This is a genomic window from Pauljensenia sp. 20925_1_34 (genome assembly GCF_041432775.1).
Lineage (GTDB): Bacteria > Actinomycetota > Actinomycetes > Actinomycetales > Actinomycetaceae > Pauljensenia.
Window position 1 is genome coordinate 1 of record NZ_JAPWAG010000004.1, and the last position, 57,671, is coordinate 57,671.

The following is a 57,671-nucleotide window of genomic DNA, read 5'->3' on the forward strand; positions in this document are numbered from 1 at the left end:
CGGGGGCGGGGTCCTCAGCAGCGGGCTGCTCAACCGCAGCAGCAGCATCACCCGGCGTACCCTCCTCGAGGGCGACGGGGGCCGCATAGGCGGGGACGACGGTTCCAGCGACGACGGCAGCAGCACCGAGGGCGGCGATCATGGAGCGGCGGACATTGATAGGACGCATCTGCGTGTTCCTCTCGACGTGTGTGGGCGGCTCACGCGCAAGAATGGCCAGGACGGCGAACCGCATCTACACAGTTCCGCGTGAAGTCATTACCGAGTATATATCCAGGTTTGTCAGTAATCAACAGATGGCGACTCAATGTGATGCGCGCAACGCCATTTTCGTGATACAAATCCCTCAGAAAGCTTCTACAACATACATCTAGCAAACCGCTTTAACTAGCTTTTTCACTAATAGCCCATTATCGACAAACCGCATGCTTCAATGACTGACCAGCACTGAGGTACCCACGGACAACTCAACACCGCCTGACACACGCCCTCACGAGACCGCTCCACCCAGGAACACCTACCCACAGAGGAAACCGGCTCTTCGCATTTTGGGGTGTGGGGGTGGTGTTCGAAGCGTCCCGGGGATCGTGGGCAGTGTCGTGGGACGACGATCGAACACAGGAGTTCGCCTTGGGCGCCTCATCAACCAAAACTCGCACGTAATTTGGGTACTCTAACTTTTCATAGGTATCGAGAAAACCGCAGAATTCCAACGATGTGATTTCAACGTTTGAAATACATGTCGGGGAATTACGTGCGACATTTCTGAGGAACCACAACATGAGGCACCACGAAGTGCCCCAAGCGGAAGACAGCCCAAGCAGAAGACAACTCAAGCCCAGAAGACCCCCGCAACCCCGACAGTCGCCACAACCGCCACAAGCACGGGGGCGCTGCACCCGATATGGGGCGCTGCACCCGATATGGGGCGGTGCACCCGTTACGTGGCGGTGCACCCGAACAGAAGAGGTGCATTGCCTACGGATCGGGTGCAGTGCCTCAACAAACAAGAACAAACGCGGAACTGGCACAACGAACCACTCACCGCCGCACCCCTCCATGCGCAGCTGGGCCCTACCGGCGGCAGGACGGGCACGCCACCCACGCCACCACCTGCACCCCGGCCCACTCCGACACCTCCCACACCCTTACATGCGAAGAGCCAGGAAACCCCGACCTCGTCACAACGAGGCCGGGGTCCACTGTGCACTCACGGCGTCAGCGAGGACGAACCTCGCAAGCGACGCCATCGCCATCACGGTCAAGGTCCGCACTGTAGCCCGACTCACCACGATGCAGCGGCGCAGCTCCCGCAGCCCAGGCCTCCGAACAGTTGCGGAACGGACCACGACTCGTGGAGCCACCTCCATTCGATGGCACCGGATACAGGCCCCACCAGGCACCCGAATCGTAGAACCAGTGACGCTCCGACCCGATCCACTGCGTCCCCGTGGCCATGACGCCGGAGCCATTGAAGTAGAACCACGTTCCACCCAGATTCAGCCAGCCGGTCGTCATGGCGCCCGCCGAATCAAAGTAGTACCACGATCCACCAATCGAGCTCCATCCCGTCACCATTGCACCGGAGGGAGCCATGTAGTACCAGGCACTCCCCTGGCTCACCCAACCCGTCGCCATCGCGCCTCCACGCAGGTAGTACCAGGTGCCACCAACCTTCGTCCAGCCGCTCGACATCACGCCAGAATCAGCGAAGTGATACCAGGAACCGCCGATCATGTTCCACCCCGTCGCCATCACGCCGGAGGGAGCCATGTAGTACCAGGCACTCCCCTGGCTCACCCAGCCCGTTGCCATTGCGCCGGAAGCGCCAAGGAAATACCAGCTTCCATCGATCCGCTGCCAGCCCGAACGCATGAGTCCGCTGGCGGGATCGAGGTAGTACCACGAGCCCTGCACCTGGGCCCAGCCGCGCACCTGCATGCCCGAGGGAGAGTAATACTCCCACGCGCCGCCGGTGCCATACCATCCGGTAACCATGTAGCCACTTCCATCGAAGCGATAGGTCGCACCATCAATGATGCGCACCTCACTGCGCGCGTAGCTGCCGTTATCCAGGTCGTACCACCAGCCGGAACCGTCCTGCTTCCAACTGGGCTTGGGAGCGGGCGCAGGGTCAGGCTGAGGGTCAGGCTGGGGATCCGGCTGAGGATCGGGCTGAGGATCGGGCTGAGGGTCAGGCTGGGGATCCGGCTGGGGATCGGGCTGAGGGTCAGGCTGGGGATCCGGCTGGGGATCGGGCTGAGGGTCGGCCGTGGGCTCTGCTGTGGGCGCCGGTTCCGGATTGACGACCGGATTCAGATCGGCCGCATAGGCGGGCACAACAACGCCCGCAAGAACAGCCGCCGCTCCGAGCGCCGCAACCATGCTTCGACGCATGTTCGTGGCACGCATGTATGTTCCTCTCGATAGGTGCGCTACCGCCTCACCCACTCCTCCAATGGAACAGGCATGGCGATACGTGTCAGCGAAACATCGCTTTCGCGACATCCAGTTACCGAGTATACGCACACAATCGTCTCATCCACGCACTCACGGGACCGCGCGCCCTGTCATCGCCAGGAGGCGGCAGGCATAGGGGAAGCCCCCGCTGGCGATTCATCACCAGCGGGGGCTTCCAACAGGGCGTCAGTTCTTGGCGCGGCGCGATGCGACGAGCGCACCGATACCAGCAACCAGGACCGCGACCGCTCCGACCGCAACCCACGTTGCAGAGGTGCCGGTGGAGGCGATGGTCTGCGGGAGGGTCTTGGAGGGAGTCGACGTCCCCGAGCCACCGGGAGCCGGCGAAGACGGTGCCGGAACAGCAGGGGTCGACGGGGTCGAGGCCGACGGGGCCGGAGCCGGAGCAGAAGGCTGCGGCGTCACAGGCGTCGAGGGGCCGGGGGCCGGAGCAGAAGGCTGCGGCGTCACAGGCGTCGAGGGGCCGGGGGCCGGAGCGGAGGGCTCAGGCGTCACAGGCGTCGAGGGGCCAGGGGCCGGAGCAGAAGGCTGCGGCGTGGTGGGGGTATCGGGGCCGGGGGCCGGAGCGGAGGGCTCAGGCGTGGTAGGGGTATCGGGGCCGGGGGCCGGAGCGGAGGGCTCAGGCGTGGTCGGCTGGCCGATCGAGGGGTTCGGAACCTCCGCGACCGTGCACTTGGTCAGCTCAGCGCGGTACTCCTCGGCCGTCATGTAGCGACCATTCTGACCGGCGCCCTCGAGGGTGACGCCGCCATCCTTTTCGGGGCGAACGGAAGTCTCAGCAGCGATCGAGTCAGCAACGGCATCGAGCTGCGCGTCAATCTCTTCCACGCTCTCGGTCGGCTGCTCATCGGTCACCGATGCGAGGTAGTCATCGAGAGCCTTCTGGGCTGCATCGACGGCAGCCTGTGCGTCGGCGACGGCCTGGTCGGCGTCAACCGAGGGCTTGTCGTCAACGGGAGCAGGAGCAGGGGTCGTGGGAGCAGCGGCGCCGTTCTTGGCAGGCAGAGTGGAGACATCCACGGGCAGAGCAGAGCCGGGGAGGGCGCCAATCTTCTTCTCCCAGGAGTTGGCGCGCTGCTCATCACCGGATCCGGCAAGGCCGGACACGTAGTTCGTGTTGTCGGAGTTGAAGGCCTTACCGTCGAAGCCGTAGGCCGAGGCGGTATCACCGGTCGTGTGGAAGCGCGACAGGTTCGGCGAGCCACCGGTGACGCCGTAGAACTTCTGCGTGCCATAGACGCGCGTACCGTCACTGTGCTTGGCAATGTGTACACCAACGCCGATGACGTTGGATGCACCGAGCATGTTGCGGTCATGGCCCTGAGAGTTCTTCCACTGGTTGAAGATGTCGGCCGCTGCCTGAGCGGGGGTCTTCGTTCCGCCACCGCTGTAGTCTTCAAGGTGGTTGTAGGCGATGTTCTCAGCATCGGACATGGTGTCCGCACCGTCGAGAGCGCCCTGCCCCAGGTGCTTGTGCGACTGATCGTGGCTGAAGTCGTTGCTGTCGGACATGTACTTGCTCCACGAGCGAGCATCGGCAGTGACCGTGTCCGACACGACAATCTCGGGCAGGCCAGCGCTGGCGCGGTAGGCATTCATCTTCTGAACGATGAGGGCCTCGATGATCTTGGCCTGGGTGTCGTAGTCAACCTTGGACCAGTCAACCCAGTCGAGACCGCGATCAACGGTCGTGTCAGCGGCGGGAGCGTCGCCGACCGAGGGATTGGGCTTCTTGGCGCCCTGCTGAGCAGCCTCAAGCGCAGCCTGCGCGTCGGCGAGGTCCTGGCGCAGCTGAGCCTCGCGCTCCGGGTCAGCAGTGGTGCCCGTCGAGGTGCCCGAGGCGGCGGCAGCGTACTTCGCGAGCAGCGGGTTGTACTCGGCGTTGATGCGAGCGTCGGCACCAACGAGGGTGCCGCAGAACGGATCATCGGTGGCGCTGTTTCCCTCAGCCAGGGAGGGGATCACAACGAGGGACGCTGCGATCGTGGTGGCAGCAAGCACCACCGACGTGTGAGTGCGGGTGAGCTGGAACGACATTAACTATCGGCCTAACACTATGGAACAGAGACAGGTAAATCTTTCCATGCGGTTCGCACTATTTCAAGCTTTTTCCAGTAATCGATTACAGGTGATTCGCCGGACTTGCAACGTTTTCTCAGTTTGACAGATTTTGAACATCCCACATGTCGATACCAAAACGTTATATTTACCGTGCGAGACCTTACCGGCTCGCAAGTCAAACTCTGACCATGGCTACCAATGACAAGTGAATCCACACGCACAGTCGGAAGTCGCCAACCCCCGAGCAACAGCAATCAACACAGGGTCCCGATACGCCCACAGAGACTCACCCTTCAACCACAACGCACGATAACCACCCACCCCTCCCCTGCGCGAGGGTATCGCCATGACCTCCACCACCCAGGCCCAGTAAGCACCACCGACTGCGCACCTCACGTGTTATAGGACATCACGTGTGGGTCGGTGGTCAGTCCCAGGAGCGGCGGACGGATGTGCTCAGTTCAGGGGTGGCCTCATTGGCTCCAGGGGTGGCACCATCGGCCGGACAGGTGGCTGCTTGGGCCCCTTCATGCGCAGGTTAACCCCACAGGTGGTAGCCCAGGCAGGCCGCCCACACTGCCACCTATCGGGCCCAGCTGCGCAGGAACGGGTTAAGGCGACCAGTAAAAGGGCCCACGCGCACACCAGCCTCCCACCCCTCAGGGGCCAGAGGGCGGGCACCACACAAAAGTCGCATGCAATTCCCCCGAGCCAGCATTCAACAATGCCTCGAAACGTTGGAATTGCAACACTCCTCTTTCAATACCTGAAAGGTTGACAGGGAAATTGCATGCGACACTGTTCAGCAACCACCCACAAGACCTGACCGGATCCGCCCGCACGACGGGCGCCGCAGGAAGCGGCACCCCGCACCCAGAAGCCAGGCACACAGAATCCACACACAGGGCGCAATGCAGTATTGACAGGAACGAGGCAAACACGACCAACTATAAAAGTGACTTTCCCGCGCGACAAAGCCAAAAAGTCACGCTCCCAGCAACACGATTTGTCCATCCTCATAGTTGGTCCCAACCAACTAAAATGCCGACTTTCCCGCACCAGAAAGCCAAAAAGTCGTTCTACCAGCAACACGCACTGTCCTATAACCCCACCTCACCGCAACCAATAACGTTGCATGGCGAGCACGTCAGCAACCACGAAGCCGACGAAAATCCGACCCACACCGAGAGGCAGGCCAAGAAAAAGAAGCCAGCAGCGGCCTCGTCAATCAATAAAAAAACCGACACTCGCAATCGAGTGTCGGCTTTTTCGGTGGAGCTAGGGGGATTCGAACCCCCGACCTCTTCCATGCCATGGAAGCGCGCTACCAACTGCGCCATAGCCCCTTTATTTAGTTCGTCGCCCCGGCGACCTGATAAATAATAGCCAATTCAAAGAAGGAAGCGCAAATCAAAATCAAGTGTCGCTCATCACATGGAAGAAAATCGTTGAGTTATCGGGGCAAACGAGGCCCCCGGAGGCCACTCAGGCCCCCAGGATGTCCTCGCGGGCCCCGATATTGTGCGACGCCAGGCGCCAGCCAGCACGCGCAGCACTCTTGGCGGTGGACACGCCAACGGGGACGAGCTCCGACCAATGGCAGTTGTCCACGCCGCGCAGCCCGTTGAAGTCCGAGGGGTCCAGGCCCAACAGAGAAACGATGCCCCGCGCGATAGCGGAGCCGTGCGAGACGACGATAAGAGAGCGATCGGCGGGGCACGCGGCCGCCGCCTCGAGGACAGCGTCGCGGAAGCGCTCGCCCACGACCTCGGAGCGCTCGACCTCGGCACCAGCGCACTCTCCGGTCTCCCGGTACACGCGGTAGGCCTCGGGCTGCTCGCGGGCGATCTCCTCGTAGGTCTTCCCCTCGAAGGTGCCGTAGAAGCGCTCCGTGAGTCTCTCGTCTGGCATGGGGCCCTCGCAGGGGTATCCGGCGATGTCGAACACGCGCGCGAGGATACGCGCCGTCTCACGCGCGCGTCCCAGGGGCGAGCACACGATGCGCACTCCCCCATCGTCGTAGCTGCGGTGCGTCTCGGCGGCGATCATGCCGACCTCGGCGCTGGGTTCGCACAGGCGCGAAACCAGCACGCCTGCGGCGCCCGCCGCCTGGGAGCGCCCTGCATCATTCAGGGGCTTGTCAATACGCCCCTGGAAACGACGCTGCATGTTGAAGTCCGTCTGGCCGTGACGCAGCAGCACGATGCGCGATGCGCTCACTGTGCGGACTCCATGCCGTGCGCCGCCGCGCGTTCCGCAGCGGCCGCGCGGGCCTCCTCGGTATCGACGTCGATCGACACAGCCGGACAGTCGCCCCACAGACGCTCGAGCGCGTAGTAGTCGCGTTCCTCCTCGGAGAGCACGTGGACGAGCAGCTCCGAGTAGTCCAGCAGGACCCAGGTGCCCTCCGCGCGCCCCTCGATGTGGGTGGGGCGTCGGCCGTGCTCGGCCCACACGCGGTCCATGATGTCTTCGGCGATGGCGCGCACCTGGCGGTCGGTCGGCGCGGACACGACGACAAATGCGTCGGCCAGGGCGAGTTTACTGGTGACGTCGACCAGGACGGGGTTGATGCCCCCGCGGTCGTGTGCGGCGCGAGCGACGAGGGTCGCCAGCTCGGAGGTAGCGTCGGGAAGGCTCACTGTTCTCCTTGTGTTAGGACCGGTAGAGTCCGTACTTGTTGATGTATTGGACGACGCCGTCGGGCACGAGGTACCACACGGGCTTGCCCTCCTCGACGCGCGATCGGCAGTCGGTGGAAGAGATCGCCATGGCGGGGACCTCCAGCAGTGACACAGACTCGTGCGGCAGGCCGGGGTCCGACAGGTTGTGCCCGGGGCGCGTGACGCCGATGAAGTGTGCCTGCTCGAAGAGCTTGTCGGCGTCCTTCCACTGCGCGATCTGCGCCAGCGCGTCGGCGCCGGTGATGAAGTAGAAGTCCGAGTCGGGGTACTCCTCCGACAGGTCGGCCAGGGTATCGATCGTGTAGGTCGTGCCGCCTCGGTCGATATCGACGCGCGACACCGCGAAACGCGGGTTCGACGCGGTGGCGACAACGGTCATGAGATAGCGGTGTTCGGCCGCTGTCACGCGCCGCCCGGCTTTGAAGGGCTGCATGGCGGCCGGTACGAACACGACCTGGTCGAGGCCGAACACGTCCATGACCTCGGAGGCTGCGACGAGGTGGCCGTGGTGGATCGGGTCGAAGGTACCGCCCATGATGCCGATCGCCCGACGCCTGCGCAGGGCGCGCGGCGGGTGCTGGGGCAGCGCCGGTGCGGCGGTCACACCCGCGGTCGCTTCCGTGGTCTTTTCGATCGCTTCTGTGCCCGAGGCCTGGGCCAGTTCGTGCTCCTGCGTGCTCACGAGCGGATGGTTCCTTCGCCCTCGTAGATCCAGGTCGTAGTCGTCAGCTCCGCCAGGCCCATGGGCCCGCGTGCGTGGAGCTTCTGGGTGGAGATGCCCACTTCGGCGCCGAGGCCGAGCTGGCCGCCGTCGGTGAAGCGGGTCGAGGCGTTAATCGCGATCGCGGCGGCGTCGACCCCGCTTCGGAAGGCGCGAATAGCGGCGACGTTGGAGGCGACGATTCCCTCGGTGTGTCCGGTCGAGTAGCGGCGGATATGCTCGGTGGCCGCCGCGACGCTGTCGACGACGCGCACGGCCAGGTCCATGGACAGGTACTCGGTCTCCCAGTCCGCCTCGGTGGCGTCCACGATCATGTCGGCGTCAATGGAGGGCTGGCCGTCGACGATGGCGCGGGTGGCGGCGTCAGCGTGAATCGTCACGCCCGCGGTGGTCAGGCGCGTGATGGCTGCGACCAGGAAGCGCGAAGCGACGTCGGCGTGGACCAGCAGCGTCTCGGCTGCGTTGCACACGCCCACGCGCTGGGTCTTCGCGTTCATGATGATGGCCTCCGCGGCCTCAAGATCCGCGGAAGCGTCGACGTAGAGGTGGCAGTTGCCGGTTCCCGTTTCGATGACGGGAACGCGCGATTCTTCGACGATCGCGTTGATGAGGCCTGCTCCCCCGCGCGGGATGAGCGCGTCGATGGCGCCGCGGGCACGCATCATGGCGCGCGCTCCTGGGCGGCCCCACTGGTCGACGGTCTGGATTGCGTCGGCGGGCAGGCCGACGGATGTCAGCGCGTCGCGGCACACCTCGATGAGAACCTGGTTCGAGGCCTGGGCGGCGCTCCCGCCTCGCAGGATGACCGCGTTACCGGCCTTGATCGCCAGGGTCGCTGCGTCAATCGTGACGTTGGGGCGGGCCTCGTAGATGATGCCAACGACGCCGAGGGGCACGCGCTCCTGCGTGACGCGCAGACCAATGTCCGTGCGTGCTCCACGCACGACCTGGCCGATCGGATCAGGCAGAGCCACGATCTCGCGGACCGCGTCAGCGATGGAGCGAATACGGTCCTTCGTCAGGGCGAGGCGGTCCAGCAGGCCCTCGCTCATCTGCTCGGCGCGGCCACGCGCCACGTCCTCGGCATTGGCGGCCAGGATTTGGTCGCAGCGTTCGATCAGCGCCGCCGCAATTGCTTCAAGCCCGCGGTTTTTCACCTGGGTTGTCGCGTTCGCGAGCACGCGCGCCGCCTCGCGGGCGGCGTCAGTCACCTGGGAAATATCTGCAGCAGTATCCACTCGCCCATCATGTCACACGCGTGGCATCGCGACCGTGTCAGTCTGCGCTGAGGGCAGAAAATGCGTCGCCCAACACCGCCAAGTCATCGCGGTGAATCGCGGGGCGGGGGTGCTCATAACCCGCAGCCTGCAGGTCGGCCGTACCCGAGCCTGCGATGTCCGCCAACGTGTCGGAGTCGTAGCCGGACACGCCGCGCGCAACGAGGCCCGTTGGGCTGGCCACGTCCACGACGTCACCGGCCTCAAAATGCCCGAGCACCGAGTGCACGCCGGCCACGAGGAGCGACTTCTTGCCCGCCGTGATCGCACGCGCCGCGCCCTCGTCCACGATGATCTCCCCGCGTGAGGGAGCCACGTGGGCAATCCATAGGCGCCGGGAGGCCGGGCGCTGCTCGGCCGGGGCGAACCAAGTGCCCACTCGCGTGCCTGACAGGACGCGCGGCAGTGCGTCGGCGCTGGCCAGCTGCACGCCGATGCCGCTGGCGGTCGCCAGCATCGCTGCCTGCACCTTCGTTGCCATGCCGCCCGTGCCCACGCGCGAACCCGCGCCGGTCACGAGGACGCTCATAAGGTCGTCCGCGCCTTCGACGCGCTCGATCAGCTCCGAGCCCGGGTGATCCGGGGGCGCTGTGTACAGGCCGTCGACATCGGTGAGCAGTACGAGCGCGTCAGCCTTGATCATCTGAGCGATCAGGGCGGCCAGGCGATCGTTGTCGCCGAAGCGCAGCTCGCGGGTGGTCACCGCGTCGTTCTCGTTGAGGATCGGGACGACGCCGAGGCCGAGGAGGCGGGTCAGCGCCGCGCGCACGTTCGTGTAGTGGTCGCGTCGCATGACGTCGTCCGTGGTGAGCAAGACCTGTGCGGCGTCCAGGTGGTGGGCCTGGAAGGCTGCGGTCCAGCGAGCCATGAGCAGCCCCTGGCCCATCGCTGCCGCTGCCTGCACGCTCGGCAGGTCCTTGGGCTTGGCGGAAAAGCCGAGGGGATCCAGACCGGCGGCCACGGCCCCCGAGGACACGATAACGACCTGACGGTCGCGCCCGCGCCAGCGGGACACGAGTCGCGCGACGGCATCGATTCGGTTCAGGTCAAGACCGCCATCCTCGCGGGTGAGCGAGGATGAGCCGATCTTGACGACGATACGGGAGGCAGTGCTCACTCCGCTCATGACTGATCCGAGGCGTCCGTCCAATGGCCGGCTTCGCGTTCGGTCCACAGCTCGTCACGTGCGGCGGTCTTGGCGTCCATGACCTGGTGGTACACCTCGCGGCGCTCCTTGCGGCTCGGGCGAGCGTTCTGTTCCAGGCGCAGGTCGGTGCCGCGCGATCCCAGCAGCTCGGGGCCGGTCGTGAGGGTCGGCTCCCAGTCGAAGACGACGCCGCCGTCCAAGTCACCGATCACAACGGTGTCACCAGCGACGGCGCCCGCCTTCATCAGCTCGTCCTCCACGCCTGCGGCGTTCAGGCGATCCGCGAGGTATCCCACGGCCTCGTCGTTGGCGAAGTCCGTCTGACGCACCCAGCGCTCGGGCTTGTCGCCGCGCACCTGGAAGACTTCCTCGCCGTCCTTTCGGGTCTTGCGCACCGTGATCTCGACGCTGCGGCCAACCGCCTTGGGACGGATGACAGGACGGGCTGCCTCGAGGGCTGGGCGCTTCGCACGCTCCTCCTCGACGATGCCAGCCAACGCAAAAGACAACTGCTTGAGCCCCTCGTGGGACACAGCGGAGACCTCGAGGACCGGCCAGCCGAAGGACTCCAGATCCGGGCGCGTGATCTCGGCCAGATCGCGCCCATCCGGAATATCGATCTTGTTCAGGACAATGACGCGGGGGCGCTCCATGAGCGGAACGTAGCCCTCGACCTGGGTCAAGTCGCCCTGGTAGGCCGCCAGCTCGGCCTCGATAATGCGCAGGTCCTCGACGGGCTCACGATCCGTCTCGAAGGCAGCAGTGTCCAGGACGTGCACGATGACCGCGCAGCGCTCGATGTGGCGCAGGAAGTCCAAGCCCAGGCCTTTGCCCTGGGAAGCGCCGGGGATCAGGCCGGGAACGTCAGCCACCGTGTAGCGTGTGTCGCCGGCCGACACGACGCCCAGGTTTGGCACGAGCGTGGTGAACGGGTAGTCGGCGATCTTCGGGCGCGCCGAACTCATGGCGGCAATCAGCGAGGACTTGCCAGCCGACGGAAAGCCGACGAGGGCCACGTCGGCCACGGACTTGAGCTCCAGGACAACGTCGCGTTCCTCGCCCGGCTCGCCCAGCAGGGCGAAGCCCGGGGCCTTGCGTGCCTTCGAAGCGAGCGCCGCGTTGCCCAGGCCGCCGCGACCACCCTCGGCGACCACGAAGCGCGCGCCCGCGCCCGTCAGGTCGGCCAGGAGCTCCCCGGACGTGGACTTGACGACAGTGCCCTCCGGGACCGGCAGCACGATGTCCGCTCCGGTCTTGCCCTGGCGGAAGTCACCCATGCCGGGCGTTCCGTTATCGGCGCGCCGGTGCGGGCTGCGGTGGTAGTTGAGCAGAGTCGTCTCCTGCTCGCTCACCTCCAGGATGACCGAACCGCCGTTACCACCGTCGCCGCCGTCGGGGCCGGCCAGCGGCTTGAACTTTTCACGCTTAATCGAGGCAACGCCATTACCGCCGTTGCCGCCTGCCGCGTGCAGCGTCACGCGATCCACGAAGTCTGCCACTGCTGCTCCTGATTCCCGAAGAAAGATAGTGAAAAGGGCGTCCGGCAACGCCGGACGCCCTTCATGCGCGCGGTCTCAGGCAGAGACCGGCGAAACGCTGACGACCTTGCGATCGCGCTTGCGGCCGAACTCGACCGCACCCGCGCGCAGGGCGAACAGGGTGTCATCCTTGCCACGGCCAACGCCGTCGCCAGGGTGGAAGTGGGTGCCGCGCTGACGAACGAGGATCTCACCAGCGTTGACCAGCTGGCCGCCGTAGCGCTTCACGCCGAGGCGCTGCGCGTTCGAGTCGCGGCCGTTACGGGAGGAACCAAGGCCCTTCTTATGTGCCATCAGTTGCTACTTTCTGCTCGTGGGAACGTCGGGTTCAGGCGATCTCGGTGATCTTGACGACCGACATCTTCTGACGGTGTCCCTGGCGCTTGCGGTAGCCCGACTTGTTCTTGTACTTAATGATGGAAATCTTGGGGCCCTTGGCCGAGTCGACAACCTCAGCCTTGACGGAAACCTTGTCCAGCTTGGCTGCGTCAACAGTGATGGCGTCGCCATCAACCAGCATCAGCGGCTGGAGCTCGATGCTCGAACCGATTTCTTCTGCCAGCTTGTCGACGACGACGACGTCACCGACGGACACCTTTTCCTGCCGGCCGCCAGCCTTGACGATCGCGTAGACCACGTTGGAGCTCATCTCTTCTCGTATTCGTAACCGGAATCTCGCCTCGAAACTGCCGAGGACTTGTCTGTATTCATGATTCCGTTGGCGCTTGTTGCGCCGACGATCAAATTTAGCCGATTGCCACGCCTGAGTGCAACCCGGCATGGCCAACGACCCCGCGGAATAGCTGTGCGATTCCACACCCCGATGTGAAGGGAGGACCCGATGGACCCTCCCTTCACTCCCGATTGTTAGCCAGCGTCGACGATTCCCGTGGACACGACGCGACGGCGGCGCTTGGCGCGCGGCTGCTCGGATGCCTCGGGCAACTGGATCTCGTCGGTCGAGCGCGTGGGTGCGGCAGGTTCGCTCACGTCGGCGCGCGCGGGCAGGTCAACGACGATCGGTGCGGGAGTCGCCTCGGGTTCGATGATGCCGGTCGATGCCGCAGCGCGACGCTTGCGGGTCTTACGAGGGGCGCTCTCTGCGGCGGCCTGCACCTCGGAAGCCTCGGGAGCCTCCGCAGTCGGAGCCTCGACAGCCTGAGCCTGGGGAGCGGGCGCCTCCGCCGCCGCGAGCAGCACGCGCGCGGGCGCGGCTTCCAGAGCGGGCGCGGGGGCAGGCTCTGCCGACGAGGCCGTGGCAGCCTTGCGGGAAGCGCGTCGGCGAGTGGCCGGGGCCTTGTCGTGCTGCTCGGGCAGCTGAATCTCAGACGCGTCCTTGAGGGGCGCCGCGGGCTTGTCGGAGGTGTCGACGGGCTCGGGCAGGTCGATATGGATCGGCAGCTCGGGCATCGGGGCGCTCTCCGCGACGCGGCGACGGCGACGGGGGCGCTTGGTCGCGCTCTCGTCAGTACCCGCTGACACCGTCACATCAGGCGCGGGAGCCTCGGTGGCGGACTGCGCCTGCGGCTCATCCTGGGCGGGAGCCTCGGGCGTGGGTTCCGCGGCCGCAGCGCCCTGCTCGGGCTCGGCGCTCGCCGCGCGGGCGCGGCGCTTCTTGGCGGGCGCCTTCTCCGTCGGCGCCGAGGCCTCGTCCTCCTTGCGGGTCGAGGCGGCGGCGATCGCGCTCAGGGCTTCCTTCGCGCGCTCGTGATCGGCGTTCTCTTCGATGCGGCGGGCCTCGGCCTTCTTCAGCTGTTTCTTCGAGGCCTTGGTGGACTTCGAGGAAGAATCGGCGCCGGAGGTCTCGACCGGGTGGTGGTGGACGATGAAGCCGCGGCCCTCACAGGCCTCACAGGAGGAGGAGAAGGCCTCGACGAGCCCCTCACCCACGCGCTTGCGGGTCATCTGGACCAGGCCCAGCGACGTGATCTCCGTTACCTGGTGGCGCGTGCGATCGCGCCCCAGGCACTCGACCAGGCGACGCAGCACGAGGTCTCGGTTGGACTCGAGGACCATGTCCACGAAGTCGATGATGACGATGCCGCCGATGTCGCGCAGGCGCAGCTGGCGCACGATCTCTTCGGCAGCCTCGAGGTTGTTGCGGGTGACCGTCTCCTCGAGCGTGCCGCCGGCGCCGATGAACTTGCCGGTGTTGACATCGATGACGGTCATTGCCTCGGTGCGGTCAATGATGAGGGTGCCTCCCGAGGGCAGCCAGACCTTCCGGTCCATACCCTTCGCCAGCTGCTCGTCAATGCGGTGCGCGTGGAAGACATCCTCCGTGCCCACCCACTGCTCGACGCGGTCGGACAGCTCGGGGCTGAGCTCGTCCACGTACTCCTTGACGGTCGCGTAGGTGTCGCGGCCCTCGATGACGAGTTTCGAGAAGTCCTCGTTGAAGATGTCGCGAACGACGCGCACGGCCAGCTCGGGCTCGCCGCGCAGCAGCGTCGGAGCGCTCTTCGTGTTGGTGCGCTTCTTCTCGATATCCTCCCACTGGCGGGTCAGGCGAGCGACGTCGTCGCGGATCTGCTCCTCCGACGCGCCTTCAGCGGCGGTACGCACAATGACGCCCGAGCCCGCGGGCACGACGGCCTTGAGGATCTTCTTCAGGCGAGCGCGCTCCTTGTCGGGCAGCTTGCGGGAGATGCCCATCATGGAGCCGCCGGGGATCAGGACGAGGTATCGCCCGGCCAGTGTGATCTGCGAGGTCAGGCGCGCACCCTTGTGGCCGATCGGGTCCTTCGTCACCTGAACGAGGACCGGGTCGCCGGACTTGAGGGCGGACTCGATGCGGCGGGGCTTGCCTTCCAGGCCCACGGCGTCCCAATTGACCTCGCCTGCGTACAGGACGGCGTTGCGGCCGCGGCCCACGTCGACGAACGCAGCTTCCATCGAGGGCAGGACGTTTTGGACGCGGCCCAGGTAAATGTTGCCAACCATCGAGGACTGCGTGCGGCGGGCGACGTAGTGCTCGACGAGCAGGCCGTCTTCGAGGATCGCGATCTGATCGAGGCCGTCCTGGTCTCGGATGACCATCGTGCGTTCGACAGACTCGCGGCGCGCCAGGAACTCAGACTCGGAAATCGAGTGGCGGCGGCGTCCTTCGCGGCGTCCCTCGCGCCGACGCATCTTCTTGGCCTCCAAGCGGGTCGAGCCCTTGAGGGCCTGGACCTGATCGGCGGGGTCGGCGCTCTCCTCGGAGGCTGCGGACGAGCGTGCGCGGCGGCGACGACGGCGACGGCTCGAGGAATCTTCCTCGTCGGCCGACTCGGAGTCGTCAGGGGAGGCTTCCTCCTTCTGCGCGCTGTCCTCGGAGGCGGCCTGGGCCTCGTCCGACTTCTTGGAGCGGCGGCGACGGCGGGTCTTAGGCTCGGCGGCGCTCTCCTCGGCCTCGGCGGGCGGTGCGCTCTCCTCGGCGGGGGCCGAGGCCTCGTCGACGGCCTTCTTGGAGCGACGGCGGCGCTTGGGCGCGGCTTCCTCGGCGGGAGCGGACTCTTCCTCGGGCGCGGAGGACTTGCGGCGACGCTTGGACTCGGGCTCTTCGAAGGCGACAGGCGGGGCCACCTCGGGCGCGGCCTGGAAGACGGGAGCCTGGAACAGCAGCGACGCGGCGGGGGCCACGGGCGTAGTTGATTCGGTTGTCACGATTCTCCAATGGTGGGCGCGCGCCCCATGCCAGGACGCGCCCGTTATTCATCGCCCGCGAGGGGCGGAAACCTAGTGGAGCGCTGGTGCGCAGGTGCCGGCGGCAAATCGATACGGTCATCGCTCGGCTCTCGTCACGGGGGCATGCCCGCGACATCCATTCGCCTCAATTGTCGCACAACACGGACCCATATCAACTGATGGATGACACGTTCAAGGTCACAGGCCCACAATCGCAGGGGAAAGTCCATCAAAAATAAACGGACACATATGTCACAAAACCGTCACACATACGGCATTTCAAGCGCTCACAACCTGTCATTTGAGCTACATTAATGTCAGCCCGTGACGTAGGTCCTACCGCCTATATTGCGGGGCATTTCGATCCCTGATCCCTACATGGGAAGGTCCCATCATGACCCTCGCGCAAACAGCGCTCGACGCGGTCACGGTCGGACGATGGCAGTTCGGCGTCACAACCGTCTACCACTTCGTCCTCGTACCGCTGACGATCGGCCTGTCCCTGCTGGTCGCGATCATGCAGACCGCATGGCACCGCACCGGCAAGGAATACTGGCTGCAAGCTACCCGTTTCTTCGGCAAGCTCCTTCTTATTAACTTCGCTCTCGGCGTCGCTACCGGCATCGTCCAGGAGTTCCAGTTCGGCATGAACTGGTCGGAGTACTCCCGCTTCGTCGGCGACATCTTCGGCGCTCCCCTGGCTGTCGAGGCCCTCCTGGCCTTCTTCCTCGAGTCCACCTTCCTGGGCCTGTGGATCTTCGGCTGGGGCCGCCTCTCCAAGGGCCTGCACCTGGCGACCATCTGGTGCGTGGCCATCGGCACAATGCTCTCGGCCGCCTGGATCCTCGCGGCCAACGCGTGGATGCAGCACCCCGTGGGCGCCCGCTTCAACCCCGAGACCGGCCGCGCCGAGCTCGACGGAGCCGCCGGCTTCCTCAAGCTCATCACCTCGGGCGTCTACCTGTCCGAGTACGCTCACGTCATCACCTCCGCGTGGCTGGTCGCCGGTTCCTTCGTGGCTGGCATCGCCATCTGGTGGATGGTTCGCGCGTCCCGTGAGGGCAGCGACGAGGCCGTGGCTCAGGCCCGCGACGTGTGGCGCCCCATCGCCCGCTTCGGCCTGATCGTCGTCCTCATCGGCGGCCTCGGCACCGCCGCCTCCGGCCACGTCCAGGGCCAGGAGATGGTCAAGGTTCAGCCCATGAAGATGGCTGCCGCCGAAGGCATCTGTGTGGACACCGATGGCGCCGCCTTCACGGTCGCGCAGTTCGGCTCCTGCCCGCTGAGCACCGATGGCACCCAGCCGACCCAGTTCATCAAGGTCCCCGGCGTCGCCTCCTTCATGTCGCACAACTCCTTCACCGCCACCTCCGAGGGCGTCGCCGACGTCCAGGAGCGCATGGTGGCGCTGCTCAACTCCGACGCGAACTTCACCGCCAAGTACGGCGATGCCTCCCAGTTCGACTTCCGTCCCCCGCAGATGGTGACCTTCTGGTCCTTCCGATTCATGATCGGCCTGGGCATGATCGCCTTCCTGCTGGCAGCGTGGGGCCTGTGGGCCACCCGCAGTGGTAAGGCCTCGTCCAACCAGTGGCTGAGCCGCCTGGCTCTGCTTAATCTGCCGCTGCCCTTCGCCGCCGCCTCCTTCGGCTGGATCTTCACCGAGATGGGTCGTCAGCCGTGGGTTGTCGTCCCCAACCAGGAAGCCCTGGCCATGGGCTCCGACCTCGGCTCGGTCAACATGCTCACCGAGATTGGCGTCTCCCCCAATGTCCCCGCGGGACAGGTGCTGGCCACGCTGATTCTCTTCACCCTCCTGTACGGCGTCCTGGGCGTCATGTGGTTCATCCTCATGAAGCGCTACGCGCTCGAGGGCATCCACTCGGCCAAGGCCGACAAGGCCAACAAGGCCGAGGCCCCGACCGACCTGTCCTTCGGATACTGAGAAAGGAACAACGATCATGACTCTGTCAATCCTGTGGTTCATTCTCGTCGCCGTTCTGTGGACGGTCTTCCTGATCCTTGAGGGCTTCGACTTCGGCGTCGGCATGCTCCTGCCCCTGGTTGCCAAGGGCGACCGTGAGCGCACCCAGACGGTGCGCACGATCGGCCCTCACTGGGACGGCAACGAGGTCTGGCTGCTCACCGCGGGCGGCGCGACTTTCGCAGCCTTCCCCGAGTGGTACGCCACCATGTTCTCGGGCATGTACCTGGCTCTCTTCCTGATCCTGGTCTGCCTGATCATCCGCGTCATGGCGCTCGAGTGGCGCTCGAAGGTCGCCACTGAGAAGTGGCGTCACGCCTGGGACTGGGCGCACACGATCTCCGCGTGGCTCGTCCCGATCCTGCTGGGCGTCGCCTTCGCGAACTTCGTGCAGGGCATGAAGATCGAGGTCATCGACGTTGCGACCGGCACCGTCGTCGACCCGACACTGGTCGACCAGTCGCTGGCCAGCGCGACCCACCAGCTCACCGGTGGTTTCTTCTCGCTGCTGACCCCGTACACGATCCTGGGCGGCCTGGCCATCATGGCCGTGTGCCTGGCCCACGGCGCTCAGTTCCTGGCGCTCAAGACGACCGGCGAGGTCCGCGACCGCGCCAACGCGATCGCTGCTCCTGCGACGATTGCCGCGACCGTCCTGGCTGCCGCGTGGCTGGTCTGGGGCCAGTTCGCCTATACGACGAACGTCCTGGCGTGGATCCCGCTCGTGGTTGCCGCCCTGGCGATCATCGCCTCCACCGTTCTGTCGCAGGCCTCGCTGCGCCGTGAGGGCTGGTCCTTCGTGGCCTCCTCCGTGGCGATTGCTGGCGCGGCCGCGTGGGTGTTCGCCTCGATGGCTCCGGCCGTTCAGAAGTCTTCGATCAACCCGGCGTACTCGCTGACGATCGATCAGGCTTCGTCGACGACCGGGACGCTGACCGTTATGACGATCGTGACGGTGTGCCTGCTGCCCATCGTCTTGGCCTACGTCGCCTGGTCGTACTGGACCTTCCGTTCCCGCGTGGGTACGGAGGACGTGACGACCAAGACCGGTCTGCTCATGAAGAAGATCCGCATGGGCGAGAACTTCCTCGCTGGCTGACCTCCTCACCGATAGATGCGCCCGGTCCCTGTTTCAGGGGCCGGGCGCAGTCGTTCGTGCAACATGGACGAGGCCGGGGACTTTCGACCCATAACATGGGCTTTTGGGGCACAATGGTACCCGTGCGTCCCTTTGATCCCCGTTTGTTGCGTTACGCCCGGTCCGCCCGAATTCCCATCGCTGTGACTGCCCTTCTGGGTACCGTCACAGCGCTGTTGGTCTTGGCCCAGGCGCTGCTCATTTCCGCCGCCCTCTCCCCCGTCGTTGCGGGGACCGCGTCTATCGGCGACGTCTTCCCCTTCGTTCTCGGTATCGCTGCGGTGTTCGCCACCCGCGCGGCGGTTGTTGCCGGGCGCGAGGCGATCGCGGCGCGCGCCGCCACCAAGGCCGTCGCCGAACTGCGCGGGCGCGTCATTGACGCATCCATCGCCCTGGGGCCGCGCTGGCGGGCCACCAACGGCGCACAAACCGCGACGCTGCTGTCGACGGGTCTGGAGGACCTACGCCCCTACTTCGTGTCCTTCCTGCCCCAGCTGGTCCTCGTGTGCACCGTGACGCCGGCGGCCCTCGGCGTCATTCTTCTGCTCGACTTCTGGTCGGCCCTCATCGCCCTGCTCGTCGTGCCCCTCATCCCGATCTTTATGATCCTCATTGGCCGATTCACCGAGGCGGCCTCCCAGGACAAGCTGGACTCCATGAAGCGCCTGACCGCCCAGCTTCTCGATCTCATGTCCGGCCTGCCCACACTGCGTGCGCTGGGACGCGAAAAAGGCCCGCGCGCTCACCTGCGCAAGCTCGGCGAGGCAAATACGAAGGCGACCATGGCGACCCTGCGCGTCGCGTTCCTCTCCGGCGGCGTCCTCGAGTTTCTCACCACGCTGTCGGTGGCCCTCGTGGCCGTCGAGGTCGGTATGCGACTGGTGTTTGGCCACATCTCACTGTTCCACAGCCTGGCCGTCATCATGCTGGCCCCCGAGGTCTTCGAGCCGCTGCGCCAGGTCGGCGCGCAGTTCCACGCCTCGGCCAATGGCGTGACCGCCTCGAAAGCCGCCTTCGACATTATTGAAGCGGCCGACGACGTGGACGCCCCCGGAAGCACGCCATGCCCCGACATGAGCCGCACCGACATCGTCCTCGACGGCGTGGGGGTGCGCGCCCGCGGCACCTGGGGCCCCGCCCCAACCTCGGGCGTCATCCGCCCCGGAACGGTCACCGCCTTCGCTGGCCCCTCCGGCGCCGGCAAGTCCACGCTCGTCGCCTGCCTGCTGTCCGACATAACCCCGGACGCTGGCCAGATCCGCCTGCGCGCCCAGGCCTCGTCCCGCGACGACGAGGGCCTGGCCCTGACCGACGTGGATCCCACCTCGTGGCGTTCCGTCATCTCCTGGGTACCCCAGTCCCCCACCCTGGTGCCCGGCACGATCCTGGACAACATGGGTGACCTGCCCCAGCGCGACCTGGACGAGGCGGCGCGGGCCACCGGTTTCGACGCGGTCCTGGCGACCACCCCCGACGGCTGGAACAGCACCATCGGTTCGGGAGGCGTGGGCCTGTCCGTCGGCCAGCGCCAACGCCTGGCCCTGACCCGCGCGCTCGCAGCCAGGTCCCAGATAGTCGTCCTGGACGAGCCAACCGCCCACCTGGACGCCGTCAGCGAGGAGACCGTCGTGCGCGCCATCCACGCGATGCGCGAGGAAGGCCGCACGGTCATCGTCATCGCCCACCGCAACGCCATCATCGAGGTCGCCGACACGATCATCGACGTGGCGCATGCCGACGAGGAGGCACTGGCATGAGGCTCTTCTTGACCCGATCCGAATCCGCTGCCCTGCGCCGATGCATCGCCATGCTCCAGGTCTCGCGCTCAGGATTCGCACTGTCGCTCCTACTGGGCGTCACCGCCCTGGGCTCGGCCATCGCGCTGGGCGGCACCGCCGCCTGGCTTATCGCGCGCGCTTCCCAACAGCCACCCGTCCTGTACCTGACCGTCGCAGCCACGTCAGTGCGTCTGTTCGGCGTCTCGCGCGCGCTCGCTCGCTACCTGTCACGGCTGGCCTCGCACAAGGTCGCTCTCGAAGGCATGGACGCCCTGCGCGCCAACCTCTACGACCGCCTGTGCGAAGAGCCCGCTTCCTCCCTGTCTTCTCTGCGCCGCGGCGACCTGATGACCCGCGCCGGGGCCGACGTCGACGAAGTCGGCAACGTCGTGGTCAAGACTCTGCTGCCCTCCCTCGTCGCCCTCGTGGTCGGCGTGGGCACGGTTGGCGTCGTCACCCTCATCTCCCCGCCGGCCGGCCTCGTCCTGGCGCTGGCTCTCATCGTCTCGGGAATCGTCGCGCCCGCGCTGATCGCCCGGTCGGTGCGCCTCGCCGAAACCCAGGGATCTACCGCCCGCACCGACATCGCGGCGACGACGCTGGCCGTCCTGGAGGGCGCCACCGAGCTCTCCCTGGCCGGAACGCTCCCCCACGCCCGCACAGGTCTGGACGGTGCCGAGGCCGAGTTGGCCGAAGCGATTGGCCGCTCGGCGAAGCTCTCGGCCCTGGCTCGCGGCCTCGACGTGTGCGCCATGGGGGCGGCCGTCATCGGCGCCCTGCTCATCGGGATCCCGCAGACCACGTCCGGTGCGCTCGCACAGGTGCTCCTCGCCGTTATCGTCCTGGTCCCCCTCTCCTCCTTCGAGGGCGCCGCCGAGCTGGCCCCCGCCGCCGCTCAGCTGGTGCGCAGCGCTCAGGCCGCCGAGCGTATCTGCGCGCTGTTGAGCGACCAGGGCGAGGTGCGGTTCCACGATATTCCGGCTGGCGAGACCGTCATCGAGGCACGCGACCTGGCGATCGGCTGGCCCGGCGGCCCCACCCTGGCCACCGGCATCTCCCTGACGCTGCGCCCCGGTTCCTCCCTGGCCATCGTCGGCGCCTCCGGCATCGGCAAGACCACCCTGCTGGCCACGCTCACCGGCGTCATCCCGCCCAAGTCGGGGCAGGCCCTCATCAACGGCGTACCCGCCTGGGGCGCCGACCGCGATCAGGTGGCCGCCCACGTCACGATGACGGCCGAGGACGCGCACATCTTCGCGACCACCATCTTCGAGAACCTACGCGTCGCACGCGCCTCCCTCACACGCGACGAGGCCAGCGCCCTCCTCGCGCGCGCAGGCCTTGACGAGTGGATCGCCACCCTGCCCGAGGGCATCGATACCACGATCGGTTCGGGAGGAACCACCGTGTCCGGCGGCGAGCGCCGTCGCCTCCTCATGGCCCGCGCGCTCGCAGCCCCGGCCCCCATCATGGCCATCGACGAGGCCTCCGAACACCTCGACGCGGCCACCGCAGACAGGCTCATGGACACTCTCCTTGCCCCCTCACCCACGCACGCTACCCTGGTCGTCACGCACCGTCTCAGCGCCCTCGACCAGGCCGACCACGTCCTCGTCCTTGCGGCGCCCGAACCCGGAGCGTGTGCCCGCGTGGCCGCGCGCGGCACCCACGCCGACGTCCTCGACGCCCTACCCGCCTACCGCTGGGCCCTCGATCAGGAGGAACAATGAGTCACGATCACACGGACTTCACGCTGCTCAAGGCCGCGCTGGACCTGACCAGCTCGCTGGACCTGACGGCTGGCCTGCAAAACTTCGTCAACCAGGCGTGCGCACTGACCTCCTCGCCGCACGCGGCGCTCGCGGTCCTCGACACCTGGGGGGCGACCACACTCCAGCTCGAGCACCACGATTCGCGTCCGGCGCCCGAGGTCCCCGAGGCTCTCACGACGGCGATCCCGGTGGCCAGCCCCCTCCTCGTCAACTCCCCCGCGGATGCGCCGGACCTTGACCTGCCCGCGGACACGCCGCCGTTCCTGGGCGTATCGGTCCTGGTGCACGAGCAGGTCTACGGGCGGCTGTACCTGACGGGCAAGCCCGGAGGGTACACGAGCAAAGACGCAGCCGTGGTCGCAGCCCTCGCTCCCGCCGCCGGCATCGCCGTCGAAAACGCACACCTGTACGCAGACTCTAAGCGCACCGCCCGCTGGATCAGTGCCTCCCAGTCCCTGACGACGACGATGCTTGAGGGCGCCGACGAGGAAGAGGCCCTCGAACTCATCGCCAAGACCGTGCGCGATGTCTCCCATGCCGACACGGCGATCATCGTCTTGCAGTCCGTGGGTGACACGTGGGCCGCCGAAATCACGGACGGTAAGAACGCATCCGCCCTGCTGGGCCTGACCTTCCCGCCCGAGGGACGCGCCATGAGCGTCCTCCACGAGGGCACCGGCATGATCGTCGACTCGATGTCGCGCGCCCAGACGATGCGCGTGCCCCAGCTGGCCGCCTTCGGTTCCGCGCTCTACGCTCCCCTGCGCTCGAGGGGTGTTTCCTCCGGCGTCCTCATTCTCCTACGGCAGATCGGTGCACCCGAGTTCGACGCCTCCGAGCTATCCCTCGCCGAATCGCTGGCCTCCCAGGCGACGCTGGCCCTCGAGCTGGCGTCGGCCCGGCACGCCCAAGACGTCGCCGCCCTGCTCGACGAACGCGACCGCATCGGCCGTGACCTGCACGATTTCGCGATCCAGCAGCTTTTCGCGACCGGCATGGCCCTGGACGCCGCCAAGCAGAAGGTCGCTGGCGGCCAGGTCGATCCCGTGGCCATCGAATCCCTCATCGACGACTCGCTCGCCTCCATTGACGAGGCCGTGCGTCAGATCCGCACGATCGTGCACAACCTGCGCGAGCGAGACAAGGCGGTCGGCCTGGTCGAACGTATCCGCCGCGAGTCTTCCCTGACGCGCTCCGCCCTGGGGTTTGCCCCCTCGCTGCTCATCACGCTGGACGGAGATGCGATTAACTCCGACCTGGACAACGAGCTGGTCGTCATCGACGAGTTCGACGGGCGCGTGGACCCCGACCTGTCCGACGACGTCGTGGCCATCGTTCGCGAGGGCCTGTCGAACATCGCCCGGCACGCCCACGCGACTGCCGCGACCGTGTGCGTGGACGTGTCCGGGCAGGGCAAGTCCGGCCGCGTGCGCATCCTGATCACCGACGACGGGCGCGGTATCGACCCCGAGCGCACGCGCAACTCCGGCATGGCGAACATGGCCGAGCGCGCCCGCCGCCACCGCGGCACCTTTGACGCGGACCCCGGCGAAGGCGGGGTTGGCACACAGCTGCGCTGGATCGCTCCCCTGGAGTAAGTAGATTCGCCTGTTGATGGACGAGGCTGGGGTGGCCTTCCGCGTGGAAGGTCACCCCAGCCTCGTTGTGCGGCGGTGAGCGTCGCGCCTCACCGTCGTGGTGTGATCAGCGCATCCACTCACCCGTCGCAGCGAAGCGGTACCAGGTGCCACCTATCTGACGCCAGCCGGTGGCCATCGCCCCGTTGCCGTCAAGGTAGTACCAGGTGGCGCCCGCCTGGAGCCAGCCGGTGTGCATGGAGCCGCCCGCGTCGAAGTAGTACCAGCTGTTGCCGACGTGCTGCCAACCGGTGGCCATTGCGCCATCCTCACCCATCATGTACCAGCGCGACCCCAACTGGAGCCAGCCGGTGTGCATGGAGCCGGAGGGATCGAGGTAGTACCAGGCGGTGCCAGCACTCACCCAGCCGGTAGCCATGACGCCGCCGTCGGAGAAGTAGAACCACCTGTCGGCGACCATCGTCCAGCCGGTGGCCATCGAACCCGTGTCGGGCATCAGGTAGTACCAGGCTCCCCCCTGGTCCAACCAACCGGTGACCTGCACGCCCGCGCTGTTGTGGTAGTGCCAGGTGCCGTCCCAGTACACCCATCCGGTGAGCATGTAGCCGTTCTGGTCGAATCGGAACACTCGCCCGTCCAGGGTGAGGGCCTCGTTCTTGGCGTAGTCGCCGCCCGTGATCTTCCACCACCAGCCGACGCCGTTGTTGACCCACATGCCGACCGTATGATCGGGCGTGGGCGTGGGATCCGGCGTGGGATCGGGCGTAGGCGTGGGAACCGGCGTGGGATCGGGCGCGGGCGTGGGATCCGGCGTGGGCGTCGGGTCGGGCGTAGGCGTGGGATCGGGCGTAGGCGTGGGATCGGGAGCGGGTTCCTCGGCGAGTGCCAGGGTCACCAGACCCGATTCACTCACCCCAGCCTCGTTCAGGGCAGTCAGGCGCACGATCGCGCCGTCGTACTCCCCATCAACCGTGAGCGTGATCTCCGCGGCGTTCTCGTTATCCAGAATCGCCCAGGACTCCGAGCCGGGTCTCTTGATCTGCCACAGCAGCGTCGGCATGGGCTTTCCGCTCACCTCGGCCTTGATCGTGACCTGCGTGCCCTCCTTGGCGGTCACCGTGCGGAAGGCACCGTCACCGCTGATCTGCGCATCCTCGGCAGAGCTGGCGCTCACCATCAGGGGCTGGATGACGGGTGCTTCCTGCTCGCCGGGATCGGGATCGGGGGTCTGGGCGGCGAAGGCCTCGACCTCGGCGAGCGCAAACTCACCGTATTCGGTGGGCTGAAGCACGCGGATGTAGCGGGCCTCGAAGCCCTCGAAGTCGACCGTGGACGGACGGGCGCCGACACCGTCAACCTTGATCATGTGGACGCCGTCGACGGCCCCCACCGACGCGGGGTTGAAGGTGGCATCGAGGTGCTCACTCGAGGCGATCACCCAGAAGTCGTGGAGGCGCTGGTCGCAGGGCGTGCCCTGGCAGTTGTCCGAGGAGGATCGGTTCCACACGTTGACGACGCCGAGGGGGTGGCTCTCGCCCAGGTCGACCTCCCACCACGGGTTGGCCTGCTGACCGGTGTGGGACACGGAGCCGTTATCCCACACGCCGTCTGTGTTGCCGTCGACGGCGCGCTCGGCCTTACCGCCCCAGCCGGTGGAGGACTGGGAGGCTGCCTTGTGCAAGGCCAGGTTCTCGCTACCCTTCGTCACGCTCAGCGTGGCACGTTCGGAGGTCACCGAGCCGTTGGCGTTGGTCGCCACGGCGTAGAACTGTGCGCCGTCGTCGGCCATGGTCGTCTCCAGGGAGTACGAGGCGTCGGTGGCGCCTTCGATCATGGTCCCCTCAGTCGCACCCTTGGGCACCCGGTACCACTGGATGGCAGCCGCAGGTCGGCCGGAGGCGACGACCGTGAAGGTGGCGATCTCGCCGTCGGTCACCGACACCGAGGAGGGCTGGGATGCGATGACGGGCGGCTTCGTCGCGGCGTCGTCTCCATAGACGTGAATCGTGGCGCTCGGCTCGCGCACGCCAATCGGGTTGGCGTAGTAGGAGGGGTGGGCCAGCTCGATGCGCAGGGGCGTGACCACTCCGGGGTACAAGGTGAATCCCTCACCGACCTCGCCGGCCTTGATCTGGGCACCCGTGACCTCCACGGCGGAGGTTCCCAGGGAGATCTTGTAGGTCGTCGTGTCGTCGAAGGTGCCGTTGAGCGACAGGGTCAGGTCGCCGATGCGTCCGCCACCCTCGTTGACCAGGTAGGCGTCGTAGACCTGTGCTCCGGAGTATCGCAGCGCGGAGGCTCGACCGAAGAACTTGGAGGACGAGATGGTCGCTCCATCTGTCACCGAGACCGTCTCGGGCGGAATGTAGGTGGGTTCTGCGTCAAAGCTCACCTTGATGACGGCGCGCATATTCGGCTCCGGGTTCTCCCCCGACATGGTCACCGTCAGCGTGGTGCCGTCCTGGGTGAAGTCGAGGGAGCGGTCGGTGCCGTCCACGCTCACGCCGGTGACATGCCCGCCGACTCCGGGCAGGGTCAGCGTCTTGCCTGGGCTCCACAGCTCGGGGAAGAAGTACAGGTCGTTGCCCGTGGTCATGACCTTGCCCCAGTTGGGGGCGGGGTACCAGGTCGGGCGCGCTCCCGTGATGGCGTTCGGGTGGCGTGCCATCCACTGTCCGACATCGGTGACGACGTCGGCGTCGAACGGGTCGATCGTGCCGTCACCCTTGGGACCGATGTTGTAGGCGAATTGTCCGCCCGAGGCGATCGTTCCGATGAGGTTGTTGACGAGCTCGCGTTTCTTGTAGCTCTTCGCGTTATCGTCGCGGTTCGCCCACGAGCAGTATCCCCAGCAGGAGGGGAAGATCGAGCGGATCGACTCCCAGGGACCCATGTGGAAGTCCGTCGTCACCGAGTTGTCGCCGCCGACCTCGAAGTCACCGGCCTTGTTCCACACGCGCGAGTTGACCATCGTCTCGGGCTGGAGTTCGTGGACCCACTGAGCCATGCGCTGGGATTGCTCGGCCGTGGGGCCGCCCATATCGAACCACAGCTCTGCGATCGGGCCGTAGTTGGTGAGCAGCTCGGTGAGCTGGGGCTTGATGACGGTCGTCATCAGCTCTTCATCAATGGGGTTGACGTTGCCGTAGGGTTCGGGTGTCTGCTTCGTCCAGTCGATGATCGAGAAGTAGAAGGCGAGCTTGACTCCGAGCTTGTTGCACTCAGTAGACAGCTCCTTCATGGGATCCTTGCCGTAGTTGGACTGCTTGACGATGTTGTAGTCGGTCGTCTTCGTGTCCCACATGGCGAAGCCGTCATGATGCTTGGACGTGATCATCAGGTAGGTCATGCCCGAGTCGTGGACCGTCTTGCAGATGGCTGCGGCGTCGAAGTTGGCGGCCAGGTCCTTGGCCTTGGCCAGGTAGTCGTCGGTGGGGATGTTCTCCCAGGCCTTGATCTGCTCGGGGTAGCCCATGCCCTGGCGATGGCCGTTGTAGTACCCGCCGTAGACGGAGTAGACGCCAAAGTGCATGAACATGCCGTACTGGAGGCGCTGCCAGTTGGCGATTTTCGGGGTGACGCTGAGGGGGACCGCTGCTGGGATGCCGGTGGGTTGCGGTGGCGCGTCGGCGTATGTGGGGGCGCTCAGGGGTGCGAGCACCAGCGCCGCGGCCGCCGCGCAACCGACAAGCGTTCGCTTGAGGTTCACGGGGTGTCCTTTCAAGGGGGTGTGTGGACTGCGGTGTCCGTCCTCGTCGATGAGGATGAGGCGTACGTTACTCCTTGTAAGTTATCCATGAACCAGTTTGATAGTAGCTTTCCGACAAATCAGGGATTCCCCTGATTTGAACGAAACTCTCATGGCGATATTAATTGAGGGTGCTCCCTAGACGCGAGTGAGCGGGCCGGACGCTCCGACCCGCTCACTCACGCTCTTCTCCAGCCTCATGGACGAGGCCTGGGCTCAGTTACGCCACGCGGCTGCCCTCTGCCCGGCCACCCATGCGGCCACCTGCGTGCGACGCTGCAGGCCCATCTTCGACAGGAGGGACGTGATGTGGTTCTTCACCGTCTTCTCCGCCACCCCGAGCTTTTCGCCGATCTCGCGGTTCGACAGGCCATCGCCGATGAGGTCCAGGACCTTGCGCTCCGAGGGAGTCAGGTCGGCCGTCGGATCCTCGTGGTCGACGCGCCGACGCGTCAGGGTGCGCTCGTCGAGCAGCACGCGGCCGTCAGCAACCGCCTTAATGACGTCGGTGATCTCAGCGCCGCGCACCGTCTTGAGGATGTACGCGCGCGCACCGGCCTCCAGGGACTCAGCCAGGGCCTCGTCGTCGTCGAAGGAGGTCAGGACGACGGGCAGGATCTGCGGGTGGGAGGCGCGCAGGGAATTCATGATGTCGATGCCGGTGCCGTCGGGCAGCTGCAGGTCGACGAGGATGACGTCGGGGCGCACCAGGTCGGCGCGACGCACGGCGTCCGCGACCGAGCCGGCCTCGGCGACGACTTCCAGGGACTCGTCGCGATCGACGATTTCAGCAATACCGCGTCGAACGATCTCGTGGTCGTCGACGATCATCACGCGCGTGCGCGCAGAAGTATTTTCACTCACGAGTTCATACTATCTGTCGGGAGGGCAAACGCCCTCGTGTCTCTCTTACTAATCCTCCGGGGAGAAGCGTTTCATCGCGTCCTGCGCGGCCGCATTCTCGGCGTGTTTCTTTGACGAGGCCTGACCCGAGCCCACCGCGTCAGTGCACTCCGAGACGAAGGCGTGCGCGGTAAAGACGCGCTGGTGGTCTGGGCCCTCGCCCTCCACCTCATAGGTGACGTCCCCCAGGCCCTCGGACTGCGAGTATTCCACGAGGAGGGTCTTCCAGTCCTGGTGGTGGCCGCGCGCGGGGGCGTCCACGAGCAGGAAACGCAGGCGCGCCAAAACGACGCGGCGCGCCTCCTCTAGGCCGTTGGTCAGGTACGTGGCGCCGATGAGCGCCTCGAAGGTGTCGGACAGGATGGAGTCCTTCTCACGCCCCCCGTGCATGGATTCGCCTTTGCCCAGGAACACGAAGTCGCCCAGCCCGATGCGACGGGCCGCAGCCGCCAGGGGCTGCTGGGAGACCGTGGCCGCGCGCATGCGCGAGAGGTCGGACTCTGCCACGTCCGGGTACTGCTCGTAGAGCTTTTCGGCGATGATGATCGACAGGACCGAGTCGCCCAGGAATTCTAGGCGCTCGTTGTTCGCGATGCCGCCGGCCTCGTTCGCGTAGGAGCGGTGCATGAGCGCGAGCTTCAACAAGGGAGCGTCGATGTGCGTGCCCCACGCCTCTACGAGCGCGTCGGTGTCGGTGCGCGGCGGGACGGGAAGGTGCTTTGAGCGGGCCATCACGATCGCCCCGGCTCGGCGGTATCACCCAGCAGGGATGCCAGGGAGGCCAGGCGCGGGTCGACGACGAAATGATCGTGATCGGCGGGCAGGTCGGCCCATTTCTCGCCGCACACATCGCACAGGCCCGCGCAGTCGGAGCTGCACAGGGGGCGCGGGTCGACGAGGGTGACAATGGCGTCACGCAGCTGCGTTTCAATATTGATGGTGTCGCGCTCGCCGATGACGAACAGGTCGTCGGCGTCCTCGTCCTCCTCGTCGGAGGGCGTCAGCGCGGGCGCGCCGGGCTCGAAGTACACCTCCGCGCCGGACACGTCGTGGTGATCGCGCACCTCATCGAGGCATCGCACGCACTCGCCCACCAGGTCCACGGAGGTGGCGACCTGGACGAGGACGCCGTCTTCGACGCTGGTCAGGTCGACGGAGACGTCCAGCGGCGTGCCGGGGGCCACCGCCATCGAGGGGGTGCCCAGGTCATCCGGGGCTCTCCACACGATGTCCTCGTGGAGGGTGGATCCCAGGGCGCGCGGCAGGCGCGCCAGGGACAAGGTCAGGGTCTTGTCACTCATTGCTCAGGTCCACATCGGTGACGTCGACGCCGCGACGTTCGGCGATCGCGCGGCGACCGGCCTCCGTGCGGCGCGACACGTCGGAAATGAGGCGCGCGAGTTCGTCGAGGGAGGAGGCCACGTAGTCGTCGGCACCCTCGCGCAGCTGGGTCGCCGAGCGCTTGGCCTCTGAGACGATCTCACGGGCGCGGTCCTCGGCCATGCGCACGATGTTCTCGGTGGAGACGATCCGCTCGGCCTGCGCGTTCGCGTCGGCGATGGTGGCCTCGGCGTCGGCGCGCGCCTGGGAGACCAGGGCGGTGGCCTCGGCGTCGGCGCGCGAGCGCGTGCGCTCGGCCTCTTCCTCGGCGTCGGAGCGAATCTGGGCGGCACGCTCGTTAGCCTGGTCGAGGGTCGAGGAAGCCCGCGAGTTCGCCTCGGCGATGCGCGTTTCGGCGGCGGAGTCGGCGCGCCCCAGGACGGCGTCCGCGTCGGCGACAACGGCGTCGGCGGCGACCAGGTCCTCGGGCAGGGCTTCGCGCGCCTGGTCGAGCAGGTCGAGGATCTCGGCCTTATTGATCATGATGCAAGCGGAGAGAGGAACCGAGCGGGAGGACTCGACGAGGTCTTCGATCTGGTCGAGAGCAGCGATGACGGTTGAGGGACCGTACACGGTCTCCTCGTTCCACTCGTCCTGGTTCTTGTCTGCGGGCGTGTCAGCCATGAGTCCCTCCTGCTTTCCACCGGGCATGATTCAGCTTCTATTGTCGTTCAAATAACGCACAATCGCTGGTGGGACATACCGTGAAACATCTTTTTTGAGGCTGAGAAGTTCGCGCACGGCGCTTGATGAGACGTGGCCGAGCCCCGGTCGTGTCGGGATCCACCACGTGTCTACTCCCCCCACCTCCAGGTTGAGCGCGGCCTGCGGGGCCTCGAAGTCCGTGTCCTGCGCGCCGCGGACCCCCTTGACGATGAGGGTCGCGCCCAGTCGGGCGGCCTCGTCCATCGTGGCGCCGCTCAGGGCGGTGACCTCGACGCCGGTCAGGTGGGCGGTTGCCTCACGAATGAGGTCGACGCGGTCTGCCGGCGCGATAAGCCCGCGCTTGGCGGGGTTGATGCCCACGCCGATGATGAGGCGATCAGCAACCGCGGCCGCCCGCTCGGCGACGTCTAGGTGTCCGTTCGTGAAGGGGTCAAAAGACCCGGGGAAGAGGGCGATCACTGCGGTCCCTCCTCCAGCAACGAGGCCGTGGCTTCCTCGGGTGCTTGTGCGGGCTCCTCGGCGTCTTCCTCAGGCAGGGGCGGGCCGGCGAAGTAGGCGACGGTTTCCCCCCAGGCGCGCGTGTCTTCCAGGACCAGGAAGGCCGGCCAGGTCGGGACGGGCGCGCGCGTGGAGCGCTCGACGACGACGAGGGCGTCGGGCCCGATCCACGGGGCGAGGCCTTCTAAGACCGCGGTCATCTCCTCCTCGGCGATGTCGTAGGGAGGATCGATGAAGACCAGGTCCACCTCGCCGCTCAACGGCTCGGCGCTGCGCCCACCCAGGTAGGCGCGGGAGTCGGCGGTCACGACGCGGGCGCTCAGTCCGGTGCTGCGCACGTTGGCGGTGGCCACCCGCGCGGCCCCGGAGGCCTTCTCGACGAGCGTGGCACTCGAGGCACCCCGGGACAGGGCCTCAAGGCCGAGGGCGCCCGTCCCGGCATACAGGTCCAGGACGGTAGCCTCCTCCAGAACGTTCATGTGGTCGAGGCGAGAAAACAGCGCCTCCCGGACACGCTCGGAGGTGGGACGAGTGCCGGACTTGGGCACGGCGAGGGTCCTGCCTTTGGCGCTACCTGCGACGATTCTGGTCATGCCACTACCCTACCGGGCGAGCTAGGAACGCTGCATCCATTCAAGCTGTCCGTCCCAGGCCGCCCGCAGGGCACGCTCCAAGTCGGGGTGGCCCCGCAGGGTCGGGTCCTGCGCGACCAGATCCTCGGCCTCGGCCTTAGCGGCGCGAATGAGCGCCTCGTCGCGGCGCACCGACAAGAAACGCAAGTGCGTGGCCGTGCCAGACTGATCGGCCCCAAGAACGTCACCCTCCTTGCGCAGGCGCAGGTCGGCCTCGGCCAACTCGAATCCGTCAGTCGTGCCGGCGAAGGCCGCAAGGCGTGCGCTGCCCGACTCCGTCAGCTCGTGGCGATGCATGGCGATGCACAGGGAGGGCAGGGAGGAACGACCCACACGCCCGCGCAGCTGGTGGAGCTGAGCGAGCCCGAAATGCTGAGCATCAAGGATCACCATGAGGGTCGCATCGGAGACATCCACGCCGACCTCAATGACGATCGTGGCCACCAGGAGCGGGGCGCGCCCAGTCGAAAAATCGTCCATGATCTGCGCCTTGAGAGCCGCGGGCGTGCGGCTGGTCAGCTCATGGATGGCGACCCCTTCCAGGGCCGGGTGAGCGCGCAGGTACGCGGCGACCTCGGCGACTGACGCGAGCGGCCGGGCACCCTCCTCCTCATCTCCAACGTCGTCAGACGCGTCGATGCGGGGGCACACGACGTAGACGCGCCTGCCCTGCGCGATCTCTTCGCCAGCGCGCGCCCACGTACGCTCCACCCAGGCGGCGTTGGCCGCGTCAGCCAAGTAGGTCGCCACGGGCGTGCGCCCCGACGGCATGCCGACCATGCGAGTGTCGTCAAGATCCCCAAAAACAGTCATCGCGATCGTGCGCGGGATCGGCGTGGCCGTCATGACCAGCTCGTGAACGCCGAGCCCGTCATCACGCGACCCACGCAGAGCGGCTCGCTGTTCGACACCGAAACGGTGCTGCTCGTCCACGACCACCAGGGCCAGGTCGGAAAAACGCACGCTGTCTTGGAACAGGGCGTGCGTGCCCACGACAATCAAGGGCTCGCTCGAGGCCATGGCCGCCGCAATCTCTCGGCGCGCGGCCGCCGTCGTCGAACCCGTCAGCAGGCGCACATCGGGAGCCTCATCGCCAAGAGGGGCGAGCAGCGCCCGCAGGGAAGCGACATGCTGCTCGGCCAACACCTCCGTGGGGGCAACGAGAGCCCCCTGGTGCCCGGCAGCCACCACCTGCATAAACGCGATCAGGGCCACCACCGTCTTGCCCGAACCCACGTCACCCTGCAGGAGGCGCCGCATCGGCACCTCTCCCGCCAGGTCCGCGCCGATCTGAGCCACAGCCTCGTTCTGAGACTCCGTCAGCTCAAACGGCAAGCTCGCGCGCACACGCGCCACCAACGGCGCCTCAGCCGGCGAGGCCAGAGCCGGGATCGACCGCGCACCGCGACGCCGAGCCGCAAGCCCCACCTGCAACACGAAGGCCTCCGCGAACGCCAAATCCCGGCGCGCCCGCTGATAGTCCTCATCCGACTCGGGCTGATGCAGCGCCCGCAGACAGCGCGCGTAAGAGTCAACGCGCTGGCGCTCGCGGACGGGTGCGGGCAGCGGCTCGGGCACGTCCGTGTCGTCAAGGTGATCGAGGACCATGCCGACGGCTCGCGCGATCGCCCAGGAAGTCAGCTTCCCGGTCGCGGGGTAGATCGGGATGGGCCGGGACGCGATCCGCTCGATGTCCTCACCGTCCACGCCCTCGAAGGAGGGGTGGGTGAGCTGGAGTTTGCCGCGGTACGCCCCGACCTTTCCGGCGAAGAGGAAGGACTGCCCCGGGGACAAGATGCGCTCAATGGGGATCAGCTTGAACTGGTTTTTCCCGAAAAAAGTCGCCGACAGGTACTGCACGCCGTCGGTGAGGGTGACCTCGAGGCGCACGCCCGCACCGCTTCGGTTAGCGATCAGGTGCGCGGCGACCACCTCGGCCAGGATCGTCACGTCCTCGCCCTCACGCAGGGAGGACAGGGGCGTGAGCCTACCCCAGTGGTAGTAGCGGCGCGGGGCGACCATCAGCAGGTCACCGACCGTGGCGATGCCCGCGCCCTCCAGCGCTGTGGCGGTCTTCTTGGGCAGGCGCAGGGCCAGGGGGATGTCCAGCGCGCTCACGGGGTGCACCCCGCCACCAGGCTCGGGCCCGACTGCCCGCCGTCCCACGTTTCCAAGTCGATCGAGGAGGACGCGTCGCGCGTGGACAGCAGCTGGCGCACGGTCGCCACCGTGTACGGGCCGTCGTCCTCACGCGAGATCAGCAGGCGCCAGACCCGTTCACCGCCTCGCGCGGCCTCAGCCATGGCCTCGGCGATTCCCTCGGGGTCCCCGTCACGAGGCAGTGGCGCGCTCGCGCTCGACGTCAGGGCCTCGTGGGCGCCGTCTCGCAGCATGCGGGCCAGCGTCGGGGCCGCCTCCACTCCCCCGGGCTGGGGCACGAAGAGGGGTGCGCAGGCGCGCGCCACCGCCAGCACGTCCAGGTCATCGCGGCTATCCGCGCGCAAAATCGCGGGCACGCCCGGCGTCGGCGAGGGCAGGACCGAGGCCACCGTTCCCACCAGGGCGGCGCTGGCCTCGTCGCAGGGGGCCACGAGGGTGACGCCCGTACGCGAGGCGGCCGCGGAGACGATGCCGACCGCGTCGACCGCGCTGGGCTCCAGGAAGACGACCGCGCCAGCGCGTGCCAGGTCCTCCACGAGGCCGGGGGCGCGCGTGCAGGCAATGACGCGTGCTCGCTCGACTCGGCGCATGGGACGGCGCTGGAGCAGGCGAACCCCGCGGTGCGTCAGCCCCTCGTCGGCCAGCTCGTCAATGCCGATCTGCGCATCCGGGCGCGCGTCGCTGACCTGGAAACGCACGACCTGCCCCGACGTCGGATGGGCCGCCAGCGGCGCGGAGGTGTCCACATGCAGGCGCCACTCCCCCATGCCGAACAGGTCGACGCGCCCCACGTAGGACAGACGCGCGCCCAAGCCGGACAGGCGCCCCAGCAACGCACGCAGGTCCTCCGAAGTCCCCTCGAGGATAATGTCCACCGTGAAATCGCGTCCCGGCGGAGGCGAGGCCGGCTCCGGTGCGCGCGACTGACGGCGCGCCAGGTCCGCCAGCATCGCCGTGAACGACTGCAAAATGCCCGCGTCTGCGCGCATCGACGCGTCAATGCAGGCCAGGACCAGGGCAATGAAGGCACCGCCCGGGTCGATGCGCCCCGTCGACTCGTTCGTCGCATCCACCAGGCCAATCTGAGCCTGAGTAGAAAAGCGGGAGAACACGTCCTCCACATCGGGCAGCGTGGGCCCCAGCTCCGCAAGCTCGCGCACGGCGCCGCCCAGCATCTCCGCCAGGGCATCCGACCACCCAATGTAGGAGGACGTCGGAACCAACGACGAGGCGAGCATGCGGCGCAGGGCTACCGGTGTCACCTCGCGGTCCTCCCCCAGGGCCCCGGCCCAGGCCTCGAAGAGGGCAGCCAACGCGACCCCGCTGTGCCCAACGCCCCGGCGAATCAGCGTCTCAACCCCCGCCTCAAGGGCCACGCGCAGGTGCGCGCGCGGCTCCAGTGAATCCATGGCGGCGGCCAGCGCGGCCATCGTCGCCGCCGCGTTCGTCCCCGTGTCGCAGTCCGCGCCATCCCAGCCGTCTAGGTCGTCAAGGAAGGGCGCGAGCCTGGCGGCCTCCTCAGCCCCGGCGCGACACGCCGCAATAATCACCGATGCGTTCAGTTCCATGACTCCCCTTTCCAGCCCTCCATTGTCCCCACGCCGCCCGCTGTGTGCGACCTGACACGAGCAAAACCGCGTGCGACTTGTTGAAAGCGCGCATCATCCGCTATTCTGTCATGGTTGCCTTCGGTTCAAGCACCGAAGGATGCGTTTCCCCGCGACCGTGGGGAGCCAAAGACTGAACTGGAAGACATACCGAGGAGAACATCGTGGCTGCCGTTTGTGACGTGTGCGGTAAGGGACCCGGCTTCGGCAAGAGCGTGTCGCACTCGCACGTTCGCACCAACCGCCGGTGGAATCCGAATATCCAGCGCGTTCGCGCCCTGGTCAACGGGACGCCCAAGCGCCTGAACGTGTGCACCAAGTGCCTGAAGTCCGACAAGGTTGCTCGCGCGATCTGACGGACCCTGCCGATGCCCCACCGGGCATAGGAAAAACGCCCGCGACAACTGTCGCGGGCGTTTGTTATACCCACATCATGGTGCGTGCGCGCGGATCAATGCGCGTTGTGCGGCTGGTAAGCCCACGGCACCACGCGTGTCCGGGACAGGTGCGATCCTCCGGGTATGGCGATGCCCCGCGACATCCGACCCGTGGAACGAATCGGCGCCGCGGGGCACACACCGATTAGAGAAGCTGAGCAGCCAGGTCGAGCGGGGTGCCGAACCTGTGGTTCGTGATCGAGACCGCCTGCTCGCGCAGGAAGGGCAGCAGCTCCGAGTGCGGGCACGCCGTCACGGCGCCCGTGTACAGGGCGACGTCGGGGCTACCCCAGCTCGCGCGGGTCGCACGGTCCCAACGCTGCGCCGACGCTTCCTCGCGCGGGCCGAGGATACGCACGCGCATCCCCAAGCCACCCGAGTTCGACACGGTCGCCAGGCGAGACTCCCAGGCGCGCGCATCCTCGACGCTGACCTCAACGCCCGCCGCGAGCAGGACCGACATCAGCGGCGCGGGAAGCTCCTGCGCGACGGAGACGCCGATGGGGCCACCCGCGAGGAGGCCTGCCGCCAGCACGCGGGCGACGTCCGCCAGAGCGGTTCCGTCCCCGGCGCGCAGGAGGACCGGAGTGGCGCGGTAGCGCAGAATGTTGCGCTCGCACGCCATGCCGGTGACGTCGCGGTTTGCTCCGTAGTCACTCTCCCAGGCGCTGGCGTCCGCCGCGACGGCACGGCGGAGCTCGGCCAGCTCGGCGGCGCTCAGCTGATCGCGCACCGCGTCGCACAGGGCGCGCACGCGCGGGGCGAGGGTCGGCGTGCTGTGGGCGGCCTCGGGTGCTGCCGCGCCCTCGGGGGCCGCTTGCACCTCGCCGAGGCCCAGCAGGTAGGAGGGGCCTCCGGCCTTCGTGGTCGAGCCGATCGCCGAGCGCTTCCAGCCGCCGAAGGGCTGGCGGCGCACGATAGCACCGGTGATGCCGCGGTTGACGTAGAGGTTACCGGCCTCGATACCCTCGAGCCACAGCGCCAGCTCCTCGGTGTCGAGCGTGTGCAGGCCGGAGGTCAGGCCGTAGTCGACCTCGTTGACTACCTCGATGGCTTCCTCGAGAGTATCCACGCGCATCACGCCGAGGACGGGCGCGAAGTACTCGGTCAGGTGGAACTCGCTGCCGGGCACAACACCCGCACGGATACCAGGGGTCCACAGGCCGTCGCCCAGGTAGCGCGGCTTGAGCACCCAGTGCTCGCCCTCGCCCAAGGTCGTCAGGCCGCGCACGGCCTTCTCATCATCGGGAACGACGACGGGACCCACCTGGGAGTCGAGGGAGGCGGGGCCACCCACCCGCAGCGAGGCGGCCGCGTCCACGAGCTGGCGGGCGATGCGCGCCGACTTGCCGGCTGATCCGACGAGGACCAGCAGGGAGGAGGCCGAACACTTCTGTCCCGCGTGGGCGAAGGCCGAGTGCACGACGTCGCGCACGGCCAGGTCGGGGTCGGCCGACGGCGTGACGATGATGGCGTTCTTACCACTGGTCTCGCCCAGCAGGTGCATGTCGGGCTTCCAGGAACGGAAGAGGCGGGCCGTGTCGTAGGAGCCGGTCAGGACGACGCGGTCCACGGCCTCGTGCGTGACGAGGTAACGCGACACGTCCCCATCCTCGAGCGGCGCGAGCGCCACCAGGTCCTTGGGAATCCCGGCCTCGTGGAAGGCCGCGACGAGCTCCGCCGCGCAGCGCTTGGCGGGAGGGGCCGGCTTGAGGATGACGGCACTGCCCGCGGCCAAGGCGGCGGCGACGCCTCCCACCGGGATCGCGACCGGGAAGTTCCACGGCGAGGCGACGACGGTGACGTCCACGGGCACGAAACGCGCGCCCGCCATGTGGGCCTCGTCGAAGAGCTCCAGGGACGCGTTGGCGTAGTGGTGACAGAAGTCGATGGCCTCGCTGACCTCGGGGTCGGCCTGATCGATGGTCTTACCGGCCTCAGAGCCGGCGACCTCGATGAGCTCGCCCCGGCGGGCAGCCAGGACGTCGCCGACGCGGTGCAGCGCGGCCGCACGCTCCTCGGGAGCCAGCCCCTGCCACGCGCGGGCGGCACCGGCGCTGGCCTTCACGAGGGCGTCGATCGCCTCGTTCGTGGCCAGGGCCTGCGCACCGACGCGCACTGCCTCAACCCCGAGGGTCGAGGCCGGGATAGCGGCAGCGATGTCGCGGGCCCACTGGCGGTTGGCCGCCAGAGCCGGATCGGAGTCGGCCTCCGAGGCGAAGGGACGCCGGGCGCGCTCGGCAACACTGCCCTGCTCGGCGGGGACACCGGCCTTACGCTGCGCGAGGCGATCCTGCCTGCGGTTGGGAGCGGGCACGGGGGCACCGGGGTCGACGTTGGACAGGGCCGCCAGGAAACGGTCGCGCTCACGAGCGAACACGTCCTCGTTCTTGGCGATGTCGAAGACACCGGACATGAAGTTCTCGGGGGCAGCGTTCTCCTCGAGGCGACGCACGAGGTAGGAGATCGCAACGTCGAACTCACGCGGGTTAACGACGGGCACATACAGCAGCAGGGAGCCGACGTCACGGCGCACGACCTCCTGGATGCCCGTGGCCATGCCGGAGAGCATCTCGAACTCAACGCTGTCCTCCACGCCGCGCGCGGCGCGCAGCTCGTAAGCGAAGGCAATGTCAAAAATGTTCTGACCGGCCACACCCAGCCGGATAGCGCGGGTGCGCTCGGGGGTCATCGCCCATTCGAGCATACGCTTGTAGTTGGTGTCCGTGTCCTGCTTGGACGGCCAGGTCGTCAGCTCCCACCCGTGGATTTCGGCGTCCACCCTCTCCATGGACAGGTTCGCGCCCTTGACGACGCGGACCTTGATGCGCGAGCCGCCCGCATCCACGCGCTTGCGCGCCCATTCCTGGAGACGCTGGAGGGCGCCGAGGGAGTCGGGCAGGTACGCCTGGAGGACAATGCCGGCCTCGTAGCCGCGCATGTCGGGCTGGTCGAGGATCGAGGTGAAGACGGCGATCGTCAGGTCGAGGTCCTTGTAGTCCTCCATGTCGAGGTTCAGGAAGGTGCCATTGTCGCGTGCCAGGCGGTACAGGGGCGCCAGGGCGCTCACGCCGTGGGCGACAACCTCCTTGAAGCCCCACGGGTTGTGCGGTCCGGTGACGGCCGAGACCTTGATGGAGACGTAGTCGACGTCCTCTCGCGTGACGAGGCGCGAGACCTCGGCCAGGCGGTGGGCCGCTTCCTTCTCACCGAGGACGGCCTCGCCCAGAAGGTTGACGTTGAGGCGGTTCCCGCCCTTGCGCAGGCGAGCCAGCGCCGGACCCAGGCCCCGATCCGTCGCGTCGACGACGAGGTCGCCGACGATTTCACGGAACACTCGGCGCGCGGTGGCCGTGACCGTGCGGGGCGCGAGGCGAGAAGCGGTCGAGCCCAGGCCCATCGCGGCGGCGAGTGCCGGGGGCAGGAAGCTCTTGCGGCCCGCCGACAGGCGCTTCATCGCCGCGCTGGCCACATCCAGGTCCGCGGGGCGAACGACGTCATCGACGAAACGGGTGGTGAAGGTCAGGCCGTCCGGATCGGCGAGGATTCGCGACAGCAGCTTGGCCGATTGCGGCGTCGGTTCGTGGGCGGATTCGTCGACCCAGCGGCGGGCCCGGACAATTGCCCGCTCCCCCAGGGCCCACAGGTCATCGGGGCAGCGACGGGCGGTGGAATTGTGGCTCGGCGGGGCGGGAACAGCGGTGTTCGTCATGCGTAGTCCTCCAGGCGTGAGTAAGCGTCGGATCATCCGCGTCACGTGCTTGATCAACCCTGGGCACGTGTCGCCAGACTCCCGACATTGTGAAGCATGCTGGTTTGTCTATCCTAACCCGCATGCCCCCTATCTGGAGCGGCAGGAAGCGCGCACGGAGCGACACAAACAAGGGACCTAAGCCCCAAACCGCTAGCAATCCTCACTAACACCCCAACGCTGTGATGCACTTCACTGCTTGCGGGCTTCTCTCCACGTCGGCAACCCCGGCCTCGTTCACGGACGAATGAGCCAGCGATCCTTCACGTCAGCGACCATCCCGGCCATCACCTCGCGCATATCAACATCCGCCCCACCGTCCGCACGCGAACACAACCACTGGACCTGCAAGCCGTCGGACAACCCCACCAACTTGCGGGCAATCTTCTCGCTCGGAGCGCCGGGACGCACCTCGCCCATCGCCTTCCCCCGCTCAAGCGCATCCACCAGATACGAAATCGCCCCCAACAGGTGCTCACGGAACCACGGATGGGCCTGATGATCAGCATCGATAACCGCCGCCGACATCGCCGTGTACAGGGCAACCCCGTCAGGATGACGCTGGTTATGCGCGACCATCTCCACCCACGCGTCGAGCGCAGCCTCCGCGCTCGCATCACCCCCGGGAAGTCGACTCAACGTGCGCCGGTCGCGCTCCTCCAGGACGGCAGCCAGCAGCTGATCCTTGGAGGAATAATGGTGCAGCAGTCCCGCTTTGGAAATGTCCGAGGCCCGGGCAATGTCCGCCAGAGAGGTGGCCACGTAGCCCCGGGTCGAGAAAAGGGTCAACGCCTCAGCAAGAATCCGCGCTTTCTTATCCTCACTGCCAGCCTTCGGGCGGCCGGGCCGACGTGTACTCGTTGCCTGCGCGTCATTGCTCATCGGGACTGCTCCGCTCTCGCTGTGACAGAGTTACCAACAACCCATCATAGCGTGCCCGCGTGCGCTTGCCACCACTTTGGAAAATTAGCGCACAATAGCGCGGCGCGAGGCTCCCGCCCCGCGCCGTTCGCGCATCATCAGGCGAATGTCGCCTCGAGCTTCGGTTTGCCGTCCTCATCAACGAGGACCATGCCTGCATTGTCAGTCTTCACAACCACCTCCACGGTGCACTCGAACTCCTTCGGCTTCTTGTCGCGTCCTGTTTTATTCACGACCAAGAATGTCGCTTGCCCCGAATAGGTGCGCTCCCCCATGCCATTGGGCTTCATAGACGTAGGCAGGCTCTTAATCTCCTGTACGGTCCAACCCATGAACTCCATTCGCTGGGGGCATACCTTGTTGGCATTATCGGTGGCGGTTGCGCAGGAGTTCGTCAGGGCGACGGCCGCATCCAAGGCTGCCGAGGCCAGGGCATCGTTATACGCGCCCGTCAGCTTGACGCTAGAAGCAGCGACCCCCTTGGTATTGGAGACCATATCCGCCTTCACGCGCAGCGTGACGGGATCGGCATCGATGTAGTCGGTCGTGTCTGCGGCTGTGAAGGTGTAGACGCCCGGATAGAACATGTAGTCCGTGCCGTTGGTCATTACTCCCGTATTGATCGCCCCCTTCACGCCTCCGACCGTAAAGTACGAGACCTTCTTGCCGGTGACGTTCACGCGCGCGATCAGGGCGTTTTGCATCTTCCAGTTCTTCAGCACGCCAAACGTGGGTTCTGTGGCAATCAGGCCGAAGGAGTAGGTGAAGCGCTCTCCGTCGAGCTGCATCGTCGCCGTGACGGTGGTGACCTTATTTCCCCCGTAGGGCGTGGCAACGACGTCTTCGACGACAATCCGAGACTTGGCCGAGGCCATGACGTCGTTCGTCAGGAAGCCCCGCTGCTCATTGGGCAGGCCAGGATCGACCATCGCAGTGGCCGCGCTTGCGTTGCCGGCGGCCAGATAGTCCAGGTACTGGCGCACGGTGGCCTCGGGAGTGCGCGTCCAATTCGCGAACATGATGCTGAGGGCTCCCACACCGCCGAGCACTGCCAGGACGACAATTGTGACGATCGCCCGCTTGACGCGCCGACGACTCTTGTCCGACATGGGGGTGAAGGACACGGCCGGGCTCTGCGCGGGTGCGGCTGAAGCCTCAAGGAGTGCCTCGGGTGTGGGCGGGAGATCGATGCCGTCGGGCTCGGGGGCGGGGGGAAGGCCACCAGATACCGTCTGCTCGCTGTCTTCTGAGGCCTCGGGCGGCGGAGGGGCCACTTCGCCCGGAGAGGGAGGAGGCGTGCTCCCCTGATCTTTGTCCTCGCGATTGTCTTCCATCGTTGCTCCTCACTGCGCTGCGCGTCCGCCCTCAACCCACCGGTGGGTTCCTTGGCGTGCCTGTCGGGCGAAAAACGCACTAATTCTCTCATATGTGAAAATTCGGCTCAACCACCGTCCAACACTAGGAGGCAAGGCCCGGGCTACATCTGGCGGGCCCTGGCGGTTCGCGCAGGTCACGAGGCCTACTGTCCACGTGGACAAACGAAGCGGCGCGGGGCGTCAGCCCCGCGCCGCTCGCGTCTCAGTAACCGAAGCTCACCTTGAATTGTGGCTCGCCCGAGGCGTCTGTTTTGATCGCCCCGTTCTCATCGAGCATCACGGTTGCGGTCACCGTCGAGTCGACATCATGAGGTTCCTTATCCCAGCTGGACGTGCTCTGGATCGAGAACACTGCCTCCCCTGTGAAGCTGCCGTCATCGCCACGCTTCTTCATGGTGGCTGGCACCTTCTTGACCTGCAGGACGGACAGGTTCGTCGCTCGCACCGAGCTCGGGCAGGCCTGATCGATGTTGCCGGGGACGGTCGCGCACGAGTTCGTCAGGGCGACAGCCGCGCTCAGAGCCGCGTCCGTCAGCTTGGAGTTATAGTCTCCCTTGAGCTGGACGCGCTGGGCGGTATCCCCCGATCGGCTAGAGCCAGTCTCAGGCTTCACCCGCAGGGTCACCGGATCAGCGTCAACATACTCGCCCAGATCGACGGGAGTGAGAGTGTAGATGCCCGGGTAAAACACAAACTCGGTGCCGATGGTCATCTCGCCTGCGGGCACCGACGTCGTCACCTCACCGACGGAGAACTTCGAGACTTTCTCTCCCATGATGCGCACGGGCATGACCAGCGAGTTCTCGAGCTTCCAGTTCTTCAGTACACCGAACGTCGGCTTCGCGGAGGAGACGGTGAAGTTGTAGGTGAAACGCTCACCGTCGAGCTGCATGGTGGCGGTGACCGTGCGCGTCTTCGCGTCCTCGTTCGTATCGGCGACGATGTCCTCGATGACGATGCGCGCGTCGGCCGCGGCCATGACGTCGTCGGTGAGGAAGGCGCGCTTGTCGTTGGCCAGGCCCGGGTCTGCCATCGCGGTCGCTGCGCTGGCCTTGCCTGCGGCCAGATAGTCGAGATACTGGCGCACGGTCGCCTCCGGCGTGCGGGTCCAGTTCGCGAACATGATGCTGAGCACTCCCACTCCTGCGAGAACCGCGAGGGCTACGACAGCGATCACGCTTCGCTTGATGCGACGTCGGCTCTTCGTTGACATGGGTGTGAAGGCGATACCCCCGTTGGCCTGCGCAGCGGGCGGGACCTCGGCGGGGGGCGGCACCATAACGGGCACCTGCCCCGTCACCCAGGCCTGGGGTGCGGCGGGCACCGGTGCAGGGCTGGGCACCGGCGCCGCGGGAGCGTCGTGTTCTGGCGCGGGAGGCGGGGCAGTCATCCGCGCATCCGCATTGTCGGCGTGTGCATCCATTGTTTCTCCTCACTGTGCGACGGCTGTACCCGAGCTCCCACGCCTGGGATACGACGCGGACCACAGGGGCACAAACCTGATAATTTTCCCATAAGCATCATGGCACCTCAAGGCCACACGCGGCTCACGCTCCTGGAACGAGGCCGGGGCTGGGTTCCGGCGCACACACGCATGTCGCCCGTCCGCTGCACGGACGGGCGACATCACTGGTCGGAGTGTGATGATGACCTTAGAGGGGTGCGCTCACGAAGAAGTCAGGCTTGCCGTCCGGCGTGAGCTTGAGCAGCCCATCGTTGTTGAATTGGACGTTGACGACAACCTTCGAATCAACGTCGTGCGTTCCCGGCATGTAGTACATGGAGTACTTGTCGGAGTAGGTAACCTCGAACGTGACCGGCCCTTGGAAAACCCCCGGATCAGTGTGCATCGGTTCCAGCGATGTGGGCATCGTCTTGACGGAGATAGCGGTCACCGCGTCGTTTTGGAGAGCTAACGGGCAGTCAGTATTCAGGTTTCCCGGAATGGAGGCGCAGGAGTTCAGGAATTCCTTCGCGGACTCGAGCGCCGCTTCCTTCAGTTTGTCGCTGTAGGTTGCTTCCAGGGACACGTCGGCGGCATCAGCAGAGGAGGCGGTTCCACCGTGGACGCCGTCAAGGACGGCAACGGTCTTGGTGTTGACATCCACGTATTCGCTCGGGGCGACGGGCGTGAACGTGTAGACGCCGGGGTAGAAAAAGTACGTGGCCGGCTTACCAGAGACAAGCTTGCGCGGAGCGTCGGCACTCACCCCTCCGACGGTGAACTGGGTGTATCCCTGCGCGTCGACGCTGACCTGCGCAGCCAGGGAGTTCTTCACCGTCCAGTTATTGAGAACGCCCATCGTCGGCTTGTCCTTGGTCACGGTGAAGGCGTGGGTGAAGCGCTCCCCGTTGACCTGCAGGGTGGCCGACACCTGACGGGTTTCGGCGTCCTCATTCTTGTCGGCGGCCACTTCTTCGACGACCAGCAGCGAACTCGCTGAAGCCATGGCATCGTCGGTCAGAAAGACCTCCTGATCGTTCGGGGCGCCCGGGTCGACCATCGCCGTGGCCGCGCTGGCTTTACCGGCGGCCAGCAGGTCCAGGTACTTGCGCACCTCAGCCTCGGGCGTACGAGAACTATTAGCCACCTTGATAGCCACCACACCGGCGATGACCAGCACAACGAGGACGCCGACCAGAATCCCCACGAGCATGACCCGCTTCTTACCCCGGCCAGAAGAGGGGGTCGACGCCACGCTGCGCCCGGCAGGCACCGGTGGCCCCGGAATCGCAGGGCTCACAGGCGGTGCAGGTATCGGAGCCGCACTCACGTCATTCTTTTCAGTACCCATCAATTGCTCCTCACAACGTTTGACATTCAGCAGCCAGGATTGCAGTGCACTCTGTGCGCACCGTCATCCAACCACTCAGGCCTGCCCAGTATCACGCCGCGCATGCAACGAGTCAAAGAAGGATCACAGTGCGGATAGTTGGTGCCCGTCCGCTTCACGCGGACGGGCACCAGGTGTATAGGGACGGCGGAAGCGGACGTTAGAAGGCGAATTGCACCTTAAAGTCCGGCTTGCCATCGGCGGTCAGCTTCAGCACTCCGTCGTCGTCGAAACGCGCGTCAACATTCACCGTCGAGACGATGTCGTGCGTTCCTGCGAACAGCGTCCCCTCTGTCGTGACCGTGTATGCCACGCTCCCGGAAAATGACGTTGGATCAAAGCTGTACGAATCGAGAGATGTCGGCTTTTCTTTGATGGAAATAGCGGTGACGCTCTTTCCCCGAATCTGGTTCGAGCAGTCATCCCCCTGATTGCCGGGATAGGTCCCACACTTTTCAACGAGCGCCTGAGCTGCTTCGAGAGCAGCAGCTTCCAGCTTGTCGTTATAGGTCGCCTTGAAGGTGACGTCGCTCTTGCCATCGTCATTTTGAGTGCGCACGTCATCGAGCACGGAGACGGACGCGGGGGTGGTGTCAACATACTCGTTCGGCGCGACAGGCGTGAAATTGTATGTGCCCGGATAGAAGAGGAAGGAACGCCCTTCCATGTAGAGACTTGCTTTGTCAATGGAGGCCTTCGTCTCACCGACGGAGAACTGATCGATTCCATCACCGTCCACGGTCACAGGCACTGCCAGCGAGTCCCGAATCTTCCAGTTGTCCAGAACGCCCATCGTCGCATCGTCCGCAGTGACACGGAAGGCATGGGTGAAGCGTTCCCCGTTGACCTGCATGGTCGCGGTCACGGTGCGAGTGTCGGAATCGTCGTTCGTATCCGCGACGACGTCTTCGACGACCAGCCGCGAGGTTGCCGAAGCCATCACGTCGTCGGTCAGGAAGGTACGCTGATCGTTATCCACGCCAGGATCGACCATCGCCGTCGCCTCGCTCGCCTTACCGGCGGCCAGCAGGTCCAGGTATTTGCGCACCTCGGCCTCGGGCGTGCGAGAACTATTCGCCACCTTGATAGCAACGACGCCCGCAATCACCAGCACGACGAGAACACCAACCAGAACCCCGATCAGCTTCATGCGCTTACGCGCGCCAGGCGAGACCTGCGTGAAGGACACCCCCGCGGCGGGAACCCCACCGGGCCCCGGAACAGGCGCGGCACCGGGCCCGGGAATGGGAGCGGCACCGGGCCCCGGAACAGGCGCGGCACCGGGCCCGGGAATGGGGGCGGCGCCAGAAGTTGGGTCGACCCCAGCCGGGGACGGTGCAGGTATCTCGCTGCCGGTAGTTTCGCTATTGTCAGTACTCACGACTCGCTCCTCACGATGCGTTGATGGTCCGGGGCCAGCATCGGGCGACAAACACACCAATACCAACCACCAGTCAAAAAGACGTGCCCATGATCACACACCACCAACCGAGAGTCAAAGCTGTGTCACACTACGGATACGACGCGCTCCCCGACCGCCAAGCGATCGAGGAGCGCGACAGGTCGCACATGCCGGGGGACCTTAGCGGGTGAAACTCACCTCGAAGTCGGGCTTACCATCCTTGTCGAGCTTGAGCACTTGGTTGTCATCGAGCTGCGCGCGAATCTCCACCTTGGCCTCCACGTCTTGCGTGCCTGCCATGTAGTACTTGTTGGAGGACGTCACCGTGAAGACGACAGTCGCGCGAAAGAACGTCGGCTGCTCCTCGGACACCGGCGCCAGCGCCTTCGGCATTGAGCCGCCCGTTACCGCGGTGACGGCATCGCTCTGGATCGCAAATGGGCACCAAGACTTCTGGTTGTCCGGAATGGTCGAGCAGGTGTCAACGGCCCGTTGCCCCGCCTCGATCGCGGCCGCCGTCAGCTTGGTGTTGTAGGTGGCCTTGAGAGTTACGACGTTGTCTCTGCCACCCAGCCCATCATCGAGGACAGAAACCGTCTCGGGGTTGGAGTCTGCATACTCGCTCGCCGCGATTGGCGTGAACGTGTAGACACCGGGGTAGAAGAGGTAGTCTTTCTCCTGGTCGTTACGGCCCGCCGCGGACGCATCGGCATTCACGCCGCCGACGCTGAACTGGGCGTATCCCTCGGCGTCAACGCTCACCCGCCCGGTCAGAGAATCCTTGACTGTCCAGTTATTCAGAACGCCCATCGTCGACGGCCCCTTCGTCACGGTGAAGGCGTGGGTGAAGCGTTCCCCGTTGACCTGCATGGTGGCGGTCACCATGCGCGTATCAGAACTGTCATTCTTATCGGCGACCACGTCCTCGACGACCAGCAGCGAGATCGCCGAAGCCATCACGTCGTCGGTCAGAAAGACGCGCTGATCATTATTCACTCCGGGATCGACCATCGCCGTCGCCGCGCTCGCCTTACCGGCGGCCAGCAGGTCCAGGTATTTGCGCACCTCGGCCTCGGGCGTGCGAGAACTATTCATCACCTTGATCGCCACCACACCAGCAATCACCAACACCACGAGGACGCCGACCAGAGCCCCAATCAGCTTCACGCGCTTCTTCCCCACAGCGGACACCGGCGCAAAAGCCACGCCTCCCCCGGCTGGCGTCGGCGACCCAGTAACCGCAGGGGTCGCAGGCGGAGCCGGTATCGGAGCCGCGCTCGCATCATTCTTGTCAGTGCCCATCATGCACTCCTCACAACGTTTGACATTCAGCAGCCGAGAGGCGGCACACTCTGTGATTCCGACCATCCGACCACTTGGGCGTGCCTAGTATCACACCACGGTCCTCACCAGTCAAAGACTGATCACAGTACGGATAAGCGGTGCCCATCGGTACCGTACGGAGAGCTACTCAGGTACCGACCATCTGTGAAGGCACCTAATAGCGGAAGGTGAGTGTGACGTCCGGTTTGCCGTCGGCAGTGAGCGTCAGCATCCCCTGATCATCCATTTCTGCCTCAACGATGACCGTTGTTTCTACTTCTCTCGTTCCGGTGGCGGAGGTAAGCTCGAAGACCATATCTCCTTCAAGCGTTCTGTCTGTCAGTCTGCGTGTGCTGAACTCGGCAGGCAGCTGCTTGATGACAACAGATGTCGCCGACGACGCACCGATCGCGTCGGGGCATCGGCTTGAGCTACTCCACTGACCAGGGACACAGGAGTTGATGCGTTCGCGAATCATCTCGTTCACCTCGTCCTTGAACTTGTCGGTGAAGGTTCCCACAAAGGTCACGTCGTCGTTCCCGCTGCCGATCGACGTACTGCGAACGGCGTCCCGAACGGAGACGGTTGCGGGATAGGCCTCGACGTACTCATTGGGCGCGACGGGGGTAAATGTGTAGACCCCGGGGTAGAAGAAGAAGGAACTCGAGCGCGACGCGACGCCACTTCGCCCCACCGACGCGCTGACGGATCCGACTGAGAACTGGTCAATTCTTTCACCGTTGACACTCACGGGCACCGCGAGGGAATCTGTGATTGTCCAGTTGTTGAGGAGGCCCATCATCGCCTCATCCGCTGTCACAGTGAAGGTGTGGGTGAAGCGTTGGCCGTCGACCGTCATGGTCGCGGTGACCTCGGCGATGTTGGAGTCCTCGCCGCTTGTGTCGGCGACCACGTCCTCGACGACCAGCAGAGATGTGGCCGAGGCCATGGCCTCGTCGGTGAGAAACACCCGCTGGTCGTTACGCACGCCGGGGTCCACCATCTCCGTCGCTTCGGTACCTTTACCGGCGGCCAGCAGGTCCAGGTACTTGCGCACTTGCGCCTCGGGCGTACGAGAAGTATTCACTACCGTGATCGCAACGACGCCAGCGATGGCCAGCACAACGAGGACGCCGACCAGGACCCCAATCAGCTTCACCCGCTTCTTCCCCGAAGCGGACATCGGCGTGAACGCCACGCCTCCCCCAGACGCCGTCGACGGACCCGGAACCGCCGGGGTTTCGGGCGGTGCCGGTATCGGAGCCGCGTTCATGTCGTGGTTCTGGACGTCCATCATGTTCTCCTCCCGAGATGTGGCATTCCATGGCCGGTCTCAGGCCACAATCAACACATCCCTTTATTCGACCACAAAGACCTTCCCAGTGTGACATCACGCGCGCACCCAGCCACACAACGATGAGAGAGCGGATACAACTGTGCTCCCCGGTCACCAAGCGACCGGGGAGCACATATTGCTGGCGATTACTCCGGTGCGAACTCCACCCAGAAATGCGGCTTACCCGACGCGTCAAGCGAGAGCTTCCCGTCTACGTCGAACTCGGGGGTCGCAATCGCCGTCGTCTTTATGTCCTGGGTCATTGTATCCGCAACCCTCTGAATTCTGAAGGTCACGTCGCCCTGAAAGCGATTGGGTTCCCACTGACCAGGTTTCAGTTCCGTCGGCAGCTTCTTGACCTCAAGGAGCGAGAGGGTACGCGACTGCAGGGCGAAAGGGCAGACGGCGTCCAGGTTTCCGGGCGGGGTGACGCACGAGTTAGCCTGCGCCACGACCGCGTCGAGCGCGGCAGACAATAATGCGTCAGAGTACGTCGACTCGACCGTCACGTTCACGAGTGGATCCGCACCGTATTGGTACTCGGTTCGCGTCGCCCTGAGGGTGGCCGGCTCGGCCTCAATGTAATCCCCAAGGTCGGCGGCGTTGACCGTGTAGACACCCGGATAGAACATGTAGGTCGGGGACGTGAACGGGAACGAATCGTAGTCGCTGACGGGTGCGCTCACACCACCGACGCTGAACGTGGAGACACCCTTGATTCTGACGGCGACGGGGGTCATGAGCGCATTCCGAATCTTCCAGTTCTTGATGACACCCAGGGTCGGTTTCACCTCCGACACCTCGAAAGGGAAGGTGAAGCGGATGCCGTCGACCAGCACGGTGGCGTCAACGATATGCGTCTGCGCGTCCGAGTCTGGGTTCCTGTCGACCACTTCTTCGACTCGCATCAGTGAGCTTGCCGAGGCCATGACCTCGTCCGTCAGGAAGACGCGTTCACTGTTGGGGATCCCGGGATCGACCATCTCAGTTGCCGCGCTCGCCTTGCCCTGCGCGAGATAGTCCAGGTAGCGCTGCACCTCCGCCTCGGGCGTACGCATGGAATTCGCGAGCACGAAGCTACCGAGAGCCACACCGACGAAGACCACCGCAACGATGACCGCAAGCACGACGGGACTGACACGCTGACGCGACGCCGACTGGACCGGAGCACCACCAGGGTATGGAGCCGCGGCTCCTGGGGCTGACATTGCAACCGGTGCGGCCACCTGATAGTGCCCATATCCGGGCACCGGTGTAGCTGCCTGCGACGGAGGGGACGGAACCGCTGAGAGCGTCGGCGGGTCGGGGACGGGGTCGAAATCCATGCCAGAGGAGGGCCGAAACGAGGCCCCCGTCAGGTCATTGTGTCTTGCATCCATTGCGCGCTCCTTACGACGTCCAGGCGTCACGTCACGGGAAGGCGGCCAGGCACTTCCTCGGCAAACGGTTACCGTGACAGGGTAAGAATTAGCACCGTCCCAAACCTCCGTCAACACCCGTCAGCAATGACTATTACTTGTTATATTCACGAAGAAGGCGAATCCCCTGACGACGATGGAATGCTGAGCATGACGGAGATGACGGGTTTTCCGTCAATATCGGTAACCGGAACTCCTGCGTCTGAGAGCTCGACCGTGGCTGTAGTTTTAATGATGAGATCACGGGGCTGTGCGCCCAACGCAGCACCTGACGTATCCCGCACGGAAATCACAGCGTCGGATCCTACGTAGCTTCCCTCCTTGCTGCCATTTTCCACCGTTGCGGGGAGGGTGGACGCAACCAATTCGCTGATGTTTGCCGAGCGCACCTCTGAGGGGCATCCCGCTTTCATGTTTGTACCGAGCGTTGCACATTCCTGGACGGCTCCACGCATGGCACGAAGCGCCTCACCTCTCAGCTCTGCATTGAGCGTCCCATCGAAATGTACCGACGCGGTTTCATAGGACGACGAACGCGCCCCGTTTTCGATCACGACGGTGGCCGAAGGCGCATCGACATAGGCGCCCAGCCCTTCGGGCTTAAACAAATAAACGCCCGGAAATAGCACATACTCTGTGGGTGTGGTCTGGTCAGCCCCCACGGGGGCAACGACACCGCCAACGCTAAATTCGTTGACACGTGTACCCGAAACAGGAATCGTGACGAAGAGTCCATCGCGAATCTTCCACACGGATGAATCACCCTCACGTTTCTCCCGTCGGTCAACCGTAAAGATGTGCGTAAAACGATGCCCGTTCATCCGGAGGACTGCCGTCACTGTCTTGCTATGGATATCAGAACTGCTGTACTTGGGTTTACCCACCGATTCGATCTCGAGCCGAGCGGATGCTGAAGACAGTACCTCATTGGTCAAAAACTGGCGTTGATCATTGGGAATTCCCGGGTCAACCATCGCCAAGGCACTCGCCGCGTCACCCTCGGCAAGATAGGTCAGGTACTGACGAACCTCCCCGTCGGGTGTCCCCTGGATCATCTCAACAACCCACACGACTGGGGTCATCAAGATGCTGAAAAGTATCAGGGAGGGCAAGAACAATAGGGCGATGAGTTTCTTTCTCCGTTTCGGGTCCATTCGCATGAAGGAAACGAGCCACCACCCCAGCTTGGATTGAGCCATCGGTACCCCATACTGCGGGCCAGACATCTGAGTCCTCATTGACACCACCCTCACATACTCGCTAACTATAGTGTGATGGTAGCCTACTACACCCCCCAGACCGCAGGCGAACCGCACCACGCATATCGCGATTCCACGCTCCCCTTTCAGTACTTCTCAGCGACTGGCGAGCGTGATGAGAACCCTCGGAATTCCATCCTCGTTCAGCTGGGGGATCCCCGCCTCGGTCAGGGGAACCTGCGCGTAGGGAGTGACCGCCACGGCGCGTTCGCCGGACCCGGACGTGCTGCCCGATTCGCTGATCGTCACGAGCGCGTCGGAGCCGGTGAAACTCCCACAATCCGTGTCGGTGGCAAGCATGGACGGCATCACGGACACCCCCAGAGCAGTCACGTTCGGGGAGCGCAGCGCAGCTGGACACGACGCATCCGTGTGTGATCCCAGCGTTGCGTTCACGAATGCTCGCGACGACAAGCGAGCGTTCGACGGCGGGTCATCGATGGATTCAATGACGAGGGTGCGCTGAACCAACTCCGCGTACGGGTGTCCCGCATCGTCCTCATCGACGTTTCTGACCCTACTTGGTGTGCCGCGTTAGCTCGCGTCGTCCTCTTCCTGGGTGATGACAGGAAGCGCCTTGGTCGGGGGCACGGGCGACTCGCCGCGCAGGAACGGCAGCGACAGGCCAGCGGTGGCGGGGATCTCCTCGGAGGATTCGGCGAGCTTGCGAGCCACGCGCGACATCGGACGGGACGAGGCCTGGGGTCCCTCGGGCGAAGCAATCATCCTGACGTTCTCCAATCGTTGATGGTGCGACCGCTGCGAGCACACCGCCCCTGTGACGGGGCACCAGCGGCCTACATCACACTAGTGTACGGACTCAGGATCGAAATGGTCCCACGCCCCGCGCAGAACCTCCTCACCGAGCATCGCTGCGGGCGTCTCCCCGTCCCGGCATGCGCGCGTGCGCCCGACGACGCGGAACCCCTCGGGCAGGACCGCATTGGGCGGGAACGCCGCGAGCATCCCATGTTCTTCACCGCCCTGGAGCACCCACCACACGGGGTCGGCCTGGCAGACCTGAGCGGGAGCCTGGAGCAGCCGCGCCTCCGCCTCGAGGGCGGGCCGGTCGAACTCGATGACGAGGCCCGAGGCCTGTGCCATGCGCCGTGCATCAGCTGCGGGTCCGTCGGACAGGTCCATCATGGCCGTGGCACCGGCGGCCGCTGCTGCAACGCCCGACCCCAGGGGCGGGTGGGGCGCACGGTACGTGTCGATAAAGGGCGCGAGGTCGCCCAACTCCTCGGAGCCTCGCGCGCTGGGATCCACGTAACCACCCTCGAGCAAGTCCAGACCTGCGTAGGAGAATCCGAGTGTGCCGCTCACCGCGATGACGTCGCCGGGCTGGGCACCGTCGCGACGCACGATCGGACCCGGGCAATACCCGAAGGCAGTGATCGAGATGACCAGCTTCTCCCCCGCGCTCAGATCCCCGCCCACGACGCCGGCGCCGACCTCCCGGGCGCGCTCACCCAGGCCTCGTACGACATCAAGGAACACCTCGGCGTCCATGTCGCGCGGGGCAACCACCGAGGCGACGAGGCCCGACGGGCGCCCACCCATCGCATCGATATCGGCGAGGTTCTGTGCAGCCACGCGCGCGCCCACCTCGTACCCGGTCGACCACGACAGGTGAAAGTGCTGATCCTCGACCATGACGTCCGTCGTCACGATGAAAGACCCTTCGGGGGCACCGATCTGCGCGCAGTCATCCCCGATGCCGATGATAGTGCGCTCCCCGCGCGGGAAAGACTCACGGAACTGAGACACCAACTGGGCCTCGGACAGGTCAGAAAGCTTCATGCGCCCCAGCCTAGTCGCGCGCGCCACGATGCGCCGCGATAGACGGGCTCAGCTATTCATTCCCCGCACGGTCTGCGAGGCGAAAAGACACGTGGCCGCCGCACTGGCGACATTCAGGGATTCCGCGTCGCCGGTCATCGGAATCGACACGAGGGAGTCGCAGGCACGCATGTCGGCGCCGGACAGGCCCTTCGCCTCGTTACCAAACACCCACGCGTGCGACTGAGACAGACGCGAACGACCCGTCACCCCCTGGACGAGCATCGCGGCCATGTCCACCGACCCCGCTCCCCCGCTGGTTCCGAGCAGGGCCGCGCTGCGGCCGTGAACGAGTGCGCGGGCATCCTCGAAGGAGGATGCAACGCACACTGGAATGTGGAAAACAGACCCGGCGCTCGCGCGCACAACCTTCGGGCTCGTGACCTCCACGGTGCCCGCGACCGCAATAACGCCGGAAGCTCCAAAGGCATCAGCCGTCCGAATGATCGTGCCAACGTTGCCCGGATCGCGCCCCTGAGCGAGAACGACGAGAGTCTCCCCCTCCGACGGGGGCGGCAACTCGCGAGACACGGCTCCCAGCGACGCCACCGCGCAGATGCCCTGCGAATCGCGCGAGAGGGCGGCGGAGACCTCGTCGGTCACGGGATGGACCCACCGGGTCGCACGCACCGCGGCATCCACGACGTCCGGGTGCGTGTCCCATGCATCCTGCCGCACGTACACGTCGCGCACCGCGCCGGGGCAAAAACGCACAAGTTCGCGCACGGCCTGAGGCCCCTCCACGAGCATCAGGCCAGAGCGCGAACGCGCCGAGCGCCCGACCAGACCCGACACCCTGCGCACGCGATCAGCGCGGGGATTATCGAGAATGGGCAGGCGCTCGGAAAAGGAGCTCACCAATCAGGCCTTGGGGGCGTTGATGTCGGCGGGCAGCGCGTCCTTGGCAACCTTCACCAGGGCGTTGAACGCGTTGATGTCGTTCACGGCCAGCTCGGCCAGCATGCGACGGTCGACCTCGACGCCGGCCAGGTTCAGGCCCTGGATGAGGCGGTTGTAGGTCAGGCCCTGGGCGCGGGACGCAGCGTTGATGCGCTGGATCCACAGACGACGGAAGTCGCCCTTCTTGGCCTTGCGGTCGCGGTAGGAGTAGACGAAGGAGTGAGTAACCTGCTCCTTGGCCTTACGGTACATGCGCGAGCGCTGGCCACGGTAGCCGGAGGCCTGCTCGAGTACGGTACGACGCTTCTTCTTGGCGTTGACAGAACGCTTAACACGTGCCATTTTCTACTGTTCTCCTCTAACTCGAGCTCACTTGCCCAGCAGACGCTTGACGCGCTTGACGTCGGCGGTCTCCAGGACCTGGTCGGTGGCCAGGCGGCGGGTCTTGCGGCTGGACTTGTGCTCCAGCAGGTGGCGGGCGCCGGCCTGCTCGCGCATGATCTTGCCCGAGCCGGTCGTGCGGAAGCGCTTCTTAGCACCGGAATGAGTCTTGTTCTTCGGCATTTCTATTCCTTCGTTGTGAGGCGATGAGTATCGCCGTCAGTCCTGTTCGTCAGCCTTATCGGCTGCCACTCGGGCCTGGTCCTTGCTGGCGCGCTCGGCGCGCTTGCCTCGGCGTTCGGCGCGCTCGGCCTCGCGGCGCTTACGCTGCTCGGTCAGGGCGTCGGCCTTGCGCTTGGTGGGGGCCAGCACCATCGTCATGTTGCGCCCGTCCTGACGGGGCATCGACTCGACGGTGGCGAGGTCACCGATCTCCTCGGCGAGGCGCTGCAGGAGGCGAACGCCGGCCTCGGGGCGAGACTGCTCTCGACCGCGGAACATGATCATGACCTTGACCTTGTCGCCGGCGGACAGGAAGCGCTCCACGTGGCCCTTCTTGACGCCGAAGTCGTGATCGTCGATCTTGAGTCGGAAGCGGATTTCCTTCAGCTGCGTGTTCGCCTGGTTGCGGCGAGCATCGCGTGCCTTCTGGGCGGCTTCGTACTTGTACTTGCCGTAATCCATGAGCTTTGCGACGGGCGGCTTGGCGTTCGGCGCAACCTCAACCAGGTCGAGCCCGGCCTCTTCGGCCAGACGCAGCGCGTTCTCGACTCGGACGACGCCGACCTGTTCACCTCCGGGTCCCACGAGGCGAACCTCGGGGACTCGAATACGCTCATTGATGCGAGTCTCGCTGATGAGCGGCTCCTTCCACAGAATCCTTATGCGCGAAACGAAAAGCCTCCGTTACGCGACGCGCACGGAGGCTTCCACTGGGTCAGCACACGACCGTGCTGACCGCTAGAACCCGATCCCCTGCGCAACGCCTCGTGGGCGGCATCCTCTCAGTTGAGAGGCGGGTATCCAGGTGGGATTTCTCCGCTTGCGTTCCGGGCATACGCCCAGACGGTCGGGTCTACTCTACCAGAGACGCCCAGTCAGTGCCAGGTCAGGGAGCATTGCGCGCCTCACGCTCGGGTTCGACGAGGCCTGGGCTGGCCCAGTCGGTCGGGCGCGGCGCTGCTATCTCCCACTCAGGCAAGTATCGGCACGATCTCCACACGGTCCGCTGACGCGATGAGGCGGGGGCTGGCTCCCAGGGCGTTCAGGGCGCCCGACAGCGTCTGTCTCATCGCCGAGGCATCGGCCCCCTGGGCAAAAGACGCGCGGTCCACGGACACGAGAACGCGCGTGAGGCCGTCGCCCGCGTAGGCAATCTCAACATCGACGATGGCATCGCAGGCCGAGGAAGACTCGGACAGCAGGAGCACGCGCAGGGCTTCATCGCGCCAGGCAGGCAGCCACTCGTCTCCTTGCGCGAGCGCAGCGACGGCGGGACGCGGCAGCAGCACCGCGTCGGTCCCGGGGTTGACGACGATGCGCCCGCCGGTCTCGACCAGGGCGGTCAGGCCGATCGTGCGGAAATCCAGAGCCATCGGACGGTCGCCCGGGCGGTGGGCGGACAGGGCCTGCGCCGACGAATAGATCGCGAGCGCCTCCCCCGCGGGGGTCTGAGCCCGCACGAAGTCGATGGGGTTATGGCCGTTCTCACCGGCGTGCACACCCGTCACGCGGGGGTCCGGCTCCACGTCAATGGGGACGATGACGCGCTCGAAGACGAGGGCGTCAACAAGGGCTTCCAGGCGGGCCGCTCCCGCATCGGTGCCCTCCCCCATCGCTAAGGCGGCGCTTGTGCGCGGCAGGCCCTGGCCCACGTCCGCGCGGTCGTGACTCATCATCGACAGGCGCTGGGCCAGGCGATTCTTCTGCTCCTCGGACAGGTTGGGCATTGCGCCAGCCATCAGCACTCCTCGTATCCGGCGACAACGAGCGCGTCTTCCAGGGAGAACGCGCCCTGGTACAAGGCCTTGCCGACGATCGCACCGTCGATGCCGAGGGCGCGCAGGGCCTCAATGTCCGACAGCGAGTTGACGCCCCCCGAGGCAATAATGCGCGCATCAGTCGCGTCAGCAACCCGCGCCAGCAGATCACGGTTCGATCCGGTCATCTGCCCGTCGCGCACCACGTCAGTGACGACCACGCGCGCAACCCCGACCTCGTTCAGGATGCGCAGAGCCTCCCACACGTTGCCGCCCTCGCGCGCCGCCCCGCGGGCCGACAGGCGATCCCCGCGCACATCCAGGCACACGGCGACGCGCTCGCCGAACGCATCGATGGCCTCACAGACCTCGTCGATACGCTCGAGGGCCTGAGTCGCCACGTTGACGCGCTCCGGTCCCATCGCCAGGCCAGCCTCGATGGCCGCGCGGCTCGTGATACCGCCCGACAGCTCGACGCGCACGGGAACCTCGCTGATCACCCGAGCCAGCAGCGCCGAGTTGTCGCCCCGGCCAAAGGCCAGGTCCAAGTCCACCAGGTGCACCCAGCGAGCCCCGGCCTCGTCGAAGGAACGGGCCACATCGATCGGCGACCCCCACGAGCCCGCGTCAACCGACCCCGACGACAGGCGCACGGCCTGCCCGTCCGTCACGTCGATGGCGGGAAGAAGCTCCAGCAAGCTCATGACTGCTTGCGGCGGAACCAGCCGAGCGGGCCGCCACCCTGGCGCGAGCCGTCGGCGCTCACCGAATCCGAATAGTCGCAAGGAGTCGTGCGGCCCAGCAGCAGATCCTCCGTCGCCGGCGGCATCGCACCCAGGAGCAGGCCCGCAGGGATCGTCTCCTCCGGCTCGCCACCCACGTAACGCTGCGCGGAAATCCGACCCGAGACGCCCGGCTCCACGCCGTCGCCCTCCACCAGCCAGCTCATCAGGGCCACCGCCCCGTACTTCGACAGGCGCGACACGGCGCGCGCCACGCGATCGACCGTGTCGGGCATCGGGCGCTGACCGGTCAGGAGCGCGTCGAGCTCCTCCTCGTCCGTCGGCGTC

Annotated in this window: 46 protein-coding genes and 1 tRNA gene (1 of these 47 running past the window's edge); 6 read left to right on the plus strand and 41 right to left on the minus strand. The window is 65.9% G+C overall.

Features of this window, described 5'->3' with window-relative positions; genetic code table 11:
- Positions 1-1,218 precede the first annotated feature (1,218 nt).
- The 12 genes from O3669_RS02550 to O3669_RS02605 all read right to left on the minus strand — a co-directional run bounded on the left by O3669_RS02550 (position 1,219) and on the right by O3669_RS02605 (position 15,557).
- Entirely contained in the window at positions 1,219-2,412 is a 1,194-nt protein-coding gene (locus O3669_RS02550; protein WP_371523530.1) for an excalibur calcium-binding domain-containing protein, read from the minus strand.
- Positions 2,413-2,646: 234 nt separating this feature from the next.
- Positions 2,647-4,518: a CAP domain-containing protein gene (locus O3669_RS02555; protein WP_314920920.1), complete on the minus strand. Its 1,872-nt coding sequence runs from the start codon at positions 4,516-4,518 to the stop codon at positions 2,647-2,649.
- Between the two features lie 1,297 nt (positions 4,519-5,815).
- Positions 5,816-5,888, minus strand: a tRNA-Ala gene (locus O3669_RS02560).
- Positions 5,889-6,027: 139 nt separating this feature from the next.
- Positions 6,028-6,762, minus strand: a complete 735-nt coding sequence (locus tag O3669_RS02565; protein WP_371523532.1) for a histidine phosphatase family protein — start codon at positions 6,760-6,762, stop codon at positions 6,028-6,030.
- Positions 6,759-7,184, minus strand: a complete 426-nt coding sequence (gene rsfS / locus O3669_RS02570; RefSeq protein ID WP_314768547.1) for a ribosome silencing factor — start codon at positions 7,182-7,184, stop codon at positions 6,759-6,761. The genes O3669_RS02565 and rsfS overlap by 4 nt, the downstream gene beginning before the upstream one ends.
- A 13-nt stretch (positions 7,185-7,197) precedes the next feature.
- Positions 7,198-7,908, minus strand: coding sequence for a nicotinate-nucleotide adenylyltransferase (gene nadD, locus O3669_RS02575; RefSeq protein WP_295920741.1), 711 nt, complete (start codon positions 7,906-7,908; stop codon positions 7,198-7,200).
- Positions 7,905-9,185, minus strand: coding sequence for a glutamate-5-semialdehyde dehydrogenase (locus O3669_RS02580; RefSeq protein ID WP_295920742.1), 1,281 nt, complete (start codon positions 9,183-9,185; stop codon positions 7,905-7,907). Before O3669_RS02580 ends, nadD begins: the two co-directional genes overlap by 4 nt.
- Before the next feature lie 37 nt (positions 9,186-9,222).
- Positions 9,223-10,350 (minus strand): glutamate 5-kinase, encoded by a 1,128-nt coding sequence (gene proB / locus O3669_RS02585; RefSeq protein WP_315283211.1) that lies wholly within the window; start codon positions 10,348-10,350, stop codon positions 9,223-9,225.
- A complete protein-coding gene (obgE, locus tag O3669_RS02590; protein WP_371523533.1) occupies positions 10,347-11,870 on the minus strand; it encodes a GTPase ObgE in 1,524 nt (507 codons plus the stop codon). Before obgE ends, proB begins: the two co-directional genes overlap by 4 nt.
- A gap of 75 nt (positions 11,871-11,945) precedes the next feature.
- The gene (rpmA, locus tag O3669_RS02595) at positions 11,946-12,203 is read right to left on the minus strand and encodes a 50S ribosomal protein L27 (RefSeq protein WP_003792637.1); all 258 of its coding nucleotides are present in this window, start codon (positions 12,201-12,203) and stop codon (positions 11,946-11,948) included.
- 34 nt (positions 12,204-12,237) lie between these two features.
- On the minus strand, positions 12,238-12,558 hold the full coding sequence (gene rplU / locus O3669_RS02600) for a 50S ribosomal protein L21 (protein WP_021610652.1): 321 nt from the start codon (positions 12,556-12,558) through the stop codon (positions 12,238-12,240).
- Positions 12,559-12,776: 218 nt separating this feature from the next.
- Entirely contained in the window at positions 12,777-15,557 is a 2,781-nt protein-coding gene (locus O3669_RS02605) for an Rne/Rng family ribonuclease (RefSeq protein WP_371523535.1), read from the minus strand.
- Between the two features lie 415 nt (positions 15,558-15,972).
- Here O3669_RS02605 and O3669_RS02610 point away from each other — a divergent pair, with 415 nt between their 5' ends.
- The 5 genes from O3669_RS02610 to O3669_RS02630 all read left to right on the plus strand — a co-directional run bounded on the left by O3669_RS02610 (position 15,973) and on the right by O3669_RS02630 (position 23,848).
- A complete protein-coding gene (locus O3669_RS02610; RefSeq protein ID WP_371523536.1) occupies positions 15,973-17,523 on the plus strand; it encodes a cytochrome ubiquinol oxidase subunit I in 1,551 nt (516 codons plus the stop codon).
- A gap of 16 nt (positions 17,524-17,539) precedes the next feature.
- Positions 17,540-18,661 carry a cytochrome d ubiquinol oxidase subunit II gene (cydB, locus tag O3669_RS02615; protein WP_371523537.1) on the plus strand — a complete coding sequence of 374 codons (1,122 nt, stop codon included), beginning with the start codon at positions 17,540-17,542 and terminating at the stop codon, positions 18,659-18,661.
- Positions 18,662-18,774: 113 nt separating this feature from the next.
- Positions 18,775-20,457 carry a thiol reductant ABC exporter subunit CydD gene (gene cydD, locus O3669_RS02620; protein ID WP_371523538.1) on the plus strand — a complete coding sequence of 561 codons (1,683 nt, stop codon included), beginning with the start codon at positions 18,775-18,777 and terminating at the stop codon, positions 20,455-20,457.
- Positions 20,454-22,208 carry a thiol reductant ABC exporter subunit CydC gene (gene cydC / locus O3669_RS02625; RefSeq protein ID WP_371523539.1) on the plus strand — a complete coding sequence of 585 codons (1,755 nt, stop codon included), beginning with the start codon at positions 20,454-20,456 and terminating at the stop codon, positions 22,206-22,208. The genes cydD and cydC overlap by 4 nt, the downstream gene beginning before the upstream one ends.
- Positions 22,205-23,848, plus strand: a complete 1,644-nt coding sequence (locus tag O3669_RS02630) for a GAF domain-containing protein (protein ID WP_315283229.1) — start codon at positions 22,205-22,207, stop codon at positions 23,846-23,848. The genes cydC and O3669_RS02630 overlap by 4 nt, the downstream gene beginning before the upstream one ends.
- A 106-nt stretch (positions 23,849-23,954) precedes the next feature.
- On the opposite strand, the gene O3669_RS02635 is transcribed toward O3669_RS02630, so the two are convergent.
- The 9 genes from O3669_RS02635 to O3669_RS02675 all read right to left on the minus strand — a co-directional run bounded on the left by O3669_RS02635 (position 23,955) and on the right by O3669_RS02675 (position 35,403).
- Positions 23,955-27,557, minus strand: coding sequence for an alpha-L-fucosidase (locus tag O3669_RS02635; RefSeq protein WP_371523540.1), 3,603 nt, complete (start codon positions 27,555-27,557; stop codon positions 23,955-23,957).
- Between the two features lie 255 nt (positions 27,558-27,812).
- Positions 27,813-28,427 carry a response regulator transcription factor gene (locus tag O3669_RS02640; protein ID WP_034505741.1) on the minus strand — a complete coding sequence of 205 codons (615 nt, stop codon included), beginning with the start codon at positions 28,425-28,427 and terminating at the stop codon, positions 27,813-27,815.
- A gap of 81 nt (positions 28,428-28,508) precedes the next feature.
- Complete coding sequence (gene rnc / locus O3669_RS02645; RefSeq protein WP_295919266.1) at positions 28,509-29,231, minus strand: ribonuclease III; 723 nt, start codon at positions 29,229-29,231, stop codon at positions 28,509-28,511.
- The gene (locus O3669_RS02650) at positions 29,231-29,800 is read right to left on the minus strand and encodes a DUF177 domain-containing protein (RefSeq protein WP_295968201.1); all 570 of its coding nucleotides are present in this window, start codon (positions 29,798-29,800) and stop codon (positions 29,231-29,233) included. The genes rnc and O3669_RS02650 overlap by 1 nt, the downstream gene beginning before the upstream one ends.
- Entirely contained in the window at positions 29,793-30,503 is a 711-nt protein-coding gene (locus tag O3669_RS02655; RefSeq protein ID WP_295919261.1) for a hypothetical protein, read from the minus strand. The genes O3669_RS02650 and O3669_RS02655 overlap by 8 nt, the downstream gene beginning before the upstream one ends.
- 30 nt (positions 30,504-30,533) lie before the next feature.
- Positions 30,534-31,004, minus strand: a complete 471-nt coding sequence (gene coaD / locus O3669_RS02660; RefSeq protein ID WP_314768563.1) for a pantetheine-phosphate adenylyltransferase — start codon at positions 31,002-31,004, stop codon at positions 30,534-30,536.
- On the minus strand, positions 31,001-31,636 hold the full coding sequence (gene rsmD, locus O3669_RS02665) for a 16S rRNA (guanine(966)-N(2))-methyltransferase RsmD (protein WP_371523541.1): 636 nt from the start codon (positions 31,634-31,636) through the stop codon (positions 31,001-31,003). Before rsmD ends, coaD begins: the two co-directional genes overlap by 4 nt.
- A gap of 21 nt (positions 31,637-31,657) precedes the next feature.
- The gene (locus O3669_RS02670) at positions 31,658-33,802 is read right to left on the minus strand and encodes an ATP-dependent DNA helicase RecG (protein WP_371523542.1); all 2,145 of its coding nucleotides are present in this window, start codon (positions 33,800-33,802) and stop codon (positions 31,658-31,660) included.
- A complete protein-coding gene (locus O3669_RS02675; RefSeq protein ID WP_371523543.1) occupies positions 33,790-35,403 on the minus strand; it encodes a DAK2 domain-containing protein in 1,614 nt (537 codons plus the stop codon). The genes O3669_RS02670 and O3669_RS02675 overlap by 13 nt, the downstream gene beginning before the upstream one ends.
- A 203-nt stretch (positions 35,404-35,606) precedes the next feature.
- Between O3669_RS02675 and rpmB the strand changes: the two genes are divergently transcribed.
- Positions 35,607-35,798, plus strand: coding sequence for a 50S ribosomal protein L28 (gene rpmB / locus O3669_RS02680; protein WP_003792657.1), 192 nt, complete (start codon positions 35,607-35,609; stop codon positions 35,796-35,798).
- A gap of 226 nt (positions 35,799-36,024) precedes the next feature.
- Here rpmB and O3669_RS02685 read toward each other — a convergent pair whose 3' ends face one another.
- From O3669_RS02685 to O3669_RS02780, 20 genes are all read right to left on the minus strand, one after another.
- A complete protein-coding gene (locus O3669_RS02685) occupies positions 36,025-39,591 on the minus strand; it encodes a proline dehydrogenase family protein (RefSeq protein WP_371523544.1) in 3,567 nt (1,188 codons plus the stop codon).
- A gap of 276 nt (positions 39,592-39,867) precedes the next feature.
- Positions 39,868-40,512, minus strand: coding sequence for a TetR/AcrR family transcriptional regulator (locus O3669_RS02690; RefSeq protein ID WP_295919231.1), 645 nt, complete (start codon positions 40,510-40,512; stop codon positions 39,868-39,870).
- Positions 40,513-40,649: 137 nt separating this feature from the next.
- Positions 40,650-41,885, minus strand: coding sequence for a hypothetical protein (locus O3669_RS02695; RefSeq protein ID WP_371523545.1), 1,236 nt, complete (start codon positions 41,883-41,885; stop codon positions 40,650-40,652).
- Positions 41,886-42,129: 244 nt separating this feature from the next.
- On the minus strand, positions 42,130-43,350 hold the full coding sequence (locus O3669_RS02700) for a hypothetical protein (protein ID WP_371523546.1): 1,221 nt from the start codon (positions 43,348-43,350) through the stop codon (positions 42,130-42,132).
- A gap of 229 nt (positions 43,351-43,579) precedes the next feature.
- The gene (locus O3669_RS02705) at positions 43,580-44,722 is read right to left on the minus strand and encodes a hypothetical protein (protein ID WP_371523547.1); all 1,143 of its coding nucleotides are present in this window, start codon (positions 44,720-44,722) and stop codon (positions 43,580-43,582) included.
- Positions 44,723-44,921: 199 nt separating this feature from the next.
- Positions 44,922-45,950, minus strand: coding sequence for a hypothetical protein (locus O3669_RS02710; protein WP_371523598.1), 1,029 nt, complete (start codon positions 45,948-45,950; stop codon positions 44,922-44,924).
- A gap of 393 nt (positions 45,951-46,343) precedes the next feature.
- Positions 46,344-47,465 carry a hypothetical protein gene (locus O3669_RS02715; RefSeq protein ID WP_371523599.1) on the minus strand — a complete coding sequence of 374 codons (1,122 nt, stop codon included), beginning with the start codon at positions 47,463-47,465 and terminating at the stop codon, positions 46,344-46,346.
- A 196-nt stretch (positions 47,466-47,661) separates the two neighbouring features.
- Positions 47,662-48,783 (minus strand): hypothetical protein, encoded by a 1,122-nt coding sequence (locus tag O3669_RS02720; RefSeq protein ID WP_371523548.1) that lies wholly within the window; start codon positions 48,781-48,783, stop codon positions 47,662-47,664.
- Positions 48,784-48,968: 185 nt separating this feature from the next.
- Positions 48,969-50,201 (minus strand): hypothetical protein, encoded by a 1,233-nt coding sequence (locus O3669_RS02725; RefSeq protein ID WP_371523549.1) that lies wholly within the window; start codon positions 50,199-50,201, stop codon positions 48,969-48,971.
- A gap of 146 nt (positions 50,202-50,347) precedes the next feature.
- A complete protein-coding gene (locus O3669_RS02730) occupies positions 50,348-51,439 on the minus strand; it encodes a hypothetical protein (RefSeq protein ID WP_295967052.1) in 1,092 nt (363 codons plus the stop codon).
- Positions 51,440-51,595: 156 nt separating this feature from the next.
- Entirely contained in the window at positions 51,596-51,808 is a 213-nt protein-coding gene (locus O3669_RS02735; protein WP_371523550.1) for a hypothetical protein, read from the minus strand.
- Between the two features lie 225 nt (positions 51,809-52,033).
- Positions 52,034-52,225, minus strand: a complete 192-nt coding sequence (locus O3669_RS02740; RefSeq protein ID WP_371523551.1) for a hypothetical protein — start codon at positions 52,223-52,225, stop codon at positions 52,034-52,036.
- A gap of 81 nt (positions 52,226-52,306) precedes the next feature.
- Positions 52,307-53,302, minus strand: a complete 996-nt coding sequence (gene thiL / locus O3669_RS02745) for a thiamine-phosphate kinase (protein WP_295967046.1) — start codon at positions 53,300-53,302, stop codon at positions 52,307-52,309.
- 48 nt (positions 53,303-53,350) lie between these two features.
- A complete protein-coding gene (locus O3669_RS02750) occupies positions 53,351-54,199 on the minus strand; it encodes a TrmH family RNA methyltransferase (protein ID WP_371523552.1) in 849 nt (282 codons plus the stop codon).
- Positions 54,200-54,202: 3 nt separating this feature from the next.
- On the minus strand, positions 54,203-54,583 hold the full coding sequence (gene rplT, locus O3669_RS02755) for a 50S ribosomal protein L20 (RefSeq protein WP_007587751.1): 381 nt from the start codon (positions 54,581-54,583) through the stop codon (positions 54,203-54,205).
- 27 nt (positions 54,584-54,610) lie between these two features.
- Complete coding sequence (gene rpmI, locus O3669_RS02760; RefSeq protein ID WP_005871559.1) at positions 54,611-54,805, minus strand: 50S ribosomal protein L35; 195 nt, start codon at positions 54,803-54,805, stop codon at positions 54,611-54,613.
- Between the two features lie 36 nt (positions 54,806-54,841).
- Positions 54,842-55,507 carry a translation initiation factor IF-3 gene (gene infC, locus O3669_RS02765; RefSeq protein WP_295920200.1) on the minus strand — a complete coding sequence of 222 codons (666 nt, stop codon included), beginning with the start codon at positions 55,505-55,507 and terminating at the stop codon, positions 54,842-54,844.
- A 308-nt stretch (positions 55,508-55,815) separates the two neighbouring features.
- Positions 55,816-56,583 carry an SseB family protein gene (locus tag O3669_RS02770; RefSeq protein ID WP_371523553.1) on the minus strand — a complete coding sequence of 256 codons (768 nt, stop codon included), beginning with the start codon at positions 56,581-56,583 and terminating at the stop codon, positions 55,816-55,818.
- Entirely contained in the window at positions 56,583-57,305 is a 723-nt protein-coding gene (locus tag O3669_RS02775; protein ID WP_371523555.1) for a HisA/HisF-related TIM barrel protein, read from the minus strand. Before O3669_RS02775 ends, O3669_RS02770 begins: the two co-directional genes overlap by 1 nt.
- On the minus strand, positions 57,302-57,671 hold the 3' portion of the coding sequence (locus tag O3669_RS02780) for a hypothetical protein (protein WP_295967039.1). It continues 278 nt past the right edge of the window; 370 of the gene's 648 nt are visible here — the last part of the coding sequence; its start codon lies beyond the right edge, outside the window; the stop codon is at positions 57,302-57,304. Before O3669_RS02780 ends, O3669_RS02775 begins: the two co-directional genes overlap by 4 nt.

Excerpts from the sequence above, each read along its gene's own strand:
- O3669_RS02630 (WP_315283229.1), top strand. The coding sequence starts at position 22,205 with ATGAGTCACGATCACACGGACTTCACGCTGCTCAAGGCCGCGCTGGAC.
- O3669_RS02700 (WP_371523546.1), bottom strand. The coding sequence starts at position 43,350 with ATGGATGCACACGCCGACAATGCGGATGCGCGGATGACTGCCCCGCCT.
- proB (WP_315283211.1), bottom strand. The coding sequence starts at position 10,350 with ATGAGCGGAGTGAGCACTGCCTCCCGTATCGTCGTCAAGATCGGCTCA.
- rnc (WP_295919266.1), bottom strand. The coding sequence starts at position 29,231 with ATGGCCCGCTCAAAGCACCTTCCCGTCCCGCCGCGCACCGACACCGAC.
- O3669_RS02770 (WP_371523553.1), bottom strand. The coding sequence starts at position 56,583 with ATGGCTGGCGCAATGCCCAACCTGTCCGAGGAGCAGAAGAATCGCCTG.
- O3669_RS02775 (WP_371523555.1), bottom strand. The coding sequence starts at position 57,305 with ATGAGCTTGCTGGAGCTTCTTCCCGCCATCGACGTGACGGACGGGCAG.
- thiL (WP_295967046.1), bottom strand. The coding sequence starts at position 53,302 with ATGAAGCTTTCTGACCTGTCCGAGGCCCAGTTGGTGTCTCAGTTCCGT.
- O3669_RS02685 (WP_371523544.1), bottom strand. The coding sequence starts at position 39,591 with ATGACGAACACCGCTGTTCCCGCCCCGCCGAGCCACAATTCCACCGCC.
- rplT (WP_007587751.1), bottom strand. The coding sequence starts at position 54,583 with ATGGCACGTGTTAAGCGTTCTGTCAACGCCAAGAAGAAGCGTCGTACC.
- rpmI (WP_005871559.1), bottom strand. The coding sequence starts at position 54,805 with ATGCCGAAGAACAAGACTCATTCCGGTGCTAAGAAGCGCTTCCGCACG.
- rplU (WP_021610652.1), bottom strand. The coding sequence starts at position 12,558 with ATGAGCTCCAACGTGGTCTACGCGATCGTCAAGGCTGGCGGCCGGCAG.
- O3669_RS02650 (WP_295968201.1), bottom strand. The coding sequence starts at position 29,800 with ATGAGTGACAAGACCCTGACCTTGTCCCTGGCGCGCCTGCCGCGCGCC.
- O3669_RS02555 (WP_314920920.1), bottom strand. The coding sequence starts at position 4,518 with ATGTCGTTCCAGCTCACCCGCACTCACACGTCGGTGGTGCTTGCTGCC.
- O3669_RS02720 (WP_371523548.1), bottom strand. The coding sequence starts at position 48,783 with ATGATGGACGTCCAGAACCACGACATGAACGCGGCTCCGATACCGGCA.
- O3669_RS02610 (WP_371523536.1), top strand. The coding sequence starts at position 15,973 with ATGACCCTCGCGCAAACAGCGCTCGACGCGGTCACGGTCGGACGATGG.
- O3669_RS02690 (WP_295919231.1), bottom strand. The coding sequence starts at position 40,512 with ATGAGCAATGACGCGCAGGCAACGAGTACACGTCGGCCCGGCCGCCCG.
- rpmA (WP_003792637.1), bottom strand. The coding sequence starts at position 12,203 with ATGGCACATAAGAAGGGCCTTGGTTCCTCCCGTAACGGCCGCGACTCG.
- O3669_RS02675 (WP_371523543.1), bottom strand. The coding sequence starts at position 35,403 with ATGGAACTGAACGCATCGGTGATTATTGCGGCGTGTCGCGCCGGGGCT.
- rsmD (WP_371523541.1), bottom strand. The coding sequence starts at position 31,636 with ATGACCAGAATCGTCGCAGGTAGCGCCAAAGGCAGGACCCTCGCCGTG.
- O3669_RS02735 (WP_371523550.1), bottom strand. The coding sequence starts at position 51,808 with ATGCCGTCCATGCTTGCCACCGACACGGATTGTGGGAGTTTCACCGGC.
- cydB (WP_371523537.1), top strand. The coding sequence starts at position 17,540 with ATGACTCTGTCAATCCTGTGGTTCATTCTCGTCGCCGTTCTGTGGACG.
- O3669_RS02730 (WP_295967052.1), bottom strand. The coding sequence starts at position 51,439 with ATGGCTCAATCCAAGCTGGGGTGGTGGCTCGTTTCCTTCATGCGAATG.
- O3669_RS02740 (WP_371523551.1), bottom strand. The coding sequence starts at position 52,225 with ATGATTGCTTCGCCCGAGGGACCCCAGGCCTCGTCCCGTCCGATGTCG.
- O3669_RS02655 (WP_295919261.1), bottom strand. The coding sequence starts at position 30,503 with ATGGCTGACACGCCCGCAGACAAGAACCAGGACGAGTGGAACGAGGAG.
- O3669_RS02725 (WP_371523549.1), bottom strand. The coding sequence starts at position 50,201 with ATGGATGCAAGACACAATGACCTGACGGGGGCCTCGTTTCGGCCCTCC.
- O3669_RS02705 (WP_371523547.1), bottom strand. The coding sequence starts at position 44,722 with ATGGGTACTGAAAAGAATGACGTGAGTGCGGCTCCGATACCTGCACCG.
- O3669_RS02715 (WP_371523599.1), bottom strand. The coding sequence starts at position 47,465 with ATGGGCACTGACAAGAATGATGCGAGCGCGGCTCCGATACCGGCTCCG.
- O3669_RS02550 (WP_371523530.1), bottom strand. The coding sequence starts at position 2,412 with ATGCGTGCCACGAACATGCGTCGAAGCATGGTTGCGGCGCTCGGAGCG.
- O3669_RS02695 (WP_371523545.1), bottom strand. The coding sequence starts at position 41,885 with ATGGAAGACAATCGCGAGGACAAAGATCAGGGGAGCACGCCTCCTCCC.
- cydC (WP_371523539.1), top strand. The coding sequence starts at position 20,454 with ATGAGGCTCTTCTTGACCCGATCCGAATCCGCTGCCCTGCGCCGATGC.
- cydD (WP_371523538.1), top strand. The coding sequence starts at position 18,775 with ATGGTACCCGTGCGTCCCTTTGATCCCCGTTTGTTGCGTTACGCCCGG.
- O3669_RS02640 (WP_034505741.1), bottom strand. The coding sequence starts at position 28,427 with ATGATCGTCGACGACCACGAGATCGTTCGACGCGGTATTGCTGAAATC.